At 49.8% G+C, this 57671-nt stretch carries 46 protein-coding genes, 1 tRNA gene, 1 other RNA gene and 1 riboswitch (1 of these 49 running past the window's edge); of the genes, 19 read left to right on the forward strand and 29 right to left on the reverse strand.

What is annotated here, in order from left to right; genetic code table 11:
• Nucleotides 1–289: 289 nt before the first annotated feature.
• The 21 genes from KJB30_RS12175 to KJB30_RS12275 form a co-directional block, all read right to left on the reverse strand.
• Nucleotides 290–364: transfer RNA gene (locus tag KJB30_RS12175), tRNA-Gly, on the reverse strand.
• Nucleotides 365–451: 87 nt separating this feature from the next.
• Nucleotides 452–1630 carry a glycosyltransferase family 4 protein gene (locus KJB30_RS12180; RefSeq protein ID WP_246545664.1) on the reverse strand — a complete coding sequence of 393 codons (1179 nt, stop codon included), beginning with the start codon at nucleotides 1628–1630 and terminating at the stop codon, nucleotides 452–454.
• Nucleotides 1623–2567, reverse strand: a complete 945-nt coding sequence (locus KJB30_RS12185; RefSeq protein WP_214299661.1) for a glycosyltransferase family 2 protein — start codon at nucleotides 2565–2567, stop codon at nucleotides 1623–1625. The genes KJB30_RS12180 and KJB30_RS12185 overlap by 8 nt, the downstream gene beginning before the upstream one ends.
• Before the next feature lie 65 nt (nucleotides 2568–2632).
• Nucleotides 2633–3016, reverse strand: a complete 384-nt coding sequence (locus KJB30_RS12190; RefSeq protein WP_214299663.1) for a GxxExxY protein — start codon at nucleotides 3014–3016, stop codon at nucleotides 2633–2635.
• 78 nt (nucleotides 3017–3094) lie between these two features.
• Nucleotides 3095–4054 (reverse strand): glycosyltransferase family 2 protein, encoded by a 960-nt coding sequence (locus KJB30_RS12195; RefSeq protein ID WP_214299665.1) that lies wholly within the window; start codon nucleotides 4052–4054, stop codon nucleotides 3095–3097.
• A gap of 63 nt (nucleotides 4055–4117) precedes the next feature.
• Nucleotides 4118–6382, reverse strand: coding sequence for a hypothetical protein (locus KJB30_RS12200; RefSeq protein WP_214299667.1), 2265 nt, complete (start codon nucleotides 6380–6382; stop codon nucleotides 4118–4120).
• Between the two features lie 217 nt (nucleotides 6383–6599).
• Nucleotides 6600–7673, reverse strand: a complete 1074-nt coding sequence (locus KJB30_RS12205) for a 6-bladed beta-propeller (protein ID WP_214299669.1) — start codon at nucleotides 7671–7673, stop codon at nucleotides 6600–6602.
• A gap of 81 nt (nucleotides 7674–7754) precedes the next feature.
• Nucleotides 7755–8447, reverse strand: a complete 693-nt coding sequence (locus KJB30_RS12210) for a cytochrome c3 family protein (RefSeq protein ID WP_214299671.1) — start codon at nucleotides 8445–8447, stop codon at nucleotides 7755–7757.
• 180 nt (nucleotides 8448–8627) lie between these two features.
• Nucleotides 8628–9764 carry an NHL repeat-containing protein gene (locus tag KJB30_RS12215; RefSeq protein WP_214299673.1) on the reverse strand — a complete coding sequence of 379 codons (1137 nt, stop codon included), beginning with the start codon at nucleotides 9762–9764 and terminating at the stop codon, nucleotides 8628–8630.
• Nucleotides 9765–9790: 26 nt separating this feature from the next.
• Entirely contained in the window at nucleotides 9791–10780 is a 990-nt protein-coding gene (locus tag KJB30_RS12220) for a cytochrome c3 family protein (protein ID WP_214299675.1), read from the reverse strand.
• Between the two features lie 10 nt (nucleotides 10781–10790).
• Nucleotides 10791–11792: a cytochrome c3 family protein gene (locus KJB30_RS12225; RefSeq protein WP_214299677.1), complete on the reverse strand. Its 1002-nt coding sequence runs from the start codon at nucleotides 11790–11792 to the stop codon at nucleotides 10791–10793.
• A gap of 299 nt (nucleotides 11793–12091) precedes the next feature.
• Complete coding sequence (gene ccsB / locus KJB30_RS12230) at nucleotides 12092–12949, reverse strand: c-type cytochrome biogenesis protein CcsB (protein WP_214299679.1); 858 nt, start codon at nucleotides 12947–12949, stop codon at nucleotides 12092–12094.
• Between the two features lie 179 nt (nucleotides 12950–13128).
• On the reverse strand, nucleotides 13129–14493 hold the full coding sequence (resB, locus tag KJB30_RS12235) for a cytochrome c biogenesis protein ResB (protein ID WP_214299681.1): 1365 nt from the start codon (nucleotides 14491–14493) through the stop codon (nucleotides 13129–13131).
• Nucleotides 14494–14669: 176 nt separating this feature from the next.
• Complete coding sequence (locus KJB30_RS12240; protein ID WP_214299683.1) at nucleotides 14670–14927, reverse strand: cytochrome c7; 258 nt, start codon at nucleotides 14925–14927, stop codon at nucleotides 14670–14672.
• A gap of 87 nt (nucleotides 14928–15014) precedes the next feature.
• Nucleotides 15015–16286 (reverse strand): phosphoribosylamine--glycine ligase, encoded by a 1272-nt coding sequence (purD, locus tag KJB30_RS12245; RefSeq protein ID WP_214299685.1) that lies wholly within the window; start codon nucleotides 16284–16286, stop codon nucleotides 15015–15017.
• 85 nt (nucleotides 16287–16371) lie between these two features.
• A complete protein-coding gene (purH, locus tag KJB30_RS12250; RefSeq protein ID WP_214299687.1) occupies nucleotides 16372–17928 on the reverse strand; it encodes a bifunctional phosphoribosylaminoimidazolecarboxamide formyltransferase/IMP cyclohydrolase in 1557 nt (518 codons plus the stop codon).
• Between the two features lie 157 nt (nucleotides 17929–18085).
• On the reverse strand, nucleotides 18086–19402 hold the full coding sequence (locus KJB30_RS12255) for an ASKHA domain-containing protein (protein WP_214299689.1): 1317 nt from the start codon (nucleotides 19400–19402) through the stop codon (nucleotides 18086–18088).
• A gap of 4 nt (nucleotides 19403–19406) precedes the next feature.
• Nucleotides 19407–20450, reverse strand: a complete 1044-nt coding sequence (gene selD, locus KJB30_RS12260; RefSeq protein ID WP_214299691.1) for a selenide, water dikinase SelD — start codon at nucleotides 20448–20450, stop codon at nucleotides 19407–19409.
• 50 nt (nucleotides 20451–20500) lie between these two features.
• A complete protein-coding gene (gene alr / locus KJB30_RS12265; protein WP_214299693.1) occupies nucleotides 20501–21634 on the reverse strand; it encodes an alanine racemase in 1134 nt (377 codons plus the stop codon).
• Between the two features lie 143 nt (nucleotides 21635–21777).
• A complete protein-coding gene (locus KJB30_RS12270; RefSeq protein ID WP_214299695.1) occupies nucleotides 21778–24030 on the reverse strand; it encodes a tetratricopeptide repeat protein in 2253 nt (750 codons plus the stop codon).
• 74 nt (nucleotides 24031–24104) lie between these two features.
• Nucleotides 24105–25805 (reverse strand): tetratricopeptide repeat protein, encoded by a 1701-nt coding sequence (locus tag KJB30_RS12275; RefSeq protein WP_214299697.1) that lies wholly within the window; start codon nucleotides 25803–25805, stop codon nucleotides 24105–24107.
• 245 nt (nucleotides 25806–26050) lie between these two features.
• Between KJB30_RS12275 and KJB30_RS12280 the strand changes: the two genes are divergently transcribed.
• The 12 genes from KJB30_RS12280 to thiC all read left to right on the forward strand — a co-directional run bounded on the left by KJB30_RS12280 (nucleotide 26051) and on the right by thiC (nucleotide 37909).
• On the forward strand, nucleotides 26051–27472 hold the full coding sequence (locus tag KJB30_RS12280; RefSeq protein ID WP_214299699.1) for a B12-binding domain-containing radical SAM protein: 1422 nt from the start codon (nucleotides 26051–26053) through the stop codon (nucleotides 27470–27472).
• Complete coding sequence (locus KJB30_RS12285; protein WP_214299701.1) at nucleotides 27469–28536, forward strand: glycosyltransferase family 2 protein; 1068 nt, start codon at nucleotides 27469–27471, stop codon at nucleotides 28534–28536. Before KJB30_RS12280 ends, KJB30_RS12285 begins: the two co-directional genes overlap by 4 nt.
• Nucleotides 28526–29167, forward strand: a complete 642-nt coding sequence (locus KJB30_RS12290; RefSeq protein ID WP_214299703.1) for a class I SAM-dependent methyltransferase — start codon at nucleotides 28526–28528, stop codon at nucleotides 29165–29167. Before KJB30_RS12285 ends, KJB30_RS12290 begins: the two co-directional genes overlap by 11 nt.
• A 4-nt stretch (nucleotides 29168–29171) precedes the next feature.
• Complete coding sequence (locus KJB30_RS12295) at nucleotides 29172–30227, forward strand: radical SAM protein (RefSeq protein ID WP_214299705.1); 1056 nt, start codon at nucleotides 29172–29174, stop codon at nucleotides 30225–30227.
• Nucleotides 30224–30613 carry a hypothetical protein gene (locus tag KJB30_RS12300; RefSeq protein ID WP_214299707.1) on the forward strand — a complete coding sequence of 130 codons (390 nt, stop codon included), beginning with the start codon at nucleotides 30224–30226 and terminating at the stop codon, nucleotides 30611–30613. The genes KJB30_RS12295 and KJB30_RS12300 overlap by 4 nt, the downstream gene beginning before the upstream one ends.
• A gap of 11 nt (nucleotides 30614–30624) precedes the next feature.
• On the forward strand, nucleotides 30625–31233 hold the full coding sequence (locus KJB30_RS18245; RefSeq protein WP_281415630.1) for a CatB-related O-acetyltransferase: 609 nt from the start codon (nucleotides 30625–30627) through the stop codon (nucleotides 31231–31233).
• 5 nt (nucleotides 31234–31238) lie between these two features.
• A complete protein-coding gene (locus tag KJB30_RS12310; protein WP_214299710.1) occupies nucleotides 31239–31994 on the forward strand; it encodes a YdcF family protein in 756 nt (251 codons plus the stop codon).
• A 17-nt stretch (nucleotides 31995–32011) separates the two neighbouring features.
• Complete coding sequence (locus tag KJB30_RS12315; protein ID WP_246545665.1) at nucleotides 32012–32722, forward strand: glycosyltransferase family 2 protein; 711 nt, start codon at nucleotides 32012–32014, stop codon at nucleotides 32720–32722.
• Between the two features lie 45 nt (nucleotides 32723–32767).
• A complete protein-coding gene (locus KJB30_RS12320; protein WP_214299712.1) occupies nucleotides 32768–33160 on the forward strand; it encodes a DUF2304 domain-containing protein in 393 nt (130 codons plus the stop codon).
• Between the two features lie 71 nt (nucleotides 33161–33231).
• Nucleotides 33232–33336: riboswitch (TPP riboswitch) on the forward strand.
• Nucleotides 33337–33437: 101 nt separating this feature from the next.
• A complete protein-coding gene (gene thiD / locus KJB30_RS12325) occupies nucleotides 33438–34922 on the forward strand; it encodes a bifunctional hydroxymethylpyrimidine kinase/phosphomethylpyrimidine kinase (RefSeq protein WP_214299714.1) in 1485 nt (494 codons plus the stop codon).
• 4 nt (nucleotides 34923–34926) lie between these two features.
• On the forward strand, nucleotides 34927–36612 hold the full coding sequence (locus KJB30_RS12330) for a hypothetical protein (RefSeq protein WP_214299716.1): 1686 nt from the start codon (nucleotides 34927–34929) through the stop codon (nucleotides 36610–36612).
• 10 nt (nucleotides 36613–36622) lie between these two features.
• Nucleotides 36623–37909, forward strand: a complete 1287-nt coding sequence (gene thiC, locus KJB30_RS12335; RefSeq protein WP_214299718.1) for a phosphomethylpyrimidine synthase ThiC — start codon at nucleotides 36623–36625, stop codon at nucleotides 37907–37909.
• A gap of 114 nt (nucleotides 37910–38023) precedes the next feature.
• Here thiC and ssrS read toward each other — a convergent pair.
• The 7 genes from ssrS to KJB30_RS12370 all read right to left on the reverse strand — a co-directional run bounded on the left by ssrS (nucleotide 38024) and on the right by KJB30_RS12370 (nucleotide 46277).
• Nucleotides 38024–38202: non-coding RNA, 6S RNA (ssrS, locus tag KJB30_RS12340), on the reverse strand.
• Between the two features lie 67 nt (nucleotides 38203–38269).
• Nucleotides 38270–39280 carry a 3-deoxy-7-phosphoheptulonate synthase gene (gene aroF / locus KJB30_RS12345; protein WP_214299720.1) on the reverse strand — a complete coding sequence of 337 codons (1011 nt, stop codon included), beginning with the start codon at nucleotides 39278–39280 and terminating at the stop codon, nucleotides 38270–38272.
• Nucleotides 39281–39294: 14 nt separating this feature from the next.
• On the reverse strand, nucleotides 39295–39984 hold the full coding sequence (locus KJB30_RS12350; protein WP_214299722.1) for a Crp/Fnr family transcriptional regulator: 690 nt from the start codon (nucleotides 39982–39984) through the stop codon (nucleotides 39295–39297).
• A gap of 61 nt (nucleotides 39985–40045) precedes the next feature.
• Nucleotides 40046–42052 (reverse strand): transketolase, encoded by a 2007-nt coding sequence (gene tkt, locus KJB30_RS12355; RefSeq protein WP_214299724.1) that lies wholly within the window; start codon nucleotides 42050–42052, stop codon nucleotides 40046–40048.
• Nucleotides 42053–42076: 24 nt separating this feature from the next.
• Nucleotides 42077–43078, reverse strand: a complete 1002-nt coding sequence (thiL, locus tag KJB30_RS12360) for a thiamine-phosphate kinase (RefSeq protein WP_214299725.1) — start codon at nucleotides 43076–43078, stop codon at nucleotides 42077–42079.
• A gap of 258 nt (nucleotides 43079–43336) precedes the next feature.
• Nucleotides 43337–45823 (reverse strand): endopeptidase La, encoded by a 2487-nt coding sequence (gene lon / locus KJB30_RS12365; RefSeq protein WP_437179730.1) that lies wholly within the window; start codon nucleotides 45821–45823, stop codon nucleotides 43337–43339.
• A 16-nt stretch (nucleotides 45824–45839) separates the two neighbouring features.
• On the reverse strand, nucleotides 45840–46277 hold the full coding sequence (locus KJB30_RS12370; protein WP_214299727.1) for an Hsp20/alpha crystallin family protein: 438 nt from the start codon (nucleotides 46275–46277) through the stop codon (nucleotides 45840–45842).
• Nucleotides 46278–46591: 314 nt separating this feature from the next.
• Here KJB30_RS12370 and speA point away from each other — a divergent pair, with 314 nt between their 5' ends.
• From speA to KJB30_RS12385, 3 genes are all read left to right on the forward strand, one after another.
• On the forward strand, nucleotides 46592–48499 hold the full coding sequence (gene speA / locus KJB30_RS12375) for an arginine decarboxylase (RefSeq protein WP_214299729.1): 1908 nt from the start codon (nucleotides 46592–46594) through the stop codon (nucleotides 48497–48499).
• A gap of 250 nt (nucleotides 48500–48749) precedes the next feature.
• Nucleotides 48750–49199, forward strand: coding sequence for an Hsp20/alpha crystallin family protein (locus KJB30_RS12380; RefSeq protein ID WP_214299731.1), 450 nt, complete (start codon nucleotides 48750–48752; stop codon nucleotides 49197–49199).
• A 29-nt stretch (nucleotides 49200–49228) separates the two neighbouring features.
• Nucleotides 49229–49627, forward strand: a complete 399-nt coding sequence (locus KJB30_RS12385; RefSeq protein ID WP_214299733.1) for an Hsp20/alpha crystallin family protein — start codon at nucleotides 49229–49231, stop codon at nucleotides 49625–49627.
• Between the two features lie 68 nt (nucleotides 49628–49695).
• Here KJB30_RS12385 and KJB30_RS12390 read toward each other — a convergent pair whose 3' ends face one another.
• Entirely contained in the window at nucleotides 49696–51774 is a 2079-nt protein-coding gene (locus tag KJB30_RS12390; RefSeq protein ID WP_214299734.1) for a putative bifunctional diguanylate cyclase/phosphodiesterase, read from the reverse strand.
• Between the two features lie 174 nt (nucleotides 51775–51948).
• On the opposite strand from KJB30_RS12390, the gene KJB30_RS12395 reads away from it, so the two are divergent.
• The 4 genes from KJB30_RS12395 to KJB30_RS12410 form a co-directional block, all read left to right on the forward strand.
• Nucleotides 51949–52143 (forward strand): GSU3473 family protein, encoded by a 195-nt coding sequence (locus KJB30_RS12395; RefSeq protein ID WP_214299736.1) that lies wholly within the window; start codon nucleotides 51949–51951, stop codon nucleotides 52141–52143.
• A gap of 165 nt (nucleotides 52144–52308) precedes the next feature.
• Entirely contained in the window at nucleotides 52309–53439 is a 1131-nt protein-coding gene (locus KJB30_RS12400; RefSeq protein WP_214299738.1) for a hypothetical protein, read from the forward strand.
• A 489-nt stretch (nucleotides 53440–53928) separates the two neighbouring features.
• Entirely contained in the window at nucleotides 53929–54210 is a 282-nt protein-coding gene (locus KJB30_RS12405) for a hypothetical protein (RefSeq protein ID WP_214299740.1), read from the forward strand.
• A protein-coding gene (locus tag KJB30_RS12410; protein ID WP_214299742.1) for a DUF4082 domain-containing protein crosses the window boundary here: on the forward strand, nucleotides 54207–57671 show its 5' portion. 1575 nt of this gene lie beyond the right edge of the window; only the first 3465 of its 5040 coding nucleotides appear in the window; its start codon is at nucleotides 54207–54209; the stop codon falls past the right edge of the window. Before KJB30_RS12405 ends, KJB30_RS12410 begins: the two co-directional genes overlap by 4 nt.

A 57671-nucleotide genomic window follows, 5' to 3' on the forward strand; every position in this document is an offset into this window, starting at 1 on the left:
GGTTATAGCCCAAGGCGTAATCAAACTGCCATGTCCTGGAACAGAGAATCTAGTTACTGTCAGTCCAACATACAAGGTGTTATCCAACATCCGCCGCACACTTTCACTTGTGAAAGTGGACCGCGAAGGCGCCCGAAGGGTGAGGCCGCAGGCCGAAGTCACAAGGTGGCTTTCGAGGAAGGCGGCGAGATGGCTGTTTTTCAACAACCTTTTAAACGAAAAAGCCCTTGAATCTGATCAGGCCCCTAGTCAGGGTTCCAGTCAAAATCAAGGGCTTATAGTCACTAATTGGAGCGGGAAACGGGATTCGAACCCGCGACTTCAACCTTGGCAAGGTTGCACTCTACCACTGAGTTATTCCCGCTTGGGAGCTTTGTTATTTACCAAAACGAGACAGGAGTGTCAACCTTTTTTTGTGTCGACGGAAAAATTCTTTCCATCATCAAAGCTCTCATTGTTCCAGCAGGTTTCCATATATCTTAATAATACTGCCGGCGCGTCCCCGCCAGGAATGCTGATTGCGGGATTTTTCCAGACCGATACGAGACAGCTCGTCAAGTCGTGCCGGGTCATTCAGTAGTGCTGCTATCTGCCTGGCAAGATCCCCCGCATCCCCATAAGCAGCGTAGACTCCTGCCTCGCCGAGTATTTCCCGGTTGACCGGTGTGTCGAACACAACGGTGGGCAGTCCACAGGCCATATAATTGAAAAGCTTGCCATTAGCTTCTGTACGAGAAAGCTTTGGGGATACCGCCACATCTCCGGCGCTGAGATAGCGGGCAGCATCTGAATAATCTATTTTTCCGGTAAAAGTAACATATTTCTGCAATCCCAATTCAGCAGCCTTTTTACGATATAGCTCTTCCGGATACCCCATCAGAAGAAAATGTATATTGAATCCTTGAGCAACAAGAATCTGTATCGACAACAGAAGCAGATCCAAACCTTGATAGCTATTGAGAACTCCAAGATAGACAACGAGAGGCGAGGTATCGGGAATATCAAAGGCCTGCCGGACCTCAGCGCGGGGATATGGATGAAAATGATCCGTATCAACTCCGTCGATTACTGCAGTTATCTTCTGCTGCGGAACCTGCCACTGCTGCAGAAGAAGCTCAGCCCCGGCTGAAGAGCTGGCGATAAGAGCATCTACACTTGCATTTATTTTTCGCTCGATGCCTGCGAAAAACTTTTCAAGAGACGACCCTTGCTTGAAAAAACCATGGTCGCGGCATTCGACAGTCAAGCTCCCCTGAAAATCCATGACTAAGGGAATACGCAATATCGCTTTGAGCAGAATACCGATAAAGGCACCCTCATGGAGATGAGCATGAATGATCTGGGGTTGGAAGGAACGGGCAACCGATAAAGCCTTGAAGAACAACAACAGATCCAGAAGAGGTTTCTGCCAGGAGGGCCCGGCAGTCAACCGACGGTACCAGGAAACCTGCGGGATACGCACAGTGGGAATGCCGGACATATCCCGGCCGATGTGGTAGGTGACAATGTGTACCTGGCACCCTAGTTCAATTAATGCCCGCGCCTCTTCGTATATCCTGACATGGCAACCGCGATCGGCAAAATAGGGTGTCGGGGCGAGCATAAGGATGCGGGTTGGCCGGTCAGCCAAGGTTGATCTTCTCCCTGACTACATAGATCGGTTTACCTTGAGCCTCATAGTAGGTACGGGCATTCAGCTCCCCAAGAAGGCCCAGCACAATGAACTGGATTCCCATGAACAGTAGAAAGGCAGTCAGAATCAGAAGGGGGTTGCGGTTCATGCTGTAATGCTCGAATACTTTCATGTAAACCGTAGCCGCACCACTGGCGCAGCCGGCCATGAGAGTATAGAATCCCCATCTACCGAAAAGTTGTATCGGCTTTGTAGAATAGGAGAGCAGGAATTTGACTGTCATCAGGTCCAGGATAACCCGCAGGGTGCGAGAAATACCGTACTTGCTCTGGCCATGCAGGCGCTGATGATGTTTTACCGGAAGTTCAGCTACCCTGGCTCCCACCTGTGAAGCTAATGCGGGAACAAAACGATGCATCTCACCGTACAGATTAACGCCGTCCAGCACCTCACGCCGATAAGCTTTCAGTGTGCAGCCGTAATCATGAAGGTGCACGCCGGTAAATGAAGAAATAAGCGCATTGGCCAATATGGAGGGAATTTTTCGAGTTATGAATGTATCTTTCCGGTCACTGCGCCAGCCGGACACCACATCATACCCCTCATCAAGCTTATTCAGCAGCCGTGGAATATCGACAGGATCGTTCTGCAGGTCTCCATCCATGGGGATAATGACTTTACCGGAAGCAGCGTCGAATCCGGCTGACATTGCCGCCGTCTGACCAAAATTCCGCCGCAGCCTGATGATTTTCAGCCGCTCATCCGTAACCGCCAGCTGCTGCAGCCTGACAAACGAGGCATCCGAGGACCCATCGTCAACCATGATAATCTCATAGTTCCAGTCAGCAGCGCTCAAAGCGCTGGTGATGGCCCTGTACAGCGCCTCAACGTTGTCCTGCTCATTGTAGATCGGTACTACTATGCTGAAATCCACATCCAACTCCAATTCATTTATCTCACACGAAGACACTAAGCCACGAATTTTTAACCCATTTATTTTTACTCGACGTGCCCATTCAGTACTCGAAATATCCCATCTTTCATTAACTCTTCACCAAAGTTCAGCAGGTAGCCAAGTTTTTTGTCCGTTAATTTGAGATATGTCAAAACCTGTTTTTTATGAGCCTTACAAACACTTTCAACCGACTTAAGCTCAATTATTACCTTGTTTTCTACCACCATATCTGCCCGAAACCCTTCATTGAATTCAATACCACGAAACCTGATGGGAATTGGTACTTGGCGTTCGACCTTCAAGCCGGCTTCACACAGAAGATGCGCAAGCACCACTTCATATACCGTCTCGAACAACCCTGGTCCAAGCTCAATATGCAGGTTAACAGCGCGATCAACCACGATTTTACCGATTTCATTTTCCGTCATCCTTACCACCTTTTCCCCAATCAATCTGTCTTTTCCTTAGTGCCTCCGTGCCTTCGTGTGCCAATTACATGTTTTCAATTACCACACATCCTGCTCAAAAGTCTTGATTCTTCTCACCACAACCGGCATGGCTGCCACTTCCGCACCGCCTCCCCTGCCCCTGCAGAGTCCATACAACAGACCACAACCGTTGCTTATGTGCAGCAGAGGAAAAATGAACAGCAACAACATCTTGGATAGCTCACGCGACGAAAAAACTGCTGATATGGAAAAGAGTATGTCAAGGACAAGATAGGCGATCAGCGGGATCAACCAGAATGGAGAAAATACTACTCCGAAAGGAAGAGACATCAAGTAGATCAGTAATCCGAGAGGTGCAAAGCTGAGCGGTGAAACAGAGCGGGAAATGAGCGTCTGCTGCCCCCGCCCCCGGCCGTATGAGAACATCTGACGGACGAACTGGCGGATGCTTGTGCGTTGACTACGTTCTACCGCCATCTCAGGAACATGCATCAGTTTCAGGCCGAGAGCACCCACCCTGTCAAGCAGTTCGTTCTCCTCATTCGGGTACAGCCGTTCGTCAAATCCATTCAGAGCCGTAAAAACTTCCCGCCGCATTGCCAGATTGCAGAGGATCAGCTCCTTTTCTGTGGTCTCGCGAATGCGGCCGACTGACCGATAACGATTCCGCATTCCTCCTGCCCCAAAACAAGAGACCAAGGCACCCCCAAAGAGGCGCTGTAGCAGAGAATCCCCTGCTGGCGTCAACGAAGGCCCTCCTACCACACCGACAGCAGGATCAGTCATGACTGTGGCAATGATTCCAAGACAATCGGCAGCTACCCTGGAATCATCATCGAGGAAAAAAACAATCTCTCCTGCCGCCTCCTGCACAGCAAGATTACGTTGCTGACTCGGCCTGCATCCCTCAGCCACTAGAATTTCGAAGCGACAGGAACTGCTCAAGCGGCGCAATGATTCCAGGGCAGTGATTGCTCCACCAGGCTTTACGGGTATGACAATGGAAAAAGTTGGCATGGTGATCACACAAAAAAACCGGGCATTACCCCGGTACATACATAACGAAAATGTAACTCTCGGTTAGAATTTCTTTTTAACGTTAGCAGAAAAGCGTTTTTCAATTCTGCCGTCAGTAACGCTTTTGCCATAACTGTAATCAAAGCTGGCCTCAAGCAACCTGAACTGCGCGCCGATTGAGCCATAATAACTGAGCGTGTAGCTCCCGAAATCTTTGACAAAGTTATATCGCGTACCTGCTGCCACTAGCATTTGACGCAGAGGATAATATTTGGCACCAAGAGAAAAATAATTATTACGCTGCGTCAGATTTACCGGGCCATTATATACTGCCTGATCGGTTGATACAAAGGATTGATTTATCTCAAAAAGCCTGCGAGCAATGCCTGATGTACGATAATAGTAATAATTCAGCGACTGCTCCACATTGAAAGTTTCTATCGGATTTACGCCACCCAGTGCTTTGTAATAAGTAAGCCCCGCCCTTCCATCAAAGTTTCTATTAAAAATATAATTTATCCTGTTCTCACTACTCAGACTGTTTGAAGAATAGTCCACCACTGAATTCCCGGAAGCATACGTATTTCGACTCGATAGCATCAGATTACCACTTGTGTAGTTCACACCACCCTCAACTCTTGTGATGGTGCTGCTTGGACCACCTGATGGAATATACATATCTTCTGAGACAGATAGAATTGCGTTAAGTCGTGGTTTTGGATTCCAGGCAACACTGAAACGCGAAATGGATTGGTAACTCGATCCGCTATTTGTGGAATAATTTCTGGGATCAAAATATTGTGGGGTACTAGTTACGGCGCCGGAGATATTACTGGAAATGTACTGGGATCGGCCACCAGTAAAGCGATTGGTCTGGTCCAGACTGAAACGGATTTTATCGGAAGGAATATACATGGCATTTGCGGTAATCTCTTGATCAATGAAATTACTCGAAGTACTGGAAACATCGTAAAAGTAGCTGCGAATATTATAATTTGCGCCTACAGCAATCTGCCGTGAAAAACGAGAGGTGCTCGTAGTCCCCACACTGGCAGAAACAATGTTAGCTTCAGTGTTTCGTGAAGTAGTCACATGTTCCAACCCTAGTCCATGATTAAGTGTAAAATATGAGTTTTTAAAAGCATCGATTCTGTAGTTGGTATTAATGGTGGTAAACTGATCACCCTTGTTTGTACTGCTGTCATTAAATGAAGCGTATCCACTCCAGTTTGCGTCTCGACCCAGGATACCTGTGGCGTATATGGGCAAGGTAGTTTTATAGGTTATCAGACTATTGTTTTCTTTAAGCCTGGTGAAATTATTGAAAGAGCGGGCTTCCCATTTTTCCCGTCGTGCGGAACCAAATAGATTAACGCTGATTTCTTCGGAAACATCGTTACCGCGTTGACTAACACGCTTGGTCAACTGTCCATCCGCAGATATCTGCAGCCAGTTGGTAAAGTCGATCCAACGACGCTGTAAAGCCTGATCAACGGTGCCAATCTGAATCTGGGTTTCCCGATAATCATTATCAGCATTCACATAATCTTTATAGGTAACGTAGCGGTAGTGAAACCAGTTTTCCTTTTTATTAAGACTGACAAAAGCAAGACGAGAAAGACGATTATTCACAGGAAATTCTGCATGAAGATCCTTGTTAACCTGGTCACGATAATCCAGCATCAACATCGGGAAGTGGCGCAGCAATTCATTATAGCCATTAGTCATGCCATTCTTGACCCCCATGATCAAGGTACCGCCACTATCAATATGCTGACCGTTCATAATACTTGTGGTCAACATGGTTTGTGCACCTACGGTGTTATTACCCTGAATGCCACTGAAAATCTGGCTTCCGGCATCAAATTGAGGGTCTGCAATGGAGGAGGAGCTGAACGTACCAAGAAGCGGTGAGGAATCAGTGACAAAATACGTCCGGCTCAGATCCCTGCTGAATAAATGCAATTTCAAGGGAAGCTCTTTCGGATCCACATAAATTTCACCACTGTACAGCAGGTGCCCTCTGCTTTCGGAAGGAGTTTCCACCGAAGTGGTTGACTTTATTGTTGTATCAAATGTGGCCCATTCGTAACCAAGCGCGATATCATATCGACCGAAGCGGCCATCGAGGATTTTCCCGTTTTTTTCATAAAGGAGGGAGTACCGCTGGGAGAGGGAGTGAGCTGAGAGGTGTCGCTGAGTGTTATCCCTGACATCGTAGTTCACATAATTGAGTTCCGCCTCGGCTGAAAGTCGACACAAAGCATCCGTCGGAATCAGCATGAGCCCCAAAAGAACTACAACGAACAGCTGTGTTTTTACGTACATTAAAAAGGTCATTTGAACCTTAAAAAAATGCTCTGCAACGCCAAAAATCGAGCCAGAAAAGTACGAGGAGTAAAATCTATACTATGAATGCAAGAACCAAACCCAATTAACAAACTTCAAATACTGACAAAACCATTTTATTTCAGCCACTTATCAGGCACACAACTAGCACGCAATAATTTCCAGTCTTATAACCCTATCGCAATAGCCATTTAACTTAACGTACCGGGTCAGAGCCAGTCGAAGGGACAAGATACTGAAAAACCTGAACCCTGGCATTAAGCTGATCAACGATGAACATTCTTCCGCTCTTGTCAATGTCGATGCTTATCGGCAGCGAGAAACCACCAGGCGCCAGCTTTCCGGAATTGGAAACAGCGTAGTATCCGCCAAAAGCAAGCAAAAGATCTCCGCTCTGATTAAAGATTTTGATACTGTTTGCGCGACCGTCAGCAACATAAATGTTATCGTCCGGGTCAACAGCAACAGATTTTATCAGCTGAAAATCTCCCTCACCGGTTCCCCGCGTACCAAAGCTTTTCAGATATTTACCCTTAGGATCAAAAAACTGAATGCGTGCATTGAATGCATCAGCCACCAGCAGCTCTCCCCTGGAATTGACAACCATACCCACAGGTCGATTAAGCTGCCCCGCGGAATCACCGGGACCGCCTATTACGTAATTTAGACTACCATCAAGATTCAATACGAAGATTTTGCTTTGTTCCGCATCTGATACGTACAAACGCTGGCGTATCTTATCAATAGTCAGAGCAATAGGACGTTTGCATACTTCAGCAACATCCAGTGTCCTTACATATTTTTCCGAGTGATCAAAAACCAGGATCTTTCGTTGATGTGGCTCCAGAACAAAAAGGTTCATTTCACGATCGAGAGCCAGTCCAACTGGTTTTATTCGCCCGGAGAGTTTCGCCTGATGCAGGGGAAGCATGCGAAACTCCGACTGCGCAATATCAAATACAAAAACCGCAGCAGCTTCGATGTCCGCTACATACAGTTTGTTGTGAACATCATCTATGCGCGCCTCTGTCGGCTTTATCAGGCCGATTGGGCTGTCCTCTCCGACCACCGCTTCTTTAAGACGACGGAATGCGGTTTTTTCCAGATCGAGCTGACTATGGTAGGCAGTGATCCACTCTATACGGGCCGGATTTGGGGGGAGCGGCCAAAAGTAGCGCTCACGAAGTGCAGAATCAGAAGAAGCACAGCCAAGGGTAGAGAAAAGCACATAGAGACTAAAGACATATACAAGAGGGCGGAGATACTTCATAGGCTGACACACCGAAAGAAACTGGTTAATAAAAAAGAGGCGGATTTCTCCGCCTCCCAGAGTACTGAAACTGACTTTTATTTACTTGTTATGGCATGCGAGACAGAGTCCACTACCCGAGTTGGAGATACGCAGGAACGGTGCGGTTGAACCGGCAGCACCTGGATCATGGACTTTGTGGCAGCTGGCACATTCGAGATTATTACCGCCTAAACCAAAGAAAGCGCTTCCACCCAAAGTGGCGTTGGCAGCAGCTTTGGTATTCAGGCCAGTCGCATCTTCGGTGGCGGCTGTATTGTAATCAAACCCGACAGGATGATCGTTTGAGAGGGTCTTTCCACCACCACCACCACCTATATTCGCGTTGGATGTAGCAACAATAGCACCAAGCGCCTCCGGCGCTCCTCCGGCCTTATTGGTGAAAGCTCCCATGGCGGTCACACCATCATGGCAACTCATGCAGAACAGAGAAATACTGTCAGCATCAAAATTTCCGAGGGCCAGCTTGGCTTTGGCAGTTGAACTGATGGTAGGGCTATTGTACATACTCCAGCCGGTTGATGTAGGGTTTGTACGGTTCCAGAGCGGAACAGGTTGTGTCGGATTATGAGGCGTGTGGCAGAAAATACAGATCTGATTTGTTGCACCGGCTGATTTGAATGTTGATGCTGAACCTGAGCTGAGGTCATGCTTGGAGTTTTTGATGCTTGCTGCTCCGGCCATGGAGGCCATTGCCACAAATGCCACGGTGAGTAATGCTACTGCTTTTTTCATTTTGTTCTCCTTTTTTGATTGAAAAATGTGAATCAAGGGGTCTGGTTTTAAATCTTAATAATCTGTGTGGAGCAGTTTTTGTGCCAATATATCAACCCATATAAAACGAACACTTAGCAAAACAGCGGGTCAAGCTTTATTGGGGATTCGCTAAAACACATGGTGAAATAACTGAGAATCTTATTTGTTCTTGGTTCCGGTTGGTGAAGGAGCAACCGGCTTGGCTGCTGGAGCCTGCTCAGTGATTGGATGCTCCTTGAGATATTTCTCGGTCACATATTGATACATCTGAAATCGGCTGTTCATCTGATCAACGATGTAGATGGTGTCATTCTGGTCTATATAGATGGCATTAGGCAGCAGGAAGCCACCTGGCCGCACATCATATCCAGCTCCCTTGAACGAATATGCCCCACCAAAGGCAAGCAGAACTTCACCTTTATCATTAAAGATATTGACACGATGAGCCTTGCCATCGGTCACATATATATGCCCTTCCGAATCAACCGCTACGCCCTTGGCAATATTAAAATCACCAACTGCATCACCCCGTTGACCAAACTCCGAAAGGTATTTACCTTGAGGAGTAAAACGAACGATCCGCGCATTCATCGAATCACAGACCAGAATATTGCCCTCTTGATCGGTCGTGGCAGAGGTCGGATAATTGAAATGTAGATCTCCTGCACCATCCTTGCCGGTTTCCTGAGAACCAAGTACAAAAAGGACCGTTTTGGCAGCCAGATCATATACCAGAATCCGGTGACCTTTTACATCAGTAACCAGCATGCGTTTTCGCGGTTTGTCAATTGACATGGAAGCAATACTTGCCAACTCTTTGGACAAATCAATGGCTGCTACAGCTTTCTCCTGCTGGTCAAAGACAATAACTTTCCTTGTCTTTGCGTCGCCGACATACACATTCCCGTCACCATCGACAGCGACACCTGAAAGTTGCTCGAACATCCCCAACGCTCTCTCAGCTGCCAGTGTATGCAATTTTCTCAGTTTCATATCAAAGACATAGACGCACTGTTGCTTGAAGTCGCTGACATATACTTTGCCATTACCATCGGCGGCAATGTTCAGAGGCCTTTCCAACTCAGCTTGCATTGTTTCACCGACAACAGCTTCAAACAGACTGGCCTGCCTCAAATCTCCTTCATTACTAAAGGCACCCAACCATTCTATACGGGGAGTATCTGGCGGTGGTGGCCAGAAATACCTTTCTCTAACCTGCGGACCGGAAGCACAGCCGGCAAATATAACCGTTGCAGTCAGAACCAGACATTTGATTATCAGCTTTATCTTCGACATTCTTCTCACCTTTTCCATTAAAATGTTTACTTGTTATGGCACAATTGGCACAAGGCCAAACGATCTTCAGGGTTTCCGACGAAGAAATATCGCACCTGACCGCCGTGGGGGTTGTGACACGATGTACAGCTCATTTCCTTGCCGCTTCCTTTCCTGAGAGGGTCCGGCTTTCCTTTGAGGGGGTGACCCTCACCTGTGGTGGTCCTAACAACATGAATTTTAGTAAGCAAATGACCGTGACATGAAAGGCACAGCTCATTTATCGGCTTGATAAGCTGCGATTCATTCTGGCTGCCGTGGGAATCGTGGCAGGCTTCGCACATTCCGGCTTCAATCGGCCCGTGCACGAATTTGCGCTGTTTCATCTGAGCCGCCATATCCGCATGACATTCATAGCACAGTGCCGCCCCCCGCTTGGGAACTGCATATTTTGGAGTGCCCTTGCTGCTGTGGCAGTAACCGCACGAATAAGTACCAACCGGCCCATGCACGTACTTCACGTTAATCAGCTTTTTGTGGCAGCGAAAACAGGGATTGTCCTTCGCAATATTACTGTTCATCTGAGCCGGTGTGGCATTCATATTATGACAGGCAACGCATTGCTGCTCCCGCTCCGGAACATGCATGGTATTACTGGCAAATTCGGGTGGAGCCTGCCGGTCGCCACTTTGTGCTACATAATAAATATTCGTACTGCTTGACTCGACCTTCTGACCGCCGCGGAACAGATCTACTTGTAATTTGTTGGGACCACTATCCCAAATCGCCTGAGCGATAAAAAAATCCTTGAACAACTTTCTATATTCTGGGGACCCCACCTCGATCAAATCACTGGCGACTCCATTTACCGTCACCCTTACTCCGGTAAGATCATTTTCATTGAACTTGATGATCATGTGCCCCGAACGGTTGACCCAACTATTGGCAGCCGGATAGATATAATCAACAGCCGCCTGAACAGAAGCGGCAGTAAGGCTTAAAGCCAGCAACAACAGGATTGGCAACCGCTTCATCATGATTTCTCCTTCAAGGATTGTTTACCGCATTGATTCGATCATAGGATTTGGGTTTATGACAGCCTACAACGCAGGTGCCGCCTGTTTCGGTTTTTGTATAACGTATGGGTATCCTCCACCTGCCAAATCCGGAAATCTTTGCTGAAATCAGGCGCTGCTGGGAAGCTGCATGCGGGTCATGACACACCTTGCAGGATCTTCCTTTTTCCAGTTTGTTGATGTGGATGAAATGGATATTTTCCAGACCGTTTCTAAAACCTGTCTGGACATCTGTCAGCTTGTCATCTGCCAACTGGTTGTTGTGGCACCCAAAGCAAAGAGCAAAGTTGCCCTTGTTGAACGGCATGTAGAACTCATCTGCATAAAAATTCCTCAGCAAACGTGGATTTTCAGTGCCATGAGTGGCATGGCAGGCATTGCAATCGCCCTGCCCCACCGGTTTATGAATCGATTTTCCGCTAAACATCGCCTTGTCATGGCAGAGGATGCACAAGTTGACTCCCTCTCCTTTTAACATGTACTTCACATTGGATTCATGGGGATCATGACATCCGGTACAGTTGCCATCTGCAATGGGAGGGTGTGGATGCTTACGGTCAAACTGTTTTTTTTCATGGCACATAAAACAAAGGCGTGCGGGCGGCTCTCTCAGTTGGGATTTGTTTTCACTTTGATGAGCATCGTGGCAGGCAAGACAATCTCCCGATCCCACAGGACCATGCACGTACTTCATGGTATCTTTACGCTCATGGCACTCATTGCAAAGCCCCACCTTGCCATTGTCCGTTAAAACAAAAGCACCTTTCTTTACTTTGGGATGCTTTTCTCCGGATGGACGATGACATGATTCACACTCCCCCTGCCTGACCGGTTTGTGTGTGTACTGTTTTTCGGCTTTTGTAGGATGACAGCCACAACTGGAAACAGCAGCGGCACCAGCAGTTCGTCCCATCCCAAAAGTGAGAACAAGTAGATAGCCGGCAATGATCATGCCTGGAAAAAATCTTTTCATACCCATCCAGTAAACCTTTTCAATCACACAACACCACGAACATACAAGGAAAGCAGGACATCTCTTTACAAGAAACGTGAGATGTCCTGCTTCTTTGGGGGCCTAAATAATTCCAGGGTAAGTAGGTTATCTGTCTCTATTATTCCCTGCCATGAAGGTTCGTCACCAGGATACTACCAAAATGAAGGAGAATGCTGGGTACTATTTCGGAACTTTAAACACCAAGCTTTAGAAGATTTTGAATTCAAGCATGATTCTAATAGTTTGAACAAAAGACCCGGGAGAGATCTGAGCTGCTATTACTTCCCACCACCATAGCTGTGCAGACCGGAAAGAAACAGGTTGACACCCAGATAACAGAAGATGGTGGCAGCAAAACCGATGATCGAGAGCCAGGCAGCTCTTTTACCCACCCAGCCCCTGGTAAAACGGGCATGTAGAAATGCAGCATATACGAACCAGACTATGAGGGACCAGGTTTCTTTTGGATCCCAACTCCAATAGGTGCCCCAGGCATAATTGGCCCAAGCTGCACCGGTAATGATGCCGAGGGTAAGAAGTGGAAAGCCGATCATGATCGCACGGTAGTTGAGGTCATCCAATACCCTGGTAGGGGGGAATAGGGACATGAGGCCACCGGCAGAGACGGAGGACGAGCTGTTTTCTTCGTGAGCGGCCTTGATAAGGTACATGATCGAAACGCCACAGGCCACAGCAAAAGCTGCATAACCGAGGAAGCAAGTTATGACATGGTACAATAGCCAGTTGCTTTGCAGAGCCGGGACCAGGGGTTCAATGTTGCTGGCCAACCCCAGCTGAGCCCACGCCATACCAAGCAGAGCAAAGGGAACGACAAAGGCACCAACTATACGATATTTGTATTTAAGGTCGATGAACATGTAGATCAGAATTATGGTCCATGAAAAAAAGACCACTGATTCATAGAGATTTGATAGCGGAGCATGACCAACGCCCATGTCATATGATTCTTTCCAGCGCAGACCAATGGCAATGGTTTGAACTGAAAGACCGGCATAGGCGAGCAAACTTCCTGCAAGTCCGACTTTCTGGTTCCTACTGGCTAGAAACCCGAAGAAAACGACCATGGAAGCCATATAAGCAAGTGTTGTGGCATTGAATAACATGGAACTGGTCATATAGTGTTCCTCCGTTTTATAGTCTGACGGACTTAGGAAATCGTAGCGAAAATTCGGCTGGACGAGGACAGATTTAGACGATTTTGCAGGTCAATAGTTGTTCTATTGACCAAGAAAGCGACGAAATATAAGCCGTTCAGACGAATTTGCAATAGATATACCCTCAGTCCGACAGGCTCCTATATTTTCTGATTTTTGAGCTTATCTGCCAAGTCCTCAAACTGCATTGCAAAAGCAGCCTGATTTTTGCTGGCGTTTCCATACATGCGTGCGTGCCCCTTGGACAGAACAATCCACACCCGCTTGTGGGACATGAAAAAGGCGATGTACAGGCCCAGAATCATGAGTGTACATCCCAGCCACACTACCCACACTCCCGGGTCCCTTGCCACCTGCAGCCCAGTGTACATACGGGCATTCGTCCCCTGATAACCAAAAATCAGTGCATCGCCGCGCTGTGCATTTACTTCAGGATAATCTTTAAAAACAATGAACGTCTGTGGGGATTTGTTTTTATAGGTTACTTCTACACGTGCCGCTGCGCCGGTAAAATCCGGCATGAACGGCCGTACGTCCTGTGCAGTTTCGAGAAGCTTGAGCGTAGTACCATCTTTGAAAGTGACAGATTCACCCTCGTGAATAGCAAATCGTTCAGCTCCGGCTCCATTTCGCTGGTTTACGGTAAGGTAATGTTCACTCCCCTCATTTGCCTGACCATAGCTGGACTGGTAGAAGGTGATTCCCTTGTAGCTCAACGGATGATTTACAATAACTTTGACATCTTTATAACCCGGAACTGGCTGACCATTTTCAAGAATGGTAAGCAGACTGCGAAACTCTTTCGGTGCCCCCGTAGGGTAGAAGTCCACGGCGAATTTTTCGCAACGCACCTCGAAACCAAGCGAAATCTGTTGCCCGTTACGGGCTTCAACGGCAGAAACAGCGCTCCCCTCTACAATGGAAACATACCCTTTATACCCGAAAAGAGATCCAATGATTGCACCGATGAAAATAACCAGAATACTGAAATGAACCACATAAACGCCGAGGCGGGACCACGCGTTTTTTTGGGCAAACAGGTGGTATTCTCCACTATGCTCAGTCACAACCGGCGATGCAACTTCACGTTTCAGGAATTCAACAAGTGTATCCCGACCAGCAGCAGGAGCTCCTGAAACAGGAATTTCCTGCTTTAAGGAAAAGGTATTTCGTTGGCTATCTCCCAGCACCAGCAAAGGTTCATTGATGAACTTGAGAACGTGCGGCAGGCGCTTAATCGAACAGCAAACAAGATTGAGACTGAAGACATAGAGTAATGTTATGAACCACCACGAGTGGTACATATCAAAAAAGCCGAGCTTAGAGTAAATCTGCAGCTTGGTAGGACTAATCTGGGCCACATACTCAGGCGGTAATTGCCCTTGGGGAAGAATAGTTCCTATGATCGAGGTTAGTGCGAGGGAAATGAGCAAAAAAATTGTCAATTTGAGTGAGCAGAAAAATTCCCAGATTGACTGAGCGAAGCTACGTTGGGTGGGTGCCAATTGTGTCTCCCGTCTGTGTAATCCCGGTTGGAGTCTAAAGAATAGCGTGAATAATAGCCTAATTCCCCCTAAAGGTGTAGCGCTTTTTTGCCTTTTACAAACAAAATCAAAAGAAAAAGGGGTAACAATTTCAAATTGTTACCCCTAAAAGTCAGCTAAAATCTACAACAACTGTTTTACTTGTGGCATTCCTTGCAGGAGGTCGGCCCCTTCTTCATGTCTGTGTGGCAGCCTTTGCAATTTTTGTGTGCCCAGTCCTTACCGAAACCTTCGATTTTGCCGGCACCTTTTTCGTGACATTTCTTGCAGTCACCTACAGCAGCCTGATGGACCTTGTGGTTGAACTTTACGCCTTTTTTCATTTCAATTACATCAGCTGCAAAAGCGGAACCTGCAAAAGCAACAAGAGCAAACATGATTACAATCTTCTTCATTGTGAACTACCTCCTAATAATTTTTTGTAATAATACAGTCGAGTTCTGTCACTGTCAAGTGCATTACTGTATACAGTATCCCGCAAATCAGCGGTCAATAGCCTTTTTGCCGATGTCTTTGCGGTAATGAGCTCCCTTCCAACTAATGGCACCTACAGCCTGATATGCTTTTAAAATAGCTGTCTGCACCGTTTCCCCAAGAGCAGTGACGCCGAGAACCCTGCCGCCGTTTGTCACACAGCGTCCACTGTCCAAAGCAGTCCCTGCATGAAAAACATGCACATCCTCCAACTGGGCTGCCTCTTCCAAACCTTCAATAGCATCTCCCTTTCGATACGAACCGGGATATCCTTCAGCTGCCATGACAACACAAACTGCAGCCTTATCATGCCATTCGATTACGGTGGTGGAGAGGTCGCCGTCAGCGACAGCCATGAGCACCGGAACAAGGTCCGACTTCATCCTCATCAACAGTGGCTGACATTCCGGGTCTCCAAACCGTGCGTTGAACTCGAGAGTTTTTACCTGCCCATCTTTTACCATCAGCCCGGCATAAAGCACACCGCAATAAGGGCGTCCTTCGGTAGCCATACCATCAATAGTAGGACGCAGCACCTCAGCCATGGCGATTTCATGAATTTCAGGTGTGACCACCGGTGCAGGCGAATATGCCCCCATGCCACCCGTATTGGGCCCCAGATCCCCATCAAACACTGCCTTATGGTCTTGAGCACTGGCAAGAGGAACAATGTGTTTTCCGTCTGTGATGGCCAGAAAGGAGGCTTCTTCACCAACAAGAAATTCCTCGATCACTACACGGGAACCGGCACTACCGAAAGCATTTCCGCCGAGCATGTCTTTGACAGCGCCAACCGCCTCATCACGGGTCTGGGCAATAATGACCCCCTTACCAGCAGCAAGACCATCCGCCTTGACCACAATAGGCAGGCCTGTCCGGTCAATGAATGCTTCTGCCGGACCAACCTCCGTAAAAACACCGTAAGCAGCTGTCGGCACATTATATTTCAGCATTAAATCCTTTGAAAAAGCCTTGCTGGCTTCGATGATGGCCGCATTTTTCCGAGGGCCAAAGATCTTGAGGCCATTGCTCTCAAAGAGGTCGACAATCCCAAGGGAGAGCGGTTGCTCCGGACCCACAACAGTAAGAGCGATATCATTTTTGAGAGCGAATTCCAGCAGCTTGTCCAGCTCGTCCACCTGCAGAGGAAGATTCTCAGCCAACTCTGCCGTTCCGGGATTGCCGGGAGCGCAATACAGTTTTTCCACAAGGGGAGATTGAGCTATCTTCCACACCAGGGCATGTTCACGACCACCCCCACCTATTACAAGAATCTTCATTTTGTACCTCGGGGACTAGGGGCTGGGGGCCTGGGGACCGGCAACGCAAAAACCAGCCCCTTTCCCACGGTCCCCGATCCGTGTTTTAATGTTTGAAATGTCTCATGCCGGTGAAGACCATGGCAATGCCGTGCTCGTTGGCAGCCTTGATGACCTCTTCGTCACGCACGCTGCCGCCTGGCTGGATGATGGCCGTCACGCCAGCTTCTGCAGCGGCGTCGACACCATCACGGAAAGGGAAAAAGGCATCCGAAGCCAGGACAGTACCCCTGATCGGAAGAAGCGATTTCTGCACTGCAATTCTGGACGAATCTACCCGCGACATCTGACCTGCGCCGATACCGACGGTCTGATCGCGGCTGGTAAAGACAATTGCATTGGACTTGACATGCTTGCAGACCCTCCAGGCGAAATCCAGAGCTTCATATTCCGATGCTGTCGGAATACGTTCGGTCGCAACCTGGCATTCCCTGGCCCGTACCATACCCAGGTCGCGCCCCTGAACCAGCAGACCGCCGACGACCTTTTTCAGATCATATCCACAGGCGTTATAGTCGCTCAGCAGCGGTACCTGCATCACCCGAACATTTTTCTTTGCTGTGAAAATCGCCAGGGCCTCTTCACTGTAGCCCGGGGCAATAACCGCTTCCAGAAAAGTGGAGGTCAATTCTTTAGCCGTATCGGCATCAACCTGCCGATTGAAACCGACAATTCCACCAAATGCCGAAACCGGGTCGCATTCACGCGCTTTCAGATAAGCAGACAACGGTGAATCCGCAAGAGCTACACCACAGGGATTGGTATGCTTGATGATGACAGCCGCTGACTGTTCAAATTCTTTAACCGTCTCAATAGCCGCATCCAGATCGATGATGTTGTTAAAGGAAAGCTCTTTGCCCTGCAACTGGACAGCATTGGAAACACACGGCTCTGCAACTTCCTTCTCCACATAAAAAGCTGCAGATTGCTGGGGATTTTCACCGTAGCGGAGATCCTGAGCCTTTTTAACCTGAATGGTGAAAGTGGCCGGATATGCATCCACGGCTTCGCCCAGACGGGCTCCCAGATAGTTGGAAATAGCTCCGTCATACGCTGCAGTATGCTGAAAAACTTTGACAGCCAGGCCGAAGTTGGTTTTTTGAGAAACCGCCCCGCCGTTAGCTTTCATTTCATCGAGCACGGCGGCATAATCGCCTGCGTCAACGAGGACGGTGACATCAGGATAATTTTTGGCAGCAGAACGAAGCATAGTCGGCCCACCAATATCTATATTTTCAATTGCGTCCTCTAGATGACACCCTTCCTTGGCAACAGTGGATTCAAAGGGGTAAAGATTAACAACGACCATATCAATATTCTCGATGCCATGTTCCTTCATCTTGGCCACATGTTCCGGATTGCTGCGCATACCGAGCAAACCGCCATGAACCTTGGGATGCAAGGTTTTGACCCGTCCATCCAGCATCTCAGGGAATCCGGTAAATTCAGAAACGTCCTTGACTACCAACCCGGCTTCGCGCAGAAGTTTTGCCGTACCACCGGTAGAGAGAATTTCCACTCCATAACCGGCCAGTTCTTTGGATAGTTCAATAATACCTGTCTTGTCGGAGACGCTGATCAGCGCGCGAGTGATTTTTGCCATGTCTTTCTCCTTTTTTTCGGTAATGCATCATTATTAAAAATGGAACAAATACAAAAACACAAGAGTACAGAGCAGCTTGAATCAAAGGCAAAGAGACCTGAAGTCTTTACCTATAATCTGCACTTTTTGCTATCTCAATGGTCTTTTATGTGGAGGATTATAAACCGGTAAAATTAATATTCTGCAGAAACAGGGTCTCAAACAACGGCGTACCTGAGAGCGGCACAACCCGGAACTTTTCTGCCAGACGCTCCACCGCATCAAAACCGTCGTTTGCCATAAAAACCTGTTCAACACCCACCAAGGCCCCCTCGGGGACGAAACGGGTTTTATGTACCATGCTTTCGTCGAAGATTCCAATGATTTTAAGCCATTCCGGCTGCAAAACAGCTCCGAATGATCCAGTCAAAACCACATCCTGCAAGGCTTGACAACGTATACACGCCCGATCGAAGAGGACCTCCATGCCCGCCCTGAGAGCGCCTTTGGCCAGCTGAATCTGGCGAATGTCTCCCTGAGTCAGCATCAGAACGCGTTGCGCATCCCTGTGAAGTACAAAAGCATTCTCATTTTTGTTCTGAACCACCCGCGCACCAAGGCTGAAAGGTATCTCATCCGCATTACGCAATCTGCCGGTGGGTTCGATTATGCCGGCTTTCAGGAGTTCGGAAACTGCCTCTAGGGCGGCTGAGCCACAGATACCAAGAGGTGGAACAGAACCGATCACCCCTAGCTTCACCCGCTCATCATCTATGCGCACCGAACTGATTGCACCTTTGAGAGCAGCCATGCCGCAGGTCAGATTGCCCCCCTCAAAAGCCGGCCCTGCTGCCGCAGAAGTAGCCCAGATGGTATCTTGATTCACCAGTGCCATTTCCCCGTTGGTCCCCATGTCTAAAAACAGGGACGGGGAACCGGGGACGGGGGACCTGGAAATCTTCTCCAGTTCTTGGCTTCCCGCTTTTACTAGTCCCTCGTCCCCAGTCCCAGGTTCCCGGTTCATGGTCCCATGAAGAAAAGCAACGGTATCTCCCCCAACAAAACCGCCCGGCATCGGAAAAACATAAACCTTTGCATCACCTTCCCACTCCAGCTGTTTGGCCTGTAACCAGGTACCGCTGGTATGGAGTGGCCGGTAGGGTGGAAAAGCCAAAGTGCGTACAGGCAATCCCATCAACAGATGCTGCATAGTGGGGTTGCCGGCAATTGCAACCTGCCCCACCTCTTTCCAGGTAATTCCTGCCATCTTGCAGAGCTCGGCAGCCAAACGCCTCAACTCGATCCTGACTATGCGCGACATTTCTTGCAATGTATCCGCAGAATTGACTGCACCATCGAGTCGCGCGACAACATCAGCCCCAAAGCTGCGTTGAGGGTTCATACTGCCAACCATGGCCAGCCGCTGTCCGCTGGCCAAGTCGATCAGAGATGCTGCCAGGGTGGTTGTGCCCAAATCCACGGCGAGCGCATACATAACTTTAAACAACCTTTATCAAGTGGGATGAAGAAGGAGTCACAGATCCGATCGGAAGGGCAAATATAGCGCGATGTTTGGCTTCAGCCAGAAAAACGCTGGCATCTTCAGGAGAGAAGGCGATCAGCAGTCCTCCCGAAGTCTGAGGATCGAACAGGGGCAATAAAGCATCACCATCAATTCCGGAAACATCGGCACATGGAAGATAGTGATCACGGTTACGATAGCATCCGGCCGGCACCATACCATCGGCGATGAGATCATGCACACCCAACATCAGAGGAATTGCATCAATATTCAGGTTAATTGTCACCCCTGCACCACGGGCCATTTCGCAGGCATGCCCGATTAGCCCGAAGCCGGTTACATCTGTGGCGGCGGTGGCGCGGCACTCTTTCATAAGTTCAGCTGCCGCCCGGTTGAGTGTGGTCATCCAGCCCACAGCCTTCTCGACCATCGCCGGCAGTGCGACCTCTCCCTTGATGGCTGTAGAAATGATGCCGGTTCCCAAAGGTTTTGTCAGGATCAGCACATCCCCCGGACATGCAGACGAGTTGCGAATAACCTCCTCTGGCGCCACCAGACCGGTCACGGCAAGACCATACTTCAACTCATCATCCTCTACCGTATGCCCACCTACAAGGCAGACTCCGGCTTCAGACAACACGCTTTGACCGCCAGCCAGAATTTCGCCCAGAACATCCCCCGGCAGCGAACAGGCCGGAAAAAAGACCAGATTCATGGCTGTCACTGGCCGGGCACCCATTGCATACACATCGGAAACCGCATTGGCAGCCGCGATACGTCCAAAAGTATAGGGATCATTCACCAGTGGGGTGATTATATCGGTCGTCTCTACCAGGGCGCAACCCGGCGCTATTCTGTAGACCCCGGCATCATCGGATGTTTCCGGCCCCACAAGCAGATCAGGATCGCGTTTAGTTGTCCAAAGCCCATCCAGGGCCTTCGCCAGGCTTGCAGGGCCCAGTTTCGCAGCTCAACCGGCGGCTTTTACCATCTGTGTCAGTTTGATGTCATTCACGGTCACATCCTTTTCAGTTAAAAATCATTTTACACGGTCCCAAGCTGGTCCCAGCTCTACTTAAGATACACCCTTGGTACTCGTTTGCTGATACCACAGAAAATTTCATATGGTATGGTTCCGGCAGCCTGGGCCAATTCTTCACCGGAAATGCGGTTGCCCGATTTATCCGATCCGATCAGCACCACCTCGTCTCCGACTGCCACATCCGGTATAGCAGTCACATCCAGCATGATCCAATCCATGCAGACCGTGCCGGCGACCCGGGCCCGCTGCCCCCTTATCAGCACCTCACCGCGGTTGGTAAGGGCTCGAGGATAGCCATCAGCATAGCCTACCGGAACGCTGGCAATCAAGGACCGCTCACTCGTAGTGAAGCGACGGGCATAGCTGATGGTCGTTCCCGGTTCAACCCACTTCAGCATGGCAATCCTGCTTTTCAAACGCATGACCGGGTGCAGATCGAGCTTGCCCTGGAAATCCGGAGAGGGCGCGGCCCCATACAGGGCGATTCCGGGGCGGATGAGATTGCAGTCAGACACATTCTTCAGCAGGGCCGCAGCACTGTTGGCAATATGAATGTAGCGTGGCGTGTACTTGGCCTTACGGGATTCGGCTACAGCCCACAGGAACCTCTCAGTCTGAATTTTAGTGAAATGCTGGCCCGATTCATCCAGCTCATCCGCACTTGCAAAGTGGGAAACAATTCCTTCAAGCAAGATATGGGGTAGTTTGGCAAGTTCCTTTAAAAATTCAGGTGTCTGATTCCAGGGGATACCAAGGCGCCCCATGCCGGTATCGACCTTCAGGTGGATTTTCGCTTTGCGAAATAGTTTGCCGGCTGCCTGGTTGAGAGTCTGGGCCTGCTCCAAAGCAAATACTATTGTGGAAAGGTTATAACCGATGCATTTACGCTCCTGCCCCGGATACACACCCCCCAAAAGCAGAATCGGTTTATCGATTCCAGCTTTGCGGAGCTGAATACCTTCTGCCAGAAATGCGACTCCAAAAGCATTGACACCCAGCTCTTCCAATTCCCGGCTGATATCCATAAATCCATGACCGTAAGCATCGGCCTTTACCACAGCCAAAATCTCGGTAGTTCGTGGAATAGATGACCTCACCACCTGGAAATTATGGCGAAGAGCTGCAAGATCAATCTCGGCAAATGTTGGGCGGCTATCGTACAAAATGACTCCTCTGGTTAGATTCCGTCCGGAAAGTTTTTTCTTTCCTGGCAACGTCAATCTTGGGATTTACATGTGCAGCGTAACGATTAACCTCTTTTATGTTGGAGCTATCCGGAGTTTCAGGATAAGGAACCAGTTAGCAGTTAGTTTGTATTCTCTTCGATCAGTCGCTGGGCCACACCACCGTATCCAGGCAGGCCACGAGCTTTTCTGTAGGCTGCCAATGCACCGTTCCGGTCATTAAGCTTGTTCAACAAGTTCCCGTAAGCAATCCAGATACTGCCGTCACCACCCGCATAGCCAAGTGCCGATTCAAGGGTACTCTTTGCTTTCCTGAGGTTATTCCTTTCATACAGCAATAATCCATAGTTCAGCATGGCATTGGGATTCCTGGGGGAAAGTGCGAGACTTTTTTTGTAAGAGTCCTCAGCCGCACCGGTCTTGCCTACTTTTGAATAAGCTATTCCCAAATTATAGTGCAGGCGCCACGAATCAGGAATGTACATTTTTAAATGTTCATACTCTGCTATGGCCTCATCATACAACCCCAAAACCAGTAGTTGATTGGCCCAATTTCCCCGCAATACGTTATTTCCAGGGTCGGCTCGAACCACCTCTCTTTGTCGGTCAAGCCAAGGTGAAATTCGAGTTATCAGCACGCTTCGGTTCTGTCGTGACCAATCTGCAAAGGCTCTCTCAAAATGCAGTTTCGTGCTGCTGAAAACCCTTCCTGACGTCACTCCATCAATCGCTTTCTGATAATACTCAATTCCCTTGTTGTATTCATTCTGTTTTTCAGCAAGCAAACCTCGCAGGTAATAGCTGAATACCGTTTTAGACTCTTTTGCGTCCGCAGTTTCCAGTAATTGTGCAGCAGCGCCATAGCGGCCTGATTGGATCGCCAGTTGCGCCTGATACAAATCATGAATATTCAGCGTGGAATCCTCTTGGGCAGCTTTTCGGAAAATCTCCAGAGCCGCTTCATGTTCACCAGCAAAAAAACGCGCTTCAGCGGTCCTCAGCTGAAGTTCTCCGATTTTATTGCCGGGGAGAAGACGAGTCAACGGTTCCAAGGCATTTGTTGCTTCCTGATACTTTCCGGCGAAAAACAGCTGTTCCGCAAGACTGAATCTCGGTCGACCTGCTTTACTTGCATATTCGACATTGCTTTTCCAGAACCTGACCGGATCCCCCCATTCCGCATTCCGGAGCAGGGTTGAATATGAAAGGCCGACAAGGATTATACTGACAATAACAGGCCCCATCCTGTGCAAACGGGCAAAAAATTGCTCATAGGAAATCAGGATAATTCCAAATAAGGGAAGATAGAGCCTATGTTCAAAAATAGGATCGAGAGGCAGGAAACTCGATTCCAATACCATGAAAAAGATCACCCACACTGCCCCAAGAAAAGTCAGGGGAAAACGTTTCCTGAACCTGAACACTGTCATGACCACTGTAAATATCAGGATGAATGTCACAACGTGAAGCGGCCTTGGAACCAGGTCGGGCATTGGCCATGAATAGTCCAGCATTTGTCGATATGGCATGACGACAAGCTTGATGTAGACCCAGAACACCTCCAATTGGGAGAGAAAGTACCTGAAGGGCAGCCATGACATATCTCTTACGAAGTCATAAAAAGGCCCTCCAGTGTCACCAACCGGTATAAAATTGCTATCCAGCGCCACGGTTACGGACCCCAGCGACAGCAGCCGCAATCCAACAGTAACAACCGGGATCACAGCCGTAGCCGCTACTGCTGTTTTCCATCCCGCGCACAATTTGTCGCCTCCGCGGTACCACGCCATGGCGCACACTATCACCGGCAGCAGAATGGTATTTTCCTTGGCCATACAGGAAAGAAGCCCGCACATTACCGCCAAGAGCAGGATAGCAATCAGGTTTTCTGCAGGCCTGTCACGCTTTATCAACAGGTAGCGATCCGCAAGAATTACTGAAAGCAGCGCAAACAGAGCGCTTAACAGCGTCATTCTTTGCACGATGTAACTGACCGCCGAGGACTGCACGGGGTGGCACAAAAACAGAAGACCCATGAGCAGGGACCACCGCCTTGCGCCGGTAATCTGTCGAAACAAAACAGCTACCAGCAGGCTGTTGACGACATGGAGAGCAACATTTACCCAGCGCGAGTAAAGCGGGTTGACGCCCCACACAAGTTTATCGAGCGAGAATGATAGAAAAGACAGCCCCCTGGGCAATCCCAGCTGATTGATCACATTCTGGAACGTGGCATTTGCGAGATCAGGGCTATAGAGGAAAATGTGACAATCATCCATGTACCAACCCCCACTGGAAGCGGGCAGGTACAACACGAAACCGACGATGAAAAACAGCCCCGCCGTTATGACCGGAATCAGCTTTGTATGGGGCATGATCAAAACTCTCCTTATGAGATCGTGTGGTGAACCCGAAACCGGCGGAGCTGCCCGGGTTTTCCATCCGGCGTTTATCTGCCGGAAGTATGCCTGGCAGACAGCAGGCTCTTTTCCAGATCAGCGCCTAGCAGGGGATCGAGAGGCTTCAGCAGATTGAGGCAATCCTGGACATTATCGTATCGCCCAAGATTGATCAGTGCCAGACCGAGATTATAGAGTACGCCGGGCGAGCGGGGATTAAGGGAGCGTGCTGTCTGATAATAACCGACAGCTTCAAGATGGCGGCCCTGCATTGCCAATGCACTCCCCAAATTTTCATACGCTGCTGGATTTCTGGAATGCTTTAGAATGGCAGTACGTGCCGACGTTTCTGCCTCGCTCCAATTACCAATAGCCGCATAAGCTGTTGATAGAGCAAGGTAATTTCGATGATTATGAGGAGCTACATCGATATCGTGACGAATGAGTTTAATCTCATCACCCCAGACAGCATTACGCTTGCAGGTTAAACCGGACAGTATCAACACCAGTGCAACAGATGCGACGATTCTGATTCGTTCTGGTTTTATACTGGCAAGCAGGTACAAAGTACCAACTATCAAACCGAACATGCAGAAGTACACTCTGTGTTCAACAAGCGGATCAAGCGGTATTATCGATGACTCAATAACCAAGGCAAGGAGAAACCATACGACTGCGAAGGTCAATAATGGGTATCGTTTGTAAACAACAAGGGAAGCAAAGAGACAAAAAAACAGTGCAGAGGCAGCAAAGACAACCTTAGCAGAAATAACTCCGTCAACGAGCGGATAGGCATGGTCAACTGCTTGATGCAAAGGCAACAAAAACAAAGCTACATAACGCCAGACAACAATCGATTCCGTTGCCAGATACAATTGTGAAAGCTCCAAACTATCGGGCAAAACATCCAGGTATCTTACATGAGCCCCTGAAAACACTTTTTCGCCCTGAGCATTATTAATGCGGGGGACGACTCGATCAATCATCCAGAATTCAGCTTTTCCCGGATTATCAGTAAGCTTTGTTTCAGGCTTGTTAAAGTGAGACAGCGCAAGCAGCAAAACAACAATGAACACAGGGATTGAATACCCCAATACGTGCTTGAACTTCGTGGCAGGAGATATACATTTAGCCCACAGGAAAAACATGATTGGCAGGACAGCTGTGTTTTCCTTACTCAAGACGGCAAACATCCCGCACACTGTTGCAGCCAGCCAATAGCCTGCTTTTTTTGAATAACTGGAAGGGCACGTGCTATTAAGGTCGTCTATACCTTTTGAAAAAAATAAAAGTGAAGTCAATGCGAAAAAAACCGCCTGACATGTCATTCTCTGGACGATGTAATTGACCGCCTGGGTCTGAACAGGATGAACAAGAAACAGCAACCCACCCAGTAATGGCAGGTAACCTTTAAAAATTCTGGACAGAAGTTTATAAACGACCAGCGAAGTACCAACGTGCAGGGCCAAATTCACCAATCTGAAATAGTGAGGAACAAGATCTCCCAACCAGACATTCAATCCCAAGGTTAAGTACGATAGCCCACGTTGTGAAAAGATATTTTTAAAAAGATTTCCAAGATCTCTTAAACCGTCGTTTCCTAGAATCAGATGATTATCATCCAGCAACCACGGACCAGCAAACGCACTGTAATAGAGAACTATTCCAATTGCAGCGAACAGCAACAAAACAACTACATCATTTCTGGATTTAAATCGTTGCACCAGCAAAATAATACCTCGATTATTCAAGATTTCTCTTGATATACCCTGCTCCGTCATGATTATTCAATGCTTGTGTGAGAGTTGCAGGTGTACCATAAAAGATCACAAATTTCTATTCTATCTGATCTCAAAGCAATTGAATTGACTTTATAATACTGAATTTTTATAGTTGAAAAAAGTAGTACATACAACCCGGACTCACTATTAAAATATTTAAATATGCAATGTCACGTCATTGAAAATTCATTCTACTCGGTATTCGAGGTAAATCATTGACGAAAGTTCTTTTCGCCACCCCCCCTACGAGCATGAAGGAACGCTATGGGGACATGGCAGAAGCCGGAAGCTCGCTTCCCTCTCTGGGCATTCTCTTCCTGGCGGCAATCACACGCCATAAAGGCCATCCAACCACGTTAATAGATGCCTCGGCTCTTAATCTGAACTGCGAGCAACTGCTGAATCGGGTAGAAGCAGAGCGACCGGATGTACTGGGGCTTTCCGCAACAACTTTTTCCATCACACAGGCCGCGACTTTCGCCTCGATGATCAAGGAACGGGTTCCCGGCATTCGGGTCTTTATCGGGGGACCACACGTTTCGGCAGCACCGCTTGAGACCATGGAGCGATTCAAGGATTTTGATGTAGCGGTGATCGGAGAAGGAGAAGAAACCATCCTTGAACTGCTGCAGGCAGTCAATGCCGGTGCATCTTTTCAGGGTATACCGGGAATAGTCCTGCGCTGCGGAGAAGAAATTGTTTCAACGTCTCGACGCCCCTTTCTGCATGATCTAGATCAACTACCCTATCCAGCCTGGGATCTTCTCGAAGGTTTCCCTGAACGCTATCCTCCGGCACCCTTCAAGGTCCGCAACCTTCCGGCCGCATCCCTGGTTACTTCCCGTGGCTGCCCCAATCACTGCATCTTCTGCGACCGTTCCGTCTTCGGAGCCAGTTGCCACGCCTTTTCCGCGGAGTATGTGGTTGGAATGATCAGGCATCTTGTGGAAAGGTACGGAATACGCGAGTTCAGCTTCGAAGACGATACGTTCATCACCTTCAAAAAACGGCTGGTCGCCATCTGCCAGGGCATAATCAACCTCGGCGTCAAGATCTCCTGGACCTGCCTCGGTAGAGTGAACAGCGTGGACGAGGAAACCCTGGCCTTGATGAAACGTGCCGGGTGCTGGCAGATCAGCTTCGGCATCGAAAGCGGTAATCAGCACATTCTGACGACTATCCACAAACAGGCAACACTGGAACAGATCAGAAAGGCCATAGCCCTCTGCAGTAAAACGGGAATGCTGAGCAAGGGGTTCTTCATTGTCGGTCATCCTGGTGAAACGAAAGAAACCCTGGATCAGACAATAAAATTTGCGTTGGAACTTCCTCTTGACGACATCAGCGTAACCATGCTGACTCCATTTCCTGGAACAGAAATTTTCAAACGAGCAGATGAGTTCGGGGTATATGAAGGGGATTGGGGGCAAATGAATCTACTGAACGCCCTGTTTGTTCCATATGGCTTGACCAGAGAAAATTTGGAACAGACCCAGCGCGAATTACACCGGCGATTCTATCTCCGTCCCAGGATTATTCTGGGGTACCTCCGCCGGATGTTGCTTAATCCGTCCATGACCAAAGGGATGTTGCTGGGTGCCCGGGCCTTTTTTCGCAGCATCCGGAACCCGCAATGAAAACCGTGTCAGAGAGATCCCCTGCCCTGGACAGAGTGGAAAACCATCCTCGAGCTTCCGTAATCATCGTCAACTGGAATGGCAAAGACTACCTTCCAGCGTGCCTGGACAGTTTGGGAAAACAGGATTATGACGACTTTGAGACCATAGTTGTCGACAATGGATCCCATGATGGGTCCGCTGATCTTGTTCGCAACTCTTACCCTTGGGTACGTTTGGTACAACTGAATGAAAATACCGGGTTTGCAACTGGAAACAACACCGGACTGGCCGCTGCGAATGCGGAAGCGTACATCGTTACACTCAACAACGACACTCGTGTTGAAGCCTCCTGGTTGTCCGAACTGATATCAGCCGTTGAGCAGGACCCGGGCGTAGGGATGGTGGCGAGCCGCATCTGCACCTGGGATGATCCGGATAGAATCGACTCCCTTGGGGTTGCCATCTGCCTTGACGGCATGTCTCGCGGCAGCCGGAGAATGGCCCGTTTTTCCGATCTCTCCCTTGCCAAGACCGAGGAGATCCTTCTCCCCAGCGCCTGCGCCGCACTGTACCGCTTGAAGATGATCGACGAGATCGGCTTTTTTGATGATGATTTTTTTGCCTATTGCGAAGACACCGACCTCGGCCTGCGGGGGCGGCTCGCCGGATGGCGCGCACTGCTTGCCCGGGACGCCGTGGTGTACCACCGCTACTCGCGCAGCGGCGGAGCATTCTCGCCACTCAAATTGTATCTGGTGGAACGAAATCATTTCTGGGCCGCCGTGAAAAACTTTCCTCTCTCCATGCTGCCGGCTCTGCCGCTATGGACGGCGATTCGCTTTTTCGTGCAAGCACATCTTGTGCTGGAAGCCAGGGGAGCCGGCGCCCAATTCCGCCAATCATCGCCTTCCGGCCTTATTGCGGCACTGCTGCGCGGCATGCTGGATGCGGCAAAAGGGCTGCCGACGGTGCTGCGCAAACGAAACACGGCATCGGCTGCCCGGCGTCTGTCGGCAGGAGAGGCGCGAGCATTGCTGCAGCGATACAAAATCACTTTCAGGGAGCTTCTGGATGCCGGTTGATACTGGTCTGAACAAGGATGGAATGATCTATCAGCGGGAGCAATATGCCAAAGGCGGCCTCGGGGTACGCTACTGGGATTACCGCGACCGCATCGCATTCCAGAGTATAATCGGCAACGACATCCTGGACGCCGGCTGCGGAGAAGGGCTCACCCTCGAGAAGCTGGTCAAACTTAATCCTGCAGCGCGGGTGATCGGTGTCGACACCGAACCGGAGAACCTGGAGATATGCCGTCGGCACGGGCTGCCGGTGCAAGAGGGATCGCTTTATGATCTTCCCTTTGCCGATGCATCGTTTGATACGGTTCTTTTCTCGGAAGTGATCGAGCATCTTGATGATCCGGAGCGAGCCCTGGCAGAAATTTTCCGGGTATTGCGCCCAGGCGGTCGGGTAATCATCATCTTCCCGAACGACCGCACCTTCATGCTTGCACGCCTGGCGCTGGGAATGGTCCGCGAGGCGTTTTACGATCCTGGGCATGTTCGTCAATGGACACCACGCCAGATCCGCAGCGTATTGAGTGCCGTTGGATTCAAGACAGTAGCAGCACGTAATATTCCCTTTCTATGTTGGCCCGCCTGCCTGCATCATATATGTGTGGCAGAAAAACTAGGCAAACAGAGGAAATAAGGCGATGTTATTTCATTTTTATAAACATATTGTTTCTCGGTTTACTAGAACGAACCCATCTAATATTGCTTTATTGGTTACTGAACATTGTAATGCACGTTGCGTTATGTGTAACATATGGAAAGACGGTTTTTCTGCTGGAGTAGAGTTGTCAATTGACAATTATGATGAACTTTTAAGCAATCGACTTTTTAAAGATGTAGTGAATGTGATGATAAGTGGCGGCGAAGCTTTGTTAAGGAAAGACATTGAACAAATAATATCCTGCATTTTAACAAGATTACCTCGTTTAAAACGCATTACTATAGCTACTAATGGTTTAAACACCGATCTGATAAATAAAAAGATGCTAAAAATAGCATCTATAGTAAATGATTTTAATGGAAATATTCTTCTTATTTCCCAAATTTCTTTTGATGCATTGACTGAAGTGCATGATCAAATAAGAGCTCCAGGGGCTAGTATAAAAGTTAAAAACACAATTGATAAGCTGGTAGATTTAAGAAATAAATATTCATTTTATAAAATTAGTGCTGGTTGTGTAATTCAGCCAATGAATGTTGATGAAGCTGAGGGAGTTTTTGATTATTTAAAACTGAAAAACATAGAATCAATATTTACTGTAATTTGTTTTGATGATCATTATTATGGAAATAGTGAAATCGAAGAACTGTATTTCAAGGATGATAAAAAAAATAAATTGAAAGAAGTTTTGAAGAAAATTGAACATAAAGAAAAAAACATTGGTAAAAAGTTTTTGTATTCACAATTCCGATCAATGCTCGATGGCGGGACAAACAACCGTGGATGTCCAGCGTTGAGCGATACAATTACTATTAATTCTACTGGTGATGTTATCCCGTGTCTCAATTCTGGTGGTCAAAAATATGGCAATATCTTGTCTGAAAATGTTCGTGACATCTGGTTTTCAGCTGATACTAGAATAACAAGCAGAGCGATCATCAATGAAAGATGTGCCGAATGCATGTTTGCTTGTGGAGTAGGTTATTTTAATGCATTGAAATTTGCGATACGAACCATTGGCGGGAGGTTTTTTTGACTAACAGCATTTTTACCCTCCTTTTCTGGGTAGTTTCGTATTCTCTTGCAATGGCTTTTTCAATTGCTCTATTAGGAGATCGCTCCCTTATATCAGGCAATCTTTTATCGTTTCAAGCTATTACAAGGATCATTTTCCATTGGAAGTTTGCACTTTCAATGTGTATGGCTTTATTCGCTCGGGTTGCTTTTATAATGGTGAATAATTCATTATTATCTATTCCACGCCTTGCAACAAATTCGACAACAGTAACAGCTTTCATTCTTGTGATCGCGTATGTAGCTGTTGTAATAGTAAATAATATTTTTCTCAATGAGTCACTTAGCGTATCACAGTGTTTTGGCGCATCTATGATAATTGTGGGCCTTTTAGTGATGCTGAGTTAGGTTTTATGCACATGTCAATTATTCAAAAAATATCAGTCGCATTATTTATTCAAGTGATGAAGTTGCGCAAAAAAATATTATGTACCCATCCTTGTGTGTCTATTGGAGCTTTTACCTATGGCATTCCAAAAGTATATTTCCATGATTCCAATAAGTTGATCATTGGTAAGTACGGCTCTATTTCAAGCAAAGTTGTTATTTTTCTTGGGGGTGAACATCGAACTGACTTCGTATCGACATTCCCTTTTAATCAGTTTTTTTCGACACACCGTTATCTGGAAGGACATCCTGCTACCAGAGGAGACGTAACAATTGGCAATGATGTTTGGATTGGGTTTGGGTCTTTAATAGTATCTGGTGTCACAATCGGAGATGGGGCTGTGATAGGAGCAAATTCAGTTGTGACTAAACCGGTTCCGCCGTATGCCGTTGTAGCTGGAAACCCGGCAAAAATTATTCGTTATCGTTTTTCTAATGAAATTATCGAACGATTATTGGTCATAAAATGGTGGAATTGGAATAGTGAAGATATAAATGAAGGAGTTCCCTTTCTCTTCAATACCGATATATCGGCTTTTTTTAGGTACGCTGAAAACCTGCAACAATCTAAGCAAAATTAACTTGTATGCTTGAATTCCAAAGAATAATAACATCCTTTTTATTGCCACCAGGGCTCATCATATTATTACTGCTGTTATCCTCCTTTTTTTTTCGAAATGACTGTAGAAGACTGTCGAGGATTAATGTTTTTATTGCACTTCTTCTGTGGCTGTTTTCTACACCAGTTTTTTCTGACAGCTTAATCGGGCTGCTTGAATCTCAAAACTCCGCGAATGTCTATGATGACCATTTTGATTCAATAATCTTGCTCGGTGGTGGCATTTATGAAGGGGTGCCTGATCTTAATGGAACAAGTGCCCCAACGGAAGATATGCTTACCAGAATTGTATCTGCAGTACGTTTGTATAGACGATGGAAGGTTCCTATTATTGTCTCTGGTGGTGCTCCTCCAGAGTTTACAGTACCAGAAGCAGTTGTGGTGAGACGGTTTTTACTCGATATGGGTGTTCCGGAAAAGCATATCATCCTGGAAATACAATCTCGTGACACCATGGAAAATGCTCAAAATGTAGCTGTTATTTGCAGAATGAGGGGATATGTTAGGCCCGTAGTGGTGACCTCTGCCTACCACGCCAAGAGAGCGTCCATGGCATTTAATAAGGCTTCCATGAAAACAACATTAGCTGCCTGCAACTTCCGGGGGGCGACCGGAAGGCATTATGGATGGGTCACATTTCTTCCTTCAGCAGAGCCTATTGAAACCAGTTGGCGTACGATAAGAGAGAGTATCGGTTTAGTTTATTACAATCTTGTCTTGTAGCTGAGGTGCATTACTTCATGGCTCTTTCCAATATGGTACTTATTCCTGCCTACAATGAAGCATCAAGGATTGCGCAGGTTGTTTTGTCTATCAAAAAAATTTGTCCATATTTGGATGTCGTGGTGATTAGTGACGGATCCAGCGATGATACGGCTAAGATTGCCAGAAATATAGGTGCTGTTGTGTTGTCCCACCCGTTCAACATGGGATACGGTGTGGCCATCCAGACCGGTTACAAATATGCTCTTGCCAATAATTATGACTACCTTGTTCAGCTTGACGCCGACGGCCAGCACGACCCTTCCTGTATTCCGGCCCTGTTGGCGCCGGTGCAATCAGGAGAGGCTGACATCGCCATTGGATCTCGTTTTCTCGGAAACAGTTACCACCCCCCTTTCTTGCGACGACTCGGCATGTCGCTCTTTCGCCTGATCGTCTCCCGGGTCACCGGGCGGCAGGTTACCGATACGACTTCGGGATTTCAGGCCTTCAACCGTGATGTCATCGCTTTTTTTGCAACTGATATTTTCCCGGTAGATTACCCGGATGCCGACATGCTGATCATGCTCCACCGCGCCGGTTTCAGGATGACCGAAGTACCCGTACGCATGTTTGAAAACAGCGACGGCACGTCCATGCACAGTGGACTCAAACCACTGTATTACATGTTCAAAATGCTTCTTTCGATCGGCGTGACACTGATGAGGAACAAGGGAAAAAGGTTGTGAGTCACAGCGACTGTCCACATGAGACAGGTGAGAACTGAGGTTGATATGCCGGTTAGCCAGAAAATATTTGCATTACTGATCTGCTGCTTTGTGTTTGTGGTTACGGTTAATCTTGTGCGCAAACGAAAACTTCGCGAGGAATATTCCGTACTCTGGCTGCTTACGAGCCTGCTGATGTTTGTTCTTGTTCTACGCTATGAATGGCTGGTTGCCCTGACTGGTTTTATCGGTGCCGGTTTGCCGACAACAACTCTCTTCATCTGCTCCATTATTTTCCTGATTCTGATTGCAGTTCAATTTTCCATAAAAATTTCAAAGCTCACAGAACAAGTAAAAGACCTGGCACAGGAAAATGCACTCTTGCGAAGTGATGTCGAACATCTGATGAGACAGGCTCCGGAAGAGCAGAACTACGGATCAAGGAAGTCGGGGAGCTAGAAGTATTGCCTACTTGTCCAGGCGCCATATCCATTGACACGCCCATCATTTTCCAGTAACCTTTCATCGCTTAAAGGCCCTAGGGGTGTTCTACGGAACTGAGATGATTCTTTGGAGTCAGACCCTTCGAACCTGAACCGGTTAATCCCGGCGTAGGAAAGCGGCTCCCTCTCGTGATTCATTATCCAGCCGCCTGATTGTCCGTCATCAGTGCGGCCTTTTTTATTTTCCAGCACCACCGATAGCTGAATTTTCCCGGGTCAATGGAATCTATCTCATGAGCAACAATGGCAGACACTTTCGATTGGTGGTCAACAAAACAACCGAACCCTTTTCCATTGCGGGGGTCTATTTAATCACCGACCAGAACGAGGATCTTGTTGAACGGGTGCGGCTGGCCCTGCGAGGTGGGGTAACGGCACTCCAATACCGCGCGAAAGACAAAAAACATGAAGAATGCCTCACTGAGGCACGCGTCCTGCAGCAACTCTGCCGCGAGTTCGGCACGACATTCATCGTCAACGACAGTGTGAGCCTTGCGCGGGAACTGGATGCGGACGGGGTTCATCTTGGGCAGGATGACGGCAGCGTCAGCTACGCCAGGGAACAACTGGGTGATGCAAAAATAATCGGCAAATCGACCCACGACCTGAATGAAGCGCTGCAGGCGGAAAAGGAAGGGGCAGACTATATCGGCTTCGGCGCCATGTACCCCACCGAGAGCAAATTGGTCACGCATATTCCCGGCACCCAAGGACTCGCCCAGATTCGCAGCGAGGTCAATATCCCGGTCGTCGGCATCGGTGGCATCACGGTCGGCAATGCCTGCAGAGTTATTGATGCGGGGGCTGACGCAGTTGCGGTAATTTCTTCCGTTCTTTCACATCCACGGCCAGATATGGCTGCAAGCACGCTGCGACTGCTCTTCAACCGCCAGCGGCCTTTTCCGCGCGGTTCCGTACTGACCGTGGCCGGAAGCGACTCCGGAGGAGGCGCGGGAATCCAGGCGGATCTCAAAACGATCACCTTGCTCGGAAGCTATGGAGCAAGCGTACTGACCGCCCTGACAGCCCAGAATACCCGGGGCGTAGCCTCAATTCATGGATTACCTCCTTCATTCGTCACGGACCAGTTGGGTACGGTGCTCTCCGACATTCCGATTGATATCATTAAAACTGGCATGCTGCATACTCCGGCCATCATATCCGCTGTGGCTGAGTACCTTTTGGAACTTGATGAGCTGATTCCATTGGTGATTGACCCTGTTATGGTCGCCAAGGGAGGAGCAGCACTCATGGATCGCGATGCGATCAGTGTCTTTTGCACACAACTGTTACCCCAAGCCTATCTGCTGACTCCCAACATTCCGGAAGCGGAAAAACTGACAGGCCTGCAGATCCATGACGAGTCTGATATGGAACAAGCTGCCCGAAAACTGCAAAGTATGGGTGCTGCCAATGTACTGCTCAAGGGAGGTCATCTTACCGGTCCTCTTTCAACGGATCTGTTATTCGATGGTTGCGAATGTCACCTCTTCCCCACGGAGCGCATTTTCACCAGTAACACCCATGGTACCGGCTGTTCATATGCATCTGCCATTGCCACTTTTCTGGCCCAGGGGAAACCGTTGGTAACTGCAATTGAACAAGCCAAGGGGTTCATCACAACAGCTATTCGCCTGTCACGTTCCCTTGGCAAGGGTCACAGCCCAATCAACCATTACCTGGGTGCTGTCAGCCTGTTCAAGAACGGTAAGGAATAACTTCTTGAAGCTGTCATCAGACCTGCCCGTCAATGCTTTTTTCGCTCCTCTTGTCGCCCTTACAGCTTTTATCCTTTGCCTTAGAAAAATCGGAGACTTCGATTACTGGACCCATCTGGCGCTGGGACGGGCTTACTGGAGCAGCGCAGGCGGGAATATCAGCGAGCCATTCGTCCTCTTGCGCATGGGAGTACCGCTGGAAAACAATGAGCGGGTGTTCCAAATGCTGCTGTACCCGATCCGTGCCATCGGCTCAGACGCCGCTATCTGCCTTGCAATAGCCTTTATCGCTGCGTGTATTTTTTTTATTTATGCACGGCTATTACCAAATACGGCAGATACAGGCACCCGCGCGATAACCTTCGCGTATCTGATTGCTACTCTCGTAGCCGTCCAATTCCGGTTTGCGCCGAGGCCGGAGGTTCCAGCTTATCTGCTGTTCGCTCTTATACTGGCCTTAACCCAGTCTTTCAAGCTGCACCCGAGCCGTTGCAAACTAGTTGTTATGGTCCTTATCGTCGCCGCCTGGGTGCCACTGCATGTCACATGGACCATAGGCGCCGTACTAGCTATCACCATGATGCTGACAAAACCGCGCCTTGATTTCTGGAAGGCACAGACCACCACGACAGGCGGCGTACTCTTCCTGTGTATTGTTGCTGCGGCTGTTATCATGGCGGGGTTCCACACCATCTCCTTTGGCCAGTTCGTCCTGGGACACCTGGCTCAGGGAGGAATTCTTGCCGGCATCACCGAGATGCGTCCTACGTGGGAATTCCCGGAAGTATTCCATGAATTCTGCCTGGTTTCTCTTTTTGCCTTGATGCTGACCTGGGGGACAAAAGAAAGACGGGGCGGACGCCTGTTCTTTTGGGCTATTGCACTGGCAATAGGACTGTTTGTAGTTCGTAATACCGCCATTGCGCTTCTGGGCATGGTCCCCATTGCGATGGAAGGACTGGAATCCCGAAAGAATCTTGTGTTGCAAAAGTACCGGACCGCGGTGGTTTGCACCTCACTGTTGACCTTTGTCGTACTGGCATGGGGCTCGCTTCGTAAGAGCGATCCACCCTGGGGCGTAGGCGTCCAGTGGCTGCTTTTCCCCCGTGAGGCGGCAGCCTTTGTCAAAGAACGAAAACTGCCCGCCAGGGTATTCAATAACTGGGATTGCGGCGGTTATCTAAACTGGGCCTGGGGTGGCGACCCCAAAACATTTCTGGATGGCAGACTCGGCACCAGCAGTTCCATTGTTGCCCACGACGCCGTTATAGATGGAATCAACCCTGCCGCAACCATTAATCAGCTGGATATCAAGACCATTCTGATCCAACCGCTTTACCACAACAGCGGCAGAATTGTTCCAGGGCTATTCTGGTTATTGGGACAGCCCGAGTGGCAATTGGTACATGCAAGCGATGCTTTTGTCTTTGTCAAAGGCCGGCTTCCCGCCGGCGTGACTTCATTGCCGGCACATGCGGTATGGCGCAGTTTATCTCATCACATTGCCATGATGCCGCCGGATTGGGCTGACGATCAGGAACACCTCTTGTACAGCTTTGCCCTGTCCCACTATTTCAGCGGGGATACAGTTACAGCACAACAGTTACTTGCAGATGCACGTTTGAGAACCCCCCGACTCTTTCCCGAGTATCGGAATTACTTTTTGTTTCCCACTGAACCTACGCGTTAAAGGAGTTTTTATGACAGAACTGGAATTTGCCCGCAGGGGCGTCATCACTGAAAAAATGAAGGCAGCAGCGATATCGGAGGGTGTAGAACCTGAATTTATCCGGGATGGCCTGGCTGCAGGAAACATCGTCATCTGCCATAACATCAAACATGCCAACGGCACTCCCCTGCCTGTGGGCACCGGTTTGCGCACCAAGATAAACGCCAATATCGGCTCATCCTCTGATGACACCGACATGCAGAAAGAACTTGAAAAAGCTCGCGTTGCCGTGAAACACGGTGCGGATGCCATCATGGATCTTTCAACCGGTGGCCCGGTGGATGAAATCCGCAGAGCCGTGATTGCCGAAACTTCCGCCTGCGTCGGCAGTGTCCCCCTTTATCAGGCAGCCCTTGATGCTGTAAGGGTAAGGAAGAAAGCTATCGTGGACATGACTGTTGACGATATTTTTGCCGGAATCATCAAGCACGCCGAGGATGGAGTTGACTTCATCACGGTTCATTGTGGCGTGACCCGCAGCACGGTTGAGAGGATGAAAAACGAAGGACGCCTGATGGATGTGGTTTCCCGTGGGGGGGCTTTCACCATTGAGTGGATGAAGTACAACAACCAGGAGAATCCTCTTTTCGAACATTTTGACAAGCTGCTCGACATAACCAAAGCTTACGACATGACACTCTCCCTGGGTGACGGCTTCCGTCCCGGATGTCTGGCCGACGCCACCGACAGAGCTCAGATTCACGAGCTGATAATTCTTGGCGAACTGACCCAGCGCGCCCAGGAAGCTGGTGTCCAGGTAATGATCGAGGGACCGGGCCACGTACCGCTTAACCAGATTCAGGCGAATATCCTGCTGCAGAAACGCCTCTGCCACGGAGCCCCCTTCTATGTGCTGGGGCCGCTGGTGACCGACATCGCCCCTGGCTATGACCATATAACCTGCGCCATTGGCGGAGCCATCGCTGCAGCCGCCGGGGCAGATTTCCTCTGTTATGTGACTCCCAGTGAGCACTTGCGCCTGCCTGATGTGCAGGATGTTCGCGACGGAGTGATTGCTTCGCGCATAGCTGCCCATGCCGCTGACATTGCAAAGGGAGTCAAAGGGGCCATGGCCAAGGATATTGCCATGGCAAAATGCAGGAAAAAACTTGATTGGGAAGGGCAATACGCACTGGCGCTGGACCCGGAACGGGCACGTTCAGTGCGGGACAGCTCACCTGTTTCAGACCATGGGGCCTGTACCATGTGCGGAGAGTTCTGCGCCTACAAAGTCATGGATGAAGCGATGAAGCGATAAACGAGTAAAAGGATGACCAGGGATCTGTAAAAGCTTTTTCCAGTCCCTAGTCCCATCCCCCTAATTCTCACACAAAAAAACGGGTAGAAGCTTGAAGCTTCTACCCGTTTTTTTGTTCTCTCCGTCCTGCCGACAGCTTAAAGGACCTCCGGCGAGTTCCTTATCAGGGTGGGCGACCATGTACCGTTTCAGGCAAATCCCGCGCAATGGGGCAGCACACCGCGGTATCGAAGGCCTCCCGTTCTTTATTTATTCCGCCCGGGCACTGCAACCAGCGAACAGGGCAGAGAGAGCATTTGTTGAAATTATTATTACATCGTCAATTGATGTTTACAAGCCTTTTAATCGAAGCTTTTTTGCCTAAAATCCCAAAAAACCGTTCAATCTGCGCACATCAGCCATGAGCTGATCGAAACCGGGAAAGGTGAGCGATTGCGGGCCGTCAGAAAGAGCTTTCTCCGGTTCGGGATGAACCTCCACCAGGACCCCGTGTGCCCCGGCCATCAGTGCAGCAAGGGTCATGGGAGGAACAAGGCTGCGCTTGCCTGTTGCATGGGATGGATCCACCATGATCGGCAGATGGGACATCTCCTTGATCAGAGGCACAACAGCAAGGTCGAGCGTGTTGCGGGTAGCTGTTTCATAAGTACGGATGCCGCGCTCACACAAGATAACCTGTTCGTTGCCTTCAGCAAGAATGTATTCGGCGGCTGCGAGAAATTCCTCGATGGTAGCGCTCATGCCGCGTTTGAGCAGCACCGGTTTGCGGATCCTGCCAAGCTCCCGCAGAAGGTCAAAGTTCTGCATGTTGCGCGCGCCAACCTGCATCAGATCGGTATATTCGGCAACCAGTCCGACATTGTCCGGGCTCATCACCTCGGTCACAATCGGCAGTCCACTCTCTTTCCCCGCCAGAGCCAGGAGCTTCAACCCTTCTTCCCGCATTCCCTGAAAGGTATGCGGACCGGTACGCGGCTTGAAAGCTCCGCCGCGCAGCATGTCGGCTCCCGCTTTTTTCACGAAAAGAGCAGTCTTGACAATCTGCTCCTCCCCTTCAACCGCGCAGGGACCGGCTACCATAACCGGACGGCAGCCATGACCCACACGGACACCAGCTACATCCACAATGGTGTTTTCCGGATGAAAATCTCTGGAAACCAGTTTGTACGGTTTTGAAACATGAATGACGCGCTGCACGCCAGGTAGTTCCAGGATCTTGCTGTCATCAACATAACCATGATTGCCGAGCACACCAATAGCGGTGCGTTCACTGCCCGGAATGGGAGCCGCTGTATAGCCCATTTCAGTTACTACTCTTGCAACAGCATCGACATCGCTTTGTGTGGCAGTATGATTCATGACAATCAGCATATGTTTCCCCTATTCTACTCGTAACGTTCACACAGTTTGCTCAGCTTATCCATCTGGTGAATGACAACCCGATTACCCTGAACGTCAATGATTCCCTCATTCATCAACTTGCGAAGCGTACGCGAAATGGTTTCACTGGCCGTGCCCAGTCGCGCAGCCAGTTCACCTTTTTTGATTCCCAGATCTATATAGGTTATTCCCGCGTAGCTGGTCGATTTCTCGTTTGCCCTTCTGACCAGAAAAGAAGCGAGGCGTGAAGTTACGTCAGCAAAGGAAAGTTCTTCAATCTGACGCGCAAATTTCCGCAACTGAAGGGAAAGTGAAACAACCAGATTCAGAGCAAAATTTGGATTTCTGGTCATCAACTCCAGGAACCCTTCCTTGGGCAGATAAATAACTTCCCCTGATTCAGTTGCACGGGCCTCGGCGGGATATTTGCCATCGCCAAAAAAAGCTGCTTCTGCGAAGGTCTCGCGAGGCTGAACAAAGTGCAATACTTTTTCACGACCATCATGAGACATACGGCAGAGTTTGATATTGCCGGAAACAAGCAGGTAAAAACCTGTTGCTTCTTCCCCTTCACTGAACAGGGTTTCACCTTTTTTGAAAGGCCTCCGCACCGTAATAACAGCAAGCTGGGCAAGGTCGGCCTCGGCAAGACCGGAAAAAAGCATGGATTTTTTTAGCAGTTCGATCAGTTCCATGATTGTCCGTTCGGAGTTTGTGCGTGTCGCAAAATGAGCAGCGACACGCGCAAACTTCCTTTTATTTTTTTAGGAATGTACGAATTCTTTCGGCCACCTGTGGTGCGGTAAAACCGAACTGAACGGCCAGAATTTCAGCCGGAGCGGAAGCGCCGAAATGTTCGATACCGATGAACAGTCCGTCACAGCCGAGCAGTCTTCCCCAGGATTCGCTCCGTCCGGCCTCAAAGGCGATACGGGGAACGCCTGGCTGAAGAACAGAGTCGCGATAGGATTGAGGTTGTGCCATGAACTGTTCCATGCAGGGCACAGAGACAATCCTCAAGTTGACACCTGAAGAGGCGAGCAGGGCGGCAGCCTCGACAGCAACATGCACTTCCGAACCGCTGGCCATGATTACCGCATCGGCCTTTCCTTCCGGAGAAGAAACAACATAGCCACCTTTAAGGGCATCGGATTTGTCAAAATTGCTCGGGCGCGCAATAACCGGCAGTTTCTGGCGCGTAAGAATCAGGGCAGTCGGTCCCTGTTTGGATTCGAGAGCCGCAACCCAGGCCATTGCCGTCTCAAGCCCGTCGGCCGGACGGATGACCTGCAGTCCCGGAATCATGCGCAATGAAGCCACATGTTCGATCGGCTGGTGAGTCGGACCATCTTCCCCGACAAAGAAGGAGTCATGTGTGAAAATGTAGAGAGCCTGCTGGTTCATGAGCGCGGAGAGGCGAACTGAAGGACGACAGTAATCGGAGAACACCAGGAACGTCGCCCCATAGGGTATGAAGCAGCCATAGAGAGACATGCCGTTGATTACTGCTCCCATGGCATGCTCGCGGATTCCGAAGTGCAGATTTCTGCCGCCGAAAGAATCAGCCTGCACCGAGGCTGCTCCTTTAATGTCGCTGTTATTGGAGGGAGCGAGGTCGGCTGAACCGCCGGCCAGTGCCGGAATCAATGCAGCGACTTTCTGGAGGATCGCCCCTGAAAGGGAACGTGTCGCCCCATCCTTGCCGGCAACTGTTGCGATGAGTTCTTCAGCCAGGTTGGCAGGAAGCGGCTTGTTCCACATCTGATCCCACAGGAGCGCCTTCTCGGGATTCAAGGCGCGCCAGGCTTCAAACCCTTTCTGCCAGGCTGCATACCCGATTTTAAGGTTTGCCACACGCTGTGCACACAGGTCACGGACACTTTTTGGAATTTCAAAAGCTTCATGTTCCCAACCGAGGTTAGCCCGTGTAGCAACAAGCTCATCCTTGCCCAGAGGAGAACCGTGGGCCCCTGATGAACCCTGTTTGGCCGGGCTGCCGTAGGCTATGTGGGTGGTGGCAATAATGATTGAAGGTCGACCGGTCTCAGTCTTGGCAGCTGCAATTGCGTCTATTATCTGCTCGCAATCATGACCGTCGACTTTCTGTACATGCCAGCCACAGGCGGTGAAACGGCCAATGATGTCCTCAGACCATGCAAGGTCAGTTTTGCCCTCAATGGTTATCCCGTTGTCATCGTAAATGTACACCAGGTTGCCCAACTTGAGATGCCCGGCAAGGGCGGCAGCCTCATAGCTGATGCCTTCCTGCAGATCGCCATCCCCTACCAGGGCATAGACGGTGTTGCTGATCGGGCTGAATTCAGGAGTATTGAAGCGCTCGGCTGCCATGCGTGTGGCAATGGCCATACCGACACCGTTGGCAAAACCCTGCCCCAGCGGGCCGGTGGTAACTTCTACCCCTCCAGTGTGACCGAATTCGGGATGTCCCGGAGTCTTGCTGCCCCACTGGCGAAAGTTTTTCAGCTCTTCCAGCGGCAGATCGAAACCGAAGAGGTGCAGCAACGAGTACAGCAGCATTGATCCATGCCCGGCCGAGAGTATGAAACGATCACGGTTAGCCCAGCGGGGATCTTCGGGGTTGAAGTTAAGAAAATTGCCCCACAAGGCAAAAGCACAGTCGGCAGCTCCCATGGGGAGACCGGGGTGACCGGAATTGGCTTGTTCAACTGCATCGGCGGCAAGGAGACGGATGGCATCGGCGCACACACGCGCCTGTGGTGCGGGAATCATGATCTGCTGCATTGCTGTTCCTTTCAAACTGTTATTCTAGAAGTGATTGAATCCGGGAGTAGGAGGGATATACGAGCTGCCATCCGGACAGAGAACTGTCACGCCGGGCAGACTTGATACTATACCAACAGGCGTGGCATCAATGCCAGAATTTTTCATGAGGGAGGTAATTTTTTCATTGTTGTTCGGGGATGCCGTGAAGGCGAGTTCGTAATCTTCTCCACCACTCAACGCAAGATGGTAGGGGAATTGCGAGAATCCTTCGGAAATGGCACGGAAAGCAGATGAAATAGGAAGTGCAGCAAGGTTGAGTTGGCCGCCGACCCCCGACTGCTCCGCGATGTGTCCGAAATCGGCTAAAAGTCCATCGCTGATGTCGATCATGGATGTAACCAGACCTGATTCAGCCAAAAACTGCCCGACTTCAGTACGGGGCGTGGGATCGAGAAGGCGGGTGATAAACTGCCCGAACCCATCCTTTAATTTTCCTTCCTCAAGCAGTCTCAGCCCCAGCGCCGCATCTCCCAAAGTACCGGTAACCCAGATTTCATCTCCCGGTCTCGCTCCGGTACGGCGAATAATGCGCTTGGGAACCTGCTCACCCATGATTGTCACGGAAATGACGAGACCATTTCCTGATCTACAGGTATCGCCGCCAATCAGGCTGACATTATGCTCAGCAGCCATGTCAAGGAAGCCCCTGGTAAAATCATCCATGAAGCCGAGTGCAGCATCCTTCGGAATGCCGAGCGAGAGCAGACACCATCGGGGAATGCCCCCCATGGCCGCGATGTCGGAGATACTGACGGCAAGGGACTTGCGACCAAGTCGATAGGGATCATGCCATGAACAGCGGAAGTGGACGTTCTCCAGCAGCATGTCAGTCGATGTAAGCAGCTGCATGCCGGGGGTCAGGGCCGTAACGGCCGCATCGTCACCAATTCCGGTGACTACGCCGGCACCGGGACGGGTTGCTGCAGAAATACGCGAGATAAATCCGAATTCGCCAAGGGAGGAAAGGTTTGGGTTGGAGGCCATGCAGAGTTTGTCCTTTAATCAGACCTATGAAACCACAGCCACTGCTTTACTAATTCCAATTCCATATCAAAGCCCTCTCTTCGTTGGCTCGTCTTCGGCAGCTCAACGTACGAAAATGTACGCCTCGCTGCCTCAATCCTCGCCGCCTTGAGATCATCTTTGATCTGGAATTGAATAAATCAACACGCACATAAAGAAGGGGACATGATGTCATGTCCCCTCATCTTCACAGTCCTGAAGACCGGCGCCTATACCGCCTCAGGCATTACCGTGCACCGATGTTCGGGAGCGCTTTCCGGAGACACCGGCCGGGTTAGCCGACGCAGGTTTTTTTTGGGGTGCTGCTGACGGGAATTTTTCCAGAGCCAGCTTGAGAACCTCGTCAATCATCTGCACCGGTACAATTTTGACTTTTTTAAGAATTTCGGCAGGAATATCTTCGAGATCTTTCTTATTCTGAAAAGGAATGATCACGGTTTTCATGCCGGAACGAACTGCTGCCAGGATTTTCTCCTTGAGGCCGCCAATTGGCAGAACCTTGCCTCGCAAAGTTATTTCGCCGGTCATGGCAACATCCTTCCTGACTGGAATACGGGTAATAACCGAAACCAGTGCCACAGTCATTGCTGTCCCGGCTGAAGGGCCGTCTTTGGGTATCGCACCGGCCGGAACATGTACATGAATCTCATGTTCCTGAAAAAAATCCGGCTTGATATTGAGTTCAGCCACATGTGCCCTGATATAAGAATGGGCCGCCTGAATTGATTCTTTCATGACATCGCCCAACTGACCGGTCAAAGTCAGTCCAGCTTTGCCCTGCATCAAAGTCGCTTCGATATGCAGAATTTCACCACCCACCGGAGTCCAGGCCAGACCATTGACGACTCCGATTTCATTCTGTTCCAAATCATCTTCCCGTAAGAATTTTGGAGCTCCCAGGAATGTATGCAGGTTTTTTCCGCTTACTTTGACAATACGCGTTGCACCCTCGGCAACCTTGCGTGCAACCTTGCGGCAGACCGTGCCGATTTCCCTCTCCAGATTACGCAGACCGGCCTCTCGCGTGAATTTAGCAATTATTTCCCGGATGGCGTCGTCATCAAAACTGATGTGTTTATCCTTGAGCCCGTTTGCCTCCAGCTGGCGCGGCACCAGATAGCGCCGGGCGATCTCGAGTTTCTCCTCTTCGGTATAACCTGAGAGATTAATGACCTCCATTCGGTCACGAAGGGCCGAGGGTATCGGATCAATCTGGTTGGCTGTAGCAATGAACATAACATTGGAAAGGTTATAGGGCTGATTGATGTAATGATCGGAGAAGGAATGATTCTGCTCCGGATCAAGCACCTCCAGCAGTGCGGACGAAGGATCGCCCTTGTAGTCGTAACCCAGCTTGTCCAGCTCATCCAGCATGAAAACAGGGTTATTGGTGCCGGCCTGCTTCATGCCTTGGATGATTCGGCCGGGCAAAGCGCCGATATAGGTACGGCGATGTCCACGGATCTCTGCTTCGTCCCGCACTCCTCCAAGGGAAATGCGCACGAATTTGCGTCCCATGGCCCGGGCGATGGATTTACCCAATGAGGTCTTGCCTACGCCCGGCGGCCCCACGAAGCACAGGATCGGTCCTTTCATCTTTTTCTTTAACTTGCGCACCGCAAGAAACTCAAGAATGCGCTCCTTGATCTTGTCCAGGTAAAAGTGATCTTCATTGAGGATCTTCTCTGCCCGGATGATGTCGAGGCTATCGCGGGAGGACTTGCTCCAGGGGATTTCCACCAGCCAGTCAAGGTAGGTACGAATAATCCCCGCTTCGCTCGCATCGGGATGCATATTTTCAAGCCGACCAAGCTGTTTGAAGGCTTCCTTCTGAACATTCTCCGGCATGTTAGCTGCTTCAATTGCCTTGCGGATCTCGACCAGCTCTTCCTTGCCTTCGCCATCACCCAATTCCTGTTGGATAGCACGCATCTGCTCGCGCAGATAATATTCCCGCTGATTTTTGCCCATCTCTTCGCGAGCAGCGCTCTGAATTTTAGCCTGCACGCTGAGCAATTCAACCTCGCGGTTGAGGAACTCGTTTACTTTGGTCAAGCGTGTTATGGGATCAGCTGTTTCCAGCAGTTGCTGTGCATCAGAGACCTTAAGCCCAAGGTTGCTGGCGATCAGATCGGCCATGCTGCCGGCATCCTGGATATTCTCCAGGATCACCACCACTTCGGGAGAAATCTGCTTGCCAAGCTCGATTACTTTGGCCAACTGCTCCCGCACGGTGCGGATTAAGGCCTCTGTTTCAAGAGTCAAGTCAAGTTGGGTATTATCGTTCAACCTTTCAATGCGAACTGTATAAAAGGGTTTTTCCGTGACGTAGTCGGTGATGCGCGCCTTTGTCAACCCCTGGACGAGTATCTTGACTCTTCCGTCCGGCAACTTGAGCATGCGCATGATCATTGCCACAGTCCCAACGCTATAGATTTTATCCGACGGCGGATCTTCCTCGCTGATCTCATGCTGAGTCGCCAGCAGAATCATACGATCGCCAGCCAGAGCGCTATCAACCGCTTTGACCGACATTTCCCGCCCGACAAAAAGTGGGATGATCATGAATGGATACACAACCACATCACGTACCGGCAGGAGCGGCAGCACATCAGGGATCTTCAGTTCTTCCCCTTCCGGTTTCTCTGCATTCAGCTTTTCGTCATCCGGCTGATCTTCTATTTCTTGATCTTCAACTTCCTCAATCTTAGTCTTGACTGTATCACTCAATGGTAATCTCCTTTATGGGTACCTGCACATCGCCGGTTTTAGGGCATACCACCCGCAACACGCCCAAACGGTACTCGGCTGTTATGGAACGGTAATCGATGGTGCCTGGTATCTGTATTACATGATTGAATTGGCCAAATGCCCGTTCCACACAGACAAAACATCCTTCAACCTGTTCACGCGGTTTTTGCGCTTCCAGAATGAGTGAAACTCCGCTGACCCTGAGAGAGATATCCTCTGGTCTAAATCCTGGCAGATCAAACTCCAGAATCACCTCATCAGCAGATTCGTACATATCCATCAAAGGACGGTTTTCTGTATCATCCAACCGGTCCCGCATTTCCAGGACATGCAGAAGACTCCTGATCTCTTCGGCCTGACGACTGAATATCTCCAGGTGATACGGCTTGTTGCCTGAATAGTTTGGCATAGCAAGTTTCCCGTCCTGACATAGCAATGAAGGAGCACTGACTATTTAGATCATGTAACCATTCCTGTGACCAATGTCAAGGCCGTCAGCAGCAAATCGCCGACATCGCACAGAAAACGATTGACATGAAGGTGGTATTGCAGGATATTTTTAGCCTTTTATGCAGCTTAGCATCCCGCCTGGAACTCCCATGGTGTACCGGCGGAAAAAACAGTCTCCGTTGTGAGTCCAAACATGAGCATCTTCATCCTTCCACTCACACTACACTCAGCATAACAATTCACACATATCAATCGAAAGCCGGGGAAATCAGTATGGAACGTTGGACAAGTAATGATTCCGCCAAGATATACAACCTGGACAACTGGGGTGCCGACCTTTTCTCGATCAACAAAAAAGGAAACATCTGCGTCCATCCTTCTTCCAACTCCAAACATTCCATCGACCTGCGGGTGCTCGTCGACGATCTGATCAAGCGCAAGATAAAGCCACCCATCCTGCTGCGTTTCATGGATGTTCTCCAGGGGCGCATCGCGAGCATCAACCGGGTCTTCAGGAATGCGATTCAGGAGAATGAATATCCAGCCAAATACCAGACCTTCTACCCCATCAAGGTCAATCAGCAGCGCCAGGTCGTGGAGGCTATCGCCAACTTCGGCAAACGTTACAACATTGGACTTGAGGTAGGATCAAAACCGGAACTGGTGGCTGCCATTTCCATATCTACCGGCAACGGGCTGCCGATTATCTGCAACGGTTACAAGGACGGCGAGTACATTGAGACTGTCTTGTATGCCACCAAAATCGGCTATGACATCACCATTGTCATTGAAAAACTCTTTGAGCTGGAAAAGATAATTGAAATTTCCAAAAAGACCGGTATTCGGCCCAAATTAGGCATCCGCGTCAAACTTTCCTCCAAGGGTACCGGCAAATGGGCCACCTCAGGCGGAGAAGACGCAAAATTCGGACTGCGCATGACAGAGATGATCGCTGCAATCCGCATATTGGAAGAAAACGGCATGCTGGAATGCGTAAAACTGCTGCATTCCCACATCGGCAGCCAGATCACCAAGATAGACAAGATCAAAACCGCCCTGATTGAGGCAGCTCGCATTTATACAGAAATGAAGAAGCTCGGTGTCGGCATCGAATACCTGGATATCGGAGGCGGCCTGGGAGTCGACTACGACGGATCCAAATCAAGTTACTTCTCCAGCGTCAATTACACTGTTGAAGAGTACGCCAACGACGTTATTTATCAGATCAAAAACATCTGCGACGAAGCCGGCGTGGAGTGCCCCAATATCATTTCCGAATCAGGGCGGGCAACTGTTGCGCACTATTCTTTGATGGTAACCAATGTCCTGAACACCAACACTCAGAATATCATGCCCGATTTTGAGGAGATTCTGGCCCAGACAGAAAAGCCGGCACCCACCGTAAAAAAACTGATGGACATTTACAAGAGCATCGACCGCTATTCTCTGCGCGAGGATTATCACGACACTCTGCAGCTGATCAATGAAGCGGTCAGCCTGTTCAATCTGGGCTATCTGACCCTAAACGACAGGGCAATCGCCGAGTGGCTTTACGCAAAAATTATCAAAAAAATCAACAGCATCGTGGAAAAGATCAAACCAATTCCTGAGGAATTGCAAAATTTTCAGCTTTCGCTGCGCCAGACATATTTTGCCAATTTTTCACTTTTCCAGTCGATCCCTGATTCATGGGCAATTGACCAGCTGTTTCCAATTATGCCGATTCAGCGTCTGAACAGCAAACCGGACGTAATGGCTTCCGTTGCCGACATTACCTGTGATTCCGATGGTGAAATCACCAGTTTTGTCGGCGAACAGGGTCGCACAAAATTTCTTCCGCTGCACAAGATCCGCAAGGATGAAGACTATTACCTGGGCTTCTTCCTGATCGGCGCCTACCAGGAGATCCTTGGCGATCTGCACAACCTGTTCGGCGACACCAATGCCGTCCACATCACCTTCAACAAAAAAACCGGGTACATGATTGATACGGTCATCAACGGGGACGCCACCTGGGAAACTCTGAAATACGTCCAATACAAGGGACCGGAGATTCTGAAGACAGTCCGTGACAACCTTGAAAAAAGCGTAGCGTCCAAAAAGATATCCATCGAAGAAAGCAGCCACTTCATTGAGCTGCTGGACAGAACATTGTTGGGTTATACCTATCTGGGAGAATAATTGTTTTTGCTGTGCCTTGGCTTCAGCAATGAAGTCAAGGCATGGCAAAAAGCAGCTCCCCCCACATCGAATCCCCAAGACAATTTCTGCTGACCCATTTCCCCAAGCTTGATCCTGTCCCAACTGCATAAAACTGCTAATCCCCAGACGGCTTAGAAATCGATCAAACCACCTGTTTTCTCCCCCTTGACATTGCCGAATCCGACATTATGTTTCTACCAGAATACATTTTGGAAAGGAGGCAATCATCATGGCAAGCTGGGATGTTTTCAGAGAATTGGATAACTTACGAAGGGAAATGGACGATGCTTTTCGCAATTCCGGACATGCTCGTCCACTACAGACTGCCTTTCTCTCACCGGTAACGATGCGGCGTTTTCCTCTGGTCAATTTCAGTGAAGATGACGATCACGTCTATGTGGAAGCACTGGTACCAGGAGTTGACGCCAAGGATATCGATCTCACCGTATTGCGCAACACCATTACCATCAGTGGAGAACGAAAACCTTTCTCAGAACAAAAGGGCCATGTGGTGCACCGCAGTGAACTCGGATGCGGGAAGTTCTCCCGAACACTGGAACTGCCGGTCGATATCGATGCCAACCGGGTTGAAGCTGAGTGCAAGGATGGCATAATGAGACTAACCCTGGCCAAACCTGAGCATGTAAAGCCCCGGAAAATTCAAATCAAACTTTCGTGAAAAGAATTCAATCGAGGGAGGTTAGCATTATGGCTGAGAACGCAGTAGCCGAAAAAAATGAGGAAAAGAATCCCCTGGCAAGGGAGGAGAGCAGATCATACGAAAGATATATCAAGCCCGCTGTAAATATCATTGAAACAGAAGAGGGGCTGACCCTGACGGCAGATGTTCCAGGAGCGACAAAAGATACTCTTGAGGTACATGTTGAAAAGGGAATTCTCACCCTGAGCGCATCGGCCTCACGAAACTTGCCCGGAAAACCGGCCTATACCGAGTTCGAACTGGCTACTTATTACCGTCAGTTCTCGATCCCGGAGGTTCTGGATCAAGAAAAGGCGCGAGCCGACCTGTCCAACGGTATCCTGACCCTGCAAATCCCCAAAAGAGAGGCTGCAAAACCACGCAAGATAGAGGTAAAAGTCAGCTGACACCTGACGCACAACAGGGGCAACCGCATGGTTGCCCCTGTTTGATGTAGTTCAACCGGCACCGCCATTCAGGCACGATCAAGAAACCTTTCAAATTCTTCAGATTGCAACGGCCCACTTATCAGAAATCCCTGAACCTCGTCGCATCCACTCCTCTGGACCATTGACAGCTGTTTCTCCGTTTCAACACCGTGAGCAATCACCCTCATTTTAAGATTATGTGACATGGCTACAACGGCGTTGACAACGGCCATATCGTGAGGTTCGGTAAGCATATTCCTGATAAAGCTGCGATCAATCTTGACCTTGTTGATCGGCATCTTGGTTATCCACTGCAAAGATGATGCTCCACTTCCAAAGTTATCGATCGACAGCGCCACCCCCAGATCCGCCAGTTCCTGCACACTACGATAGGAAAAATCAATATTATCCATGATGGTGTTCTCGGAAACTTCAAACTTGAGTTGCTGCGGATTAAGTCCTGTTTCAGCAAGAATTTTAGCGGTTTTGTCTATCAGACCGGGATGATGAAACTGGCGGTTTGAGAGATTCACGATGACACTTAGGGGATAGCCTTTATCGTTCCATTCCCTGGCGTGATCACATGCATTGCGTATGACCCATTCTCCGATCGGGACGATAGCTCCCGTATCCTCCGCAACTGCCAAAAACTGATCCGGCGTAAGCAGCCCCTGCTCCGGATGCCGCCATCGAAGAAGCGCTTCGGCACCGATTATTTCACGGGTGTCACTATTTACCAACGGCTGAAAAAGCAGCTGCAGCTCGCCTCTGCCCACTGCCTGCCGCAGGAACGTTTCCATTTGTTGCCGCTTCATAGTGCGATCATTGATCTCCGCATTGTAAAACTGATAGGTGTTACGGGCCGCCCCCTTGGCGTCATACATGGCGATATCCGCCTTTTTCATCAGCTCGTCGATACTGTTGCCGTCATCGGGATACATGCTGATACCAATACTTGTTGTACAATTGACAGGACTCCCCTCCAGCATAAAAGGCGTCTCAAACACACCCAGAATTTTCCTGAGTACATTGCCCAAATCACCCCCCTGACTGAGATCCGGCATCAACACTGTAAACTCATCTCCACCCAGACGCGCAACGGTATCGGACTCCCTGATGCACCCTCTCAGTCTCTGAGCTACCTCCTGAAGCAAGCAATCTCCCGCGTGATGGCCCAAGGTATCGTTAATCTGCTTGAAACCATTCAAATCCAGAAACAACAAGGCCAGCTTGGTCCCGTTGCGGCGTGCCTGGGGCAACTCGACCGAAAGAAAATCCATGAAAAGCTGGCGATTCGGCAAGTCGGTCAGCAGGTCATGCTGAGCCTGATGCTTGATAGTCGCTTCCATTTCACTTCGTTCCGTAATGTCCCGAGCTATTGAAGAAACTCCCGCAATATTACCGGAGGCATCCAGGATGGTTGACAGGGTCAGCGAGATCATGATCTGTTTGCTGTCCTTGCGACAACCCACTGTTTCGAAATGCTTGATCACCTCTCCATCCAACGCTTTTCGATAAAGCTGTAAAACCTCTTCGCTACGATCGGACGGCGCCAGCAGAGCGACATTTTTTCCCTGAACTTCCTCGGCCGTATAACCGTAAATAGCTTCAGCTCCGGAATTCCAGCTGGAGATGATCCCCTCATCAGTAACGGAAAAAATTGCATCGTTGGAATATTCAACTATGGCTGCCAGCTTGGCGCGTTCTGCTTCTGTATAGCGAACCAGCCGTTTCAGCATGATCTCTTCAACACTCTTATCAATCACCATGAAAAGTTCGGTGGTGTTTACCGGCTTCAAAACATAATGACGAATGCCTATTTCGATGGATTCCAGCAGATAAGAGGGCTCGTTATGGGCAGTAACGGCAATGATAATGACTTCAGGAGCGAGTTTTCTGATCTCCTTTGCCATCAAAATACCGTTCATGACCGGCATATTCATGTCTGACATGACAATATCGGGGCGATAGATTTCAAACATGACCAGTCCCTGCTGGCCATTTTCGGCAACCAGCAGTTTCAGTTCAGGGTATCTCACCGCAAATATTCTGGAAATCATTTCTCTACCGTCGCTGTCATCCTCAACATAGAGAAAGGTTATTCCAGAAAGACTGCTCTGTTCCATAAATACCTCTGCAGAGATAGAGCCCCAAAATTGCTCATCTGATGTTGCCCCTAAAATTTATCACAGATACGGGGGAGAGCAACCCACAGAGCCCGCATTGAGACATCTGCGGGTTTTTTGGTATACTACACAAAAGAGTTAGTTATTCTTTCCTTGGCAACAGGATAATCAGCGATGAGAGTCATGGTTAGATATCAGGATAACAGTTGCGGCATGGTTGAAGACTTCATACTGGAAGATCTGATCTGGGGAGACGAGATCACCGCCTTCCGCCGTGCGGGGGGGTGGGCTGTCATCGGCCGCGACCGGTTGCGAAGCCAGGGCAGGGAACGACGAAAGAAAGGTGCCCTGATCAACATTTTTGTTTAATTAACAAACGGTTGCATTTCGGCTACACCACCTGTCTGCACTATTTTTCTCATTGATCCCGCAGATATCATCATGTTATAAATATTTTCAGCCAAACCACAGGGCGTCCCCTGTGGTTTTATTTTACCAAGACCTGTCTGTGTCGCATCGTTTGAAGGAGTTGCTGTGAAGTACCCGTTTCTCCGTTCCACCCCCCGGTTGTCTGTCCCCCTGTTACTAATCGTCAGCTTTCTTCCTCTAGCCCTTACAGGTTGCCCGAGTACAAAAAGCGCAGAATCGAAAGTAGCTTCCTCTATTAAAAATGCTGCGCCATCTGGCCCTTCAGCTGCGGTCCTTGCGACGACAACATCGGTCAAGCCTTCTGCCGTTGTTCTCTCCAATGCCACATCGGCCAAGTCGAGAACCAAATCGACCACGGCGGCAGCGGCCAAAATCAAGTATAATGCCGGAGAAGATCCCGATTTTGCCAAGCAGAAGGGATGGCCGGTGAAAAGCCCTGCAACGCTGGCCGGCACGATTCTGCCCCAGAAACGCATCGTTGCCTACTATGGCAATCCCCTCTCCAAGCGCATGGGCGCCTTGGGTGAATATCCCAAGGATGAAATGCTCCGACGCCTGAAGGGAGAAGTAGCTCGTTGGGAAAAAGCAGATCCGGCAACGCCGGTACAACCCGCGCTGCATCTGATTGCTGTTGTTGCCCAAGGAGAACCGGGCAAGGCAGGCAAATACCGCATGATCATTCCTGACAACATTGTCAACCAGGTCTACGGATGGGCCAAGGAAGCCAACGCACTGCTGTTCATCGATATTCAAACGGGCCACGATGACATTCGCACCATTTTGCCGCGCTTTGAATGGTTACTGAAAAATCCGGATGTACATCTGGGGATCGATCCCGAATTCAATCTGATCAAGAGCGGAAAAAAGCCGGGTACCAAGATCGGCACCTACGATGCGGCAGATATAAATTATGCATCCGGCTACCTCAGCAATCTGGTAAAGAAATACAACCTACCCCCCAAGATTTTCACTGTGCATCGTTTTACACGCGGCGGTGTCACTAACTCCCGTGACATTGCGCTTCGTCCCGAAGTACAGATCATCATGCATATGGATGGATGGGGTGCGCCCTGGCTGAAGCGCGATTCCTACAAGGATTACATCGTTGCAGAACCGGTGCAGTACACCGGCTTCAAGCTCTTCTACCACAATGACACCAAAAAAGGCGATCCGCTCATGACGCCCCAGGATCTGCTAAAACTCCACCCCAAACCGCTCTATGTTCAGTATCAGTGAGGTGTAAGGCCTTGCTTCACTGACAGCACCACGTTCTCGGATTTACAGAGCAGGTACTCATCCTCGAGTACCTGCTCTTTTTCGTCGCCCTCCTCGCCGTATCCCTCGCTGTCGATTTCATAAATTATTTCTAGTTAAATTTTACATATTTTATTTGTTGTTCACCACATCCCCGCTGCAACCCCACCAAATTAGTAGCCTTTTAAAATTGGCTAAACAATTGCTGACACCAACGCTCTAATACATTAGTCAGAGCCAATATAAAATACAGGTTGATCGGAAATGTTTTGAAGAACGTTGATCAAATACTGCCTGTGGTTCCGACAGTTGCACCGTCCACGGTGCAAACAGATCGCTACAGGAACCCCTACGGAGCGCCACCAATCTCTGACGATGAATTGGTCAATGACGTATCCCGAGGGCCCCCTGCCACTCTTTCTCATGCACCTTTCCACAAATATTGTTGAACCCAGATCAAAGGGAGGACCTATGAAAAGATACAGAATTAAAATCATGTGCCTGGCACTGATGCTGGCCATCATGGGGTGGGGAGTAGCTCCAGGCATTGCTCAGCCGCCCGATACGATTCAAGCCGGTGCCGCCGTTGATCAAACCATTGTCCAGGAAAGGAAAAAACCGCCTCGCCAGAAAAGACAGGAAGCTAAAAAACGGCTACAGGAAGCAATCCAGGCACGTAAAGCCAGTCAACTTGCCGAGGCAAGTGCCATCCCCATCGACAACCCCGGCAACGGAAAGGGGAGTGCCAAATGAATAAACAAAAGTTCCGTTCATTGGCAGCCTCAGCCCTGGCAGCTGTCGTTATGGCCGTTCCGGCCATGGCAGCCACCCCAACTGGTATCAATCCTGCCGTTGATATCACCAAGCCCAACTTTGCCAACAGCCCGAACCTCAGGAAATTTGTCGACTCACTACCGGGCCTGGGAAGTGCCAATCAAAACAACCTCGGGCAATACATTCCGGTCGGCAACCCGGATACCACCACCTTTCCGGGGTCGGACTATTACGAAATCGGTCTTCAGGATTATCAGCAGCGGATGCACACCGATCTTCCGGCTCCCGGCACCAGACTCAGGGGCTATAAACAGCTCAACTCAGGAACAGTCGGGCCGACAGATACAGCCAATCAGTACCTCGGCCCTCTGATCATTGCAAAGCGTGATCGACCCGTGCGCCTCAAGTTCGTCAACCAGCTCGGCATCAACGGTGCCGGAAACCTGTTCCTGCCGGTGGATACGACCGTAATGGGAGCAGGCATGGGACCGCTGGACATGCCCGGCATGCCGGGAATGAAGGAGAGTTACACCCAGAACCGCGCAACCATCCATCTTCACGGTGGCCTGACCCCCTGGATCAGCGACGGTACACCCCACCAGTGGATTACACCGGCTGGTGACACCACCTCCTACAAGAAAGGGCTCAGTTTCCAGAACGTACCCGATATGGTCGGGCCGGGCACAGCCATACCCACTCCGGCTCCCGGTGATGGTATCGGAACCTACTACTATCCTAACCAACAAAGCGCCCGACTGATGTTCTACCATGACCACGCCTACGGCATCACCCGCCTGAATGTATATGCCGGCGAGGCGGCGGGCTACCTCCTGACCGATCAGACCGAGGAAGATCTGATCTCCGGCACAAACGTCTCCGGTGTCTTCGGAACCGGCACTCCCCGACAGATTCTTCCCAACCTGGGAGGAGCCTATCGGTATGGTATTCCTCTCATCATCCAGGACAAGAGCTTCATCAACGAAGCCAGCACTCCGCCAACAGGTTTCCCCACCACAGCGACTCCCACTCCGCTTACCTCGGTAGTGGACCCGCTCTGGTATAACTATGTGCCTGGCAGTCCCCAGAGCTCCCACGGCAATCTCTGGTTCCCCCATGAATATCTGCCGAACGAGAACATTTATAACGCAAGCGGCTTCAACGAAATGGGTCGATGGGACTACGCTCCCTGGATGATCCCTCCCATGCAGGTACTCAACAATACCCTGCCCAGCCCGACCATCGTACCCGAAGCTTTCATGGACACTGCTGTGGTCAACGGCACAGCTTTCCCTTTCCTCGAGTTACCACCGACAGCTGTTCGCTTTCGCATCCTGAACGCCTGCAACGACCGCATGCTCAACCTGCAGTTGTACAAGGCCGACCCCGCTAATCCAACTGAAGTTAAAATGGTTCCAGCCAGTCCCAATCCGGCTTTCCCGACCTGGCCGAAGGATGGCAGGGATGGCGGTGTCCCGGATCCTACCACGGCCGGCCCGAGCATGATTCAGATCGGCAACGAAGCTGGATTCCTGGCAAAAGTAGCGGTAGTCCCCCCACAACCGGTGGATTTCGACTATAACCGCAGGAGCGTCACCTTCGGAGGCGTCACCAGTAAATCTCTGTACCTGCCTCCGGCCGTACGTGCGGATGTCATTGTCGATCTTTCCTCCTACAAGGATGGCGACACGCTGATCCTGTACAACGATGCTCCCGCACCCATGCCGCTGTTCGATTCGCGCTACGACTACTTCACCGACAATCCGGACCAGAGCCTGATCGGTGGCGCACCCTCTACACCAGCCGGATTCGGTCCCAATGTTCGGACCATCATGCAGATCCGTATCAAAGGAGCTGCATCTGCCCCCTTTGATCTGCCTGCACTTCAGGCAACGCTACCAAAAGCCTTCGCGACATCCCAGGACCGCATTCTGGTACCTGCAGCCGCGTATGGCCCTGCTTACGGCACCACCTATCAGAACATCTTTGCCAACAGTGTAGATGAAACGTTGAATGTGACCGGCACGACTCAGCCCGTTGCAAAAGTGATGGTTGAGTTACCCGGTTTCGGATATACCACGCCCCCTAGAGTTTCATTTTTTGGCGGCGGCGGCACCGGTGCGGCTGCAACTGCAACGCTTAACGGCGTTACCGGCATTACGCTGGTGACTCCCGGAAGCGGTTGCACGACTGCTCCAACTGTAAACATTGCGCCGGTTGCCGGAGGTGGCGGTACAGGCGCTACCGCAACAGCAATCGTATCCGGTGGAGTCGTTACCACCGTGGCCATCACCAACCCAGGTTCCAATTATCTGCTGGCCCCGAACGTCACCTTTACCGGTGGCTGCACCGTGGCACCCACAGCCGTTGCTAACGTAACGCTTGGCTCAGTCGGCACCATCAACCTGACCAATGCAGGCTCCGGCTACACCTCAGCCCCTCGGGTTTATCTGACCGGCGGTGGCGGCACCGGCGCCATGGCAGCTGCCATGCTTAATGGAGCTTTGGTGATGAACGGCAAGAATCTGGTCGAAGGCTTTGACATGGAGTTTGGCCGCATGAATGCCGTGCTCGGCTCCACCCCCAATCCGCTTGCACCGACCGTGGGTGCAGGGCCTATTATCGGTGCAAACTTCTACGTTGATCCACCCACCGAAATCCTGAAGGCAGGCGAAACCGTACTGTGGCGCCTGAATCACCTGGGAGTAGATTCCCACGCCATTCATTTCCATCTCTTCAACGTACAGGTCGTCAACCGGGTGGACTGGACCAATACCGTCAAACCACCTTATGATGACGAACTTGGCTGGAAGGAAACCATCAGAACCAACCCATTCGAGGACATCATTGTGGCAATTCGTCCGGTAGCCATGGATCTTCCTTTTGCCCTGCCGGACAGCAACCGGCTGCTCGATGTTACAACACCGGCAGGTTCCACCACTGCATTCCAGCCGGTACTGCCTCCCCCTGGGCTGCCCGCAGTTGCCCAGATCAGCAATGTGATGACCAACTTCGGGTGGGAGTATGTGTGGCACTGCCATCTGCTGGGCCACGAAGAAAATGATATGATGCGCCCGATTGTGTTTCAGCCGGGTGCAGCAGTGGCGACTGTATCACCGACCAACCTGCCCTTCGGCAACCAGCAGCTTAATACCGCAAGCGCAGCCCGGACGATAACCCTGTCCAACTCAGCCGCTCCGGGAGTCCAGTCCCTGATCATTTCCGGCATCACTGTCACAGGGGCCAACGCCACTGACTTCGTCCAGACCAACACCTGTGGTCCAAGTCTGGCACCCGGAAAAAGCTGTACCATCAGCGTGATCTTCACACCCTCCAATACGGGTGCACGCAACGCTTCACTTGCCATTAGCACCAGCGATCCGGCACGACCGACGGTCAATGCAGCACTGACCGGAACCGGCCTGAATATTCCGGCGGTCCCC

The sequence above is a fragment of the Pelotalea chapellei genome (assembly GCF_018531195.1).
Taxonomy (GTDB): domain Bacteria; phylum Desulfobacterota; class Desulfuromonadia; order Geobacterales; family Pseudopelobacteraceae; genus Pelotalea; species Pelotalea chapellei.

Bases quoted from the DNA above. Each gene is read 5' to 3' on its own strand.
- KJB30_RS12215 (WP_214299673.1), bottom strand. From the start codon at position 9,764: ATGTCGAAGATAAAGCTGATAATCAAATGTCTGGTTCTGACTGCAACG.
- KJB30_RS12405 (WP_214299740.1), top strand. From the start codon at position 53,929: ATGAAAAGATACAGAATTAAAATCATGTGCCTGGCACTGATGCTGGCC.
- KJB30_RS12220 (WP_214299675.1), bottom strand. From the start codon at position 10,780: ATGATGAAGCGGTTGCCAATCCTGTTGTTGCTGGCTTTAAGCCTTACT.
- KJB30_RS12210 (WP_214299671.1), bottom strand. From the start codon at position 8,447: ATGAAAAAAGCAGTAGCATTACTCACCGTGGCATTTGTGGCAATGGCC.
- KJB30_RS12240 (WP_214299683.1), bottom strand. From the start codon at position 14,927: ATGAAGAAGATTGTAATCATGTTTGCTCTTGTTGCTTTTGCAGGTTCC.
- KJB30_RS12380 (WP_214299731.1), top strand. From the start codon at position 48,750: ATGGCAAGCTGGGATGTTTTCAGAGAATTGGATAACTTACGAAGGGAA.
- purD (WP_214299685.1), bottom strand. From the start codon at position 16,286: ATGAAGATTCTTGTAATAGGTGGGGGTGGTCGTGAACATGCCCTGGTG.
- KJB30_RS12205 (WP_214299669.1), bottom strand. From the start codon at position 7,673: ATGAAGTATCTCCGCCCTCTTGTATATGTCTTTAGTCTCTATGTGCTT.
- KJB30_RS12315 (WP_246545665.1), top strand. From the start codon at position 32,012: ATGGCTCTTTCCAATATGGTACTTATTCCTGCCTACAATGAAGCATCA.
- purH (WP_214299687.1), bottom strand. From the start codon at position 17,928: ATGGCAAAAATCACTCGCGCGCTGATCAGCGTCTCCGACAAGACAGGT.
- thiD (WP_214299714.1), top strand. From the start codon at position 33,438: ATGAGCAACAATGGCAGACACTTTCGATTGGTGGTCAACAAAACAACC.
- KJB30_RS12350 (WP_214299722.1), bottom strand. From the start codon at position 39,984: ATGGAACTGATCGAACTGCTAAAAAAATCCATGCTTTTTTCCGGTCTT.
- KJB30_RS12195 (WP_214299665.1), bottom strand. From the start codon at position 4,054: ATGCCAACTTTTTCCATTGTCATACCCGTAAAGCCTGGTGGAGCAATC.
- KJB30_RS12285 (WP_214299701.1), top strand. From the start codon at position 27,469: ATGAAAACCGTGTCAGAGAGATCCCCTGCCCTGGACAGAGTGGAAAAC.
- KJB30_RS12200 (WP_214299667.1), bottom strand. From the start codon at position 6,382: ATGTACGTAAAAACACAGCTGTTCGTTGTAGTTCTTTTGGGGCTCATG.
- KJB30_RS12395 (WP_214299736.1), top strand. From the start codon at position 51,949: ATGAGAGTCATGGTTAGATATCAGGATAACAGTTGCGGCATGGTTGAA.
- KJB30_RS12270 (WP_214299695.1), bottom strand. From the start codon at position 24,030: ATGCCCCATACAAAGCTGATTCCGGTCATAACGGCGGGGCTGTTTTTC.
- KJB30_RS18245 (WP_281415630.1), top strand. From the start codon at position 30,625: ATGTCAATTATTCAAAAAATATCAGTCGCATTATTTATTCAAGTGATG.
- ccsB (WP_214299679.1), bottom strand. From the start codon at position 12,949: ATGACCAGTTCCATGTTATTCAATGCCACAACACTTGCTTATATGGCT.
- KJB30_RS12225 (WP_214299677.1), bottom strand. From the start codon at position 11,792: ATGAAAAGATTTTTTCCAGGCATGATCATTGCCGGCTATCTACTTGTT.
- aroF (WP_214299720.1), bottom strand. From the start codon at position 39,280: ATGCTGATTGTCATGAATCATACTGCCACACAAAGCGATGTCGATGCT.
- thiC (WP_214299718.1), top strand. From the start codon at position 36,623: ATGACAGAACTGGAATTTGCCCGCAGGGGCGTCATCACTGAAAAAATG.
- KJB30_RS12370 (WP_214299727.1), bottom strand. From the start codon at position 46,277: ATGCCAAACTATTCAGGCAACAAGCCGTATCACCTGGAGATATTCAGT.
- KJB30_RS12295 (WP_214299705.1), top strand. From the start codon at position 29,172: ATGTTATTTCATTTTTATAAACATATTGTTTCTCGGTTTACTAGAACG.
- speA (WP_214299729.1), top strand. From the start codon at position 46,592: ATGGAACGTTGGACAAGTAATGATTCCGCCAAGATATACAACCTGGAC.
- KJB30_RS12390 (WP_214299734.1), bottom strand. From the start codon at position 51,774: ATGGAACAGAGCAGTCTTTCTGGAATAACCTTTCTCTATGTTGAGGAT.
- KJB30_RS12190 (WP_214299663.1), bottom strand. From the start codon at position 3,016: ATGACGGAAAATGAAATCGGTAAAATCGTGGTTGATCGCGCTGTTAAC.
- tkt (WP_214299724.1), bottom strand. From the start codon at position 42,052: ATGCAGCAGATCATGATTCCCGCACCACAGGCGCGTGTGTGCGCCGAT.
- KJB30_RS12385 (WP_214299733.1), top strand. From the start codon at position 49,229: ATGGCTGAGAACGCAGTAGCCGAAAAAAATGAGGAAAAGAATCCCCTG.
- KJB30_RS12290 (WP_214299703.1), top strand. From the start codon at position 28,526: ATGCCGGTTGATACTGGTCTGAACAAGGATGGAATGATCTATCAGCGG.
- thiL (WP_214299725.1), bottom strand. From the start codon at position 43,078: ATGGCCTCCAACCCAAACCTTTCCTCCCTTGGCGAATTCGGATTTATC.
- KJB30_RS12320 (WP_214299712.1), top strand. From the start codon at position 32,768: ATGCCGGTTAGCCAGAAAATATTTGCATTACTGATCTGCTGCTTTGTG.
- KJB30_RS12310 (WP_214299710.1), top strand. From the start codon at position 31,239: ATGCTTGAATTCCAAAGAATAATAACATCCTTTTTATTGCCACCAGGG.
- KJB30_RS12255 (WP_214299689.1), bottom strand. From the start codon at position 19,402: ATGTATGCGCTCGCCGTGGATTTGGGCACAACCACCCTGGCAGCATCT.